Origin of the sequence: Deinococcus roseus (assembly GCF_014646895.1) — a bacterium.
GTDB lineage: Bacteria > Deinococcota > Deinococci > Deinococcales > Deinococcaceae > Deinococcus_C > Deinococcus_C roseus.
In genome coordinates this window covers 173,015-229,659 of record NZ_BMOD01000003.1, presented here as the reverse complement: position 1 = coordinate 229,659, position 56,645 = coordinate 173,015, and the positions used below count along the sequence as shown (strand labels likewise).

The following is a 56,645-nucleotide window of genomic DNA, read 5'->3' as shown; positions in this document are numbered from 1 at the left end:
GCATCAATCCCGGCATTTCTGAGCCACCACAGCATGGCAACCGACCGCAGCACACACATGCCACTTTTCCCTCTGGGAAGCCAGGACAGCACACGGGAAGCCCCCAGCACCCCAATGCGGGCCTTGTGAATTTCCTGCAGGTTTGCAGGCTGGCTGCGCAACGGAATGCGTTCGCACAGGGCCTGCAGGCTTTGCTGATGCTGCAACACCTGGGCTGCTTGCGAAACCCATCCCATGCCTGTCAGCACGTCCCGCGCCATGCCCGGAGCCATGGAGAACAGTTTTTGCTTGCGTGCTTGCTCGGCTTGCTGGGCTGTAAAACCCCGTTCCTCTGAAACCTGCGCCTCCCAGGCTTTCAGGGCCTCAGGGGTCAGGACTTTCAGGGAAAGCACCTGCTGGTAAGGATCACAGCGCTGCAAAAACAGTTCTGCAGTTTTGCGGCAGCCCAATGCTTCGGCACGTTCCAGCAGGTGTTCGCGGGTCAGGCCTGCCTGCTTCAGGCGGTAGAGGTCCAGGTAATCATAACGCTTGAGGTTCCAGCGGTCCCGGTACCAGGCCCGGTGCAGGATCAGGGACACCAGTGCCATGTCTGCCAGACCCAGCAGCCTGACCTGCACCCCTTCCCAGTCAAAGGTTTCCATTTCGGGTTCAAGTTGCTGCTGCAGCTGTTCAGCCCGTTTTGCAAAACGGGCAGGGTGCTTCAGCAAAGCGTGGTGCACATCCAGTTTGATGTTCTTGCCCGGAGACATCAGGCCCAGCGCTTCATGGTTGCTGAACCCCTGGTCCCGTTCTGCATCAAACAAAACCACCCAGCCCAGAGAAGCGGCAAGTTCCCTGGCCTGAGCAATCTGTCCGGGGTCCACCACCAGGTCGATGTCTCCAAAGTAGCGCTCGCAGGGTTCTGTGTAATGCCTGAGGGCCAGGGCTGCCCCTTTGATCAGGAGGGGCACAATGCCCACTGCATTCCAGGCCTGCAACAGGGGCTTCAATTCGGTGGCCTGGGCTTTCCAGCGGTAGAGGGCCTGGGCATAGTGGGGGAGCAACCCTTTGCGGTACTGGTTTGAGGTGTGCTTGAACACGTAAGGCGCAAGGTTGCTGTTCTGCCAGGCGGTCACCGGCAGGGATTCAAAGTCATGGCAGGTCAGGGCACGGGTCAGGTCGTCCAAAGTACACCCATCATAACGCGGGGGGTCTGGCCGCAAATGTCAGCCAGTTCCTCTGCTTCAGGTTTTCACACCTGCTGCAGGTCCATCCCGCTGAAAACCACCTCAAAACCCTGTCCAGTGGGACTGGAGCACATGGGGCCAATTTGCACGGCTGGGACTTCCGGGAAGTACAGCATGCGCATCAGCTGCAAAGGCCCTCCATTGACCCCCCCTTCAATGGTGATGGCCTCTTTGCGTCTGGAAAGTTTTAAAGTGGTGCTCTGCAGGGCTTCTGGCACCGGGGACACCGACCAGTCTGAAAAATCACGGGTGACCACCACACTGAGCTGGTGCACCCCTTCCAGATATTCAATGCCTGCTTTGAGCCACAGGTTTTCATTGACCCGCAGCATCAGGCCTGCCTGATCGTAGAGGTCACGGTACTGTCCGGTGAAGGTGAGGGTGTAATCAAAGTCTCCCTGCACGGTCTGCAAATAAGCGTGCCCGGAATCGCGCTGGAAACCATAATGGGTGACCTGCCAGAAATCGGTGTCTGGCAGGGTCTGGATGGTCAGGGTGTCTGAAGTTTCTTGCCAGTGCAGTGGTGCATTCAACCAGGTGGGCATGTCCACAATTTAAAGCATTTGACAGAAGCAGCAGGGTTGCTCAAGGGGTCACATCCACCATGACCTTCATGGACTGCTGTTTGAATTCATCAGCAAAGGTCAGGGCTTCCTGCACCTGTGGCAAAGCAAAACGGTGGGTGACCAGACGGTCCAGGTTGATGCGGCCCTGCTCCAGCAAGGCCAGGGCCACCGGGTAGCAGTTGGCATACCTGAAAAGGCCCCGGATGTCCACTTCGCGGGCTGCAGCGGCCACCAGATCCAGGGTCACCATGGGATCCGGGGGCAATCCCACCAGCACCACCACCCCTCCAGGCCGGGCCAAAAGCATGCTCTGCTGGCAGGTGCGCAGGGTGCCTGCCGTTTCAAACACCACATCTGCCCCACTGTGGGATGTGGGCAAACCTCTGGAGGTGAGGTCCTGAATCACCTGCTGGGCATTCTGGTGTCTGGCGTTGATGGTGTGGGTGGCCCCCAGTTCCCGGGCCAGATCCAGCCGGAAATCTTCCAGGTCAATGGCAATGAGGGTGGTGGCTCCAGCAGCTTTTGCGGCTTGCAGGGTGGTGCATCCGATGGGTCCTGCACCCACCACCACCACGGTGTCTCCGCTTTTCACCTGTCCTCTGCGGGCCGCCCAGATGCCCACTGCCAGCGGTTCGATCAGGGCTGCAGCGTCGTCGCTGATGCTGTCAGGAACTTTAAAAGCAAAATCTGCGGGCCATTCCAGGTATTCCGTGAAGGCCCCATTGACAGGCGGGGTGGCCATGAAAGTCATTTCGGGACAGAGGTTGTAGCGCCCGGATTTGCAGTATTCGCAGGTGCGGCAGGGTGACCCTGGCTCCAGGGTCACCCGGTCTCCGGCAGCAAAGCCTTTCACGCCCTCCCCCACTGCTTCAATGACACCCATGGATTCATGGCCCAGCACCAGCGGGGCTTCCACCACAAAGGGGCCAATCCGTCCGTGGGTGAAGTAGTGTACGTCTGAAGCGCACACCCCCACCTTCTGGATGCGCACCAGCACATGGCCTGCCTGGGGCTGGGGAATGTCTCTCTCTTCGATCCTTACGTCACGGATGCTGTGCAGAACGGCTGTTTTCATCTTCATGGGTGTGCCTCGGGAAGGGTGGAAAAGTTGATGGACTCGAGTCCATTGTAGCACCAGGTTTCTGAGAAGCAGGGCAGCAGAAAACAGAGGACAGAGAAAGCAAGGCTTGCCTCATGATGCCAGATCCCGGTATGCTGTAAAGCACAACTGTGCCCGAATGGGCAGAAAACCACCTTCATGCGTGGACCTGGCGGAGACTGATCAAAAGGTCTTCGCTTTTTTTGCATCCCGGTTTTCAAGGAGTCAAGATGACCAGATCCAAAATGTTTCCCATCCAACTGCTGTTTTGCGTGCTGCTCGGTGGCACAGCCCAGGCAGCAGGAACCTCTGAAGTTTCAGATGTGCTGATTCAACTGTTCTTTCTGGTGCTGGCCGCCAGTGTGGGCAGCTGGCTGTTTTCCAGGCTGGGGTTGCCCAGTGTGGTGGGTCAGGTGGCTGCAGGGGTGCTCATCGGTCCCAGTGTGCTGAATGCCGTGCAGGACAGCCTGACCCTGGAAGCCCTCGCAGAAATTGGAGCAATTTTTCTGATGTTCATGGTGGGCCTGGAAACCCGTTTCAAAGACCTGCTGAATGTGGGCAAAGAAGCTTTGCTGGTGGCCGTGCTGGGGATTTTCTTTCCGATGGTGGGAGGGTACTTTTTCGGGCTGATGCAGGGACACAGCAACATCGAAAGCCTCTTTCTGGCCACCACACTGGTGGCCACCAGTGTGGGCATCACCGCCAAAGTGCTCCAGGAAATAGGTGTGCTGGACCGCAAATTCGCCCAGATCATCCTGGGGGCAGCCGTGATCGATGACATCCTGGGCCTCACCATCCTGGCCGTGGTCAGCGGTCTGGGCAAAGGCGGAGACATCTCGTTGCTGGGCGTGCTGACCACCCTGGGCCTGAGTGTGGGATTCGTGGTTGCGGTGCTGGCCCTGGGCATTCCCCTGCTGCGGCGTTTTCAGAAGCAGTTGAGAAATGTGCCCCTGGCAAGCAGTTTCAGTCTTGCTGTGGTGGTTGGGCTGGGTCTGGCTGCACTCTCTGGTCTGGCGGGTCTTGCCCCCATCATCGGGGCCTTTCTGGCGGGCATGGTGCTGTCCGAAGTCAAAGACGAATATGAATTTGAAAGCAAAGTGCACGCCCTGGAAGACTTTCTGGCCCCGGTTTTCTTTGCCATGGTGGGCGTGAAGCTGGAACTGGGTTTGCTGGGAAGTCCAGTGGTGCTGATGGCGGGCGGGGTCCTGTCTGTTCTGGCCGTCCTCAGCAAATGGGTGGGCGGATTCCTGGGAGCCCTTTCTCAGGGACGCAAAGATGCCATGCTGGTAGGGGTGGGCATGGTGCCCAGAGGGGAAGTGGGCCTGATTGTGGCGGGCATTGGACTGTCTTACGGCATCATCCAGAAGGAGGTTTTTGCACAGGTTCTTTTGATGGTGATGGTCACCACCTTGCTGGCCCCCATCGTGCTGAAAGTGCTGGTGCGTCCGGAGGCCAGAAGCTGATCAGAAAGTTTTTTCAGATTTCAGAATCTATATTCTGTTCTGAGCGAAACCAGCGCATTCAAGCTTCTGTAGAATTTCCTGCTATGTATTATGTAAAAAACAGAATACAATGAGGCATGTACACCGTGACCGTGAAACGCAAACGCAGAACCATGCTGGGCAGCTACACCAGCTTTACAGAAGCTGCCAAGGCCGCCATCGCATGGTGGAGCAAAGAAACCGCCCAGCATCCCCACCCGGAAGACATCAAAGGCACCTGGCTGGAAAGCTACGACCACCAGAAAGACACCCGCATGTGGTTCTTCATCCCCGAAGTGAGCGCCTTAGAAGCCCTGGGCTGGAACATGCCCGGCTGTGAAATCCGCAGTGCTTCCTGAGTTTTTCTTTTTCTGAATCCACCTGTTCAGCGGGTGGATTTTTTGTGGATGCCCTTCCTGAAGTGGCCATCAAAAACAGAAATGAAATGTATACTGGGCAGGAAAGCAGCCTGACCCCGACCATGAACAACCCTGACCGCAACCTGTTCAAAAAACCCACCAGTGCAGATGTGGCAAGGCATCTGGGGATTTCGCAATCTACAGTGTCTCTGGTGCTGAATGGCAAGGCAGAAGGCCGGGTGTCTCAGGAGTTGCAGCAGGCCATCTGGGAAGCCGCCCGCATGCTCAATTACAAACCCAACCGGGCAGCCAAAGCCCTGCGGGAAGGGCGGGCCAGAACCCTGGCCCTGGTGGTTCCACAACTCAGCAACCCCTTCTTTGCCCCGGTGTACCAGGGGGCAGACCAGGAGGCGCGCAAACTGGGCTATGACACCATCCTGGTGAATTACGACCACAGCATGAGCACCCAGGAGGCCCTGATCGAGCACCTGTTCAGCCACGATGTGGATGGATACGTGCTGTGGGACATCTCTGCACGGTCCAGCAACCTGCTGGATCAGGGCAATGTGGTGCTGGTGGAAGGCCGGGTGGACGGCTTTCATTCCATCATGGTGGACATCCCCCACGGCATCCAGATGGCCCTGCAACACCTGCTGGCCCTGGGACACAGCCGAATTGCACACCTTGCTGCAACCGTGGAAACCGAGACGTTCCAGGCCAGAACCCGCGCTTACCAGCAGTTTTTTGCAGAACAGGGCTGGACTTTGAAGCCTGAATGGCAGGTCAAGGCCCCTTTCTCGCTGGAAGGGGGAAAAGAAGGCGCGCTGCAACTGCTCAGCCTGCCCGAAGAGCGGCCCACGGCCATCCTGTGCGATGGGGATTTTCTGGCGGTGGGCGTGTACAAGGCCGCCAAACAGCTGGGACTGCGCATCCCAGAGGACCTCTCGGTGATCGGGGTGGACAACCTTGAACTGTCCCAGTACATCGAACCTGAACTCACCACCCTGCACATTCCGGCCTATCAGATGGGGCAGGCAGCCGCCCAGCAACTGATTCAACTGCTGGAAGGGCAACCCAGAGCCGAAAAAGTGGTGTGGTTCCAGACTGAACTGATCAAACGCGGCTCTGCTGCAGCACCTGGACAGTGAATGGCAGCAAAATGGCACTGAACCAGGGATACGCCTACACCGAACAGCTTGTGAAAAAAGCCGCAGGTCTGACCCTGCTGGATTACCTGAGCAGGTTTTACACCCATTCTTCTGTTCAGGAATGGCAGGAACGCCTGCAGCAACAGGAAGTCCATCTGGACGGTCAGGTCGCAACTGGGCAGGAAACCCTGAAACCCGGACAGACCCTGATCTGGCACCGTCCCCCCTGGGAGGAACCCGAAGTCCCTCTGCATTTTGAGGTGCTGCAAGAAGATGAGCACCTGCTCGCGGTGAACAAACCCAGTGGCCTTCCCACCATGCCCGGAGGGGGATTTCTGGAGCACACCCTGCTGACCCTGGTTCGAAAAACCCATCCACAGGCCAGCCCCCTGCACCGATTGGGACGCTACACGTCCGGTGTGGTGCTGTTTGCCACCTCTTCTGAAGCCGCAAGCCTGATGGCAAGAGCCTGGAGGGACCATGCAGTACAAAAACAGTACCTGGCCCTGGCTTCTGGTGTGGCAGAAAAGGATGTTTACCCCATCCATACCCCCATTGGGCCGGTTCTCCATCCCAGATTGGGAACAGTGTTTGCAGCACACCCAGAAGGGAAACCCTCTTCCAGTCTGGCAAAAGTGCTGGAAAGAAGGGAGACCTCCACCCTTTTTGAAGTGGACATCCAGACCGGACGGCCTCACCAGATCCGCATTCATCTGGCCTCCATCGGACATCCGCTGGCGGGAGATCCACTGTACGGGCCTGATGGTTTGCCTTTGCAGCAGGACCCGGGTTTGCCAGGGGATGGTGGATATCTGCTGCATGCAGCAAGGCTGGTTTTTGAGCATCCCATCAAGCAGCAAACCACAAAAATTCTGGCCCCTGTTCCCTCTCCTCTGCAGCTTCAAAAGTGAATCCTCCGCCTTGCAGCAGGGGATTTTCAGCACAGCCCGATCAGGCAGAAGGATTCAGGGAAAAAGGAGGGGCGTCTTGCAGATCATCAAAATTCAATTGGGGTGTTTTCAAAGAACGGTCCATCAGGAGGACAACAATCAGGAAAGAACTGCCAATGATCAGACCAGCGATGAGTGAGAGGATGAATAACATCTGCTCCCTCCTTTCTGACTTAAGGGTATACCTCCGTACTGAAAAGTCCCTGAGGGACGCTGAATTTTTTCTGAGGGGTTCTGAGTGGGGGCTGAATGGGAACATCAACAGGAGATGAAGGCAAAAACTGCCTTGCATGGGGTTGCCCTCACATCCTCAGGCACAAATGCAGTACACTCTGCTGAACACAAATCCAGCGAAGGAGACTGCAACGTGATGATCAAAGAAATCACCATTCAGGAAGTGCTTTCCTACACCTGGCTTGACCAGTCGGTGCAGGTGGTGGCCAAAACCAGTCTCAGTGCTGAGGAGCATGAAGCGATTTTTCGGGGACAGTTGCAAATGAAGTTTCTGGGGGTGGACCTCAAACTGACCGCTGTGCAGGTGCAGGAGGGGGCGGCGCTCTTAAATTTCATGGTGTCCACGCACCTGCTGCAGGATTGAAGTTTAGAACCCATGGACGCTTTGTTGCCATTGCTGGGCAAATTGTTGCTGGCTGGTTTTCTGATTTACCTGCTTTTTGGGGTGGTCGGGTATGGAATGTTGTGGTGGCACACCCGCAAAAAGGCAGCCCTGACCCCAGATCCTGAGCCTTATCAGGGACCTTTTTTTGATGGGGAGATCCAGGACCTCCTGAAACCGGAACGGCAAGCCGAAAAAGATCCTGTGCGCTGAATCCCTTGCAGTTCAGTCATACGTATGACTATAATTGCGTCATACGTATGACAAGCCTTGACCTCTGCACCCGAAATGCTGGTGGAGGCGTGTCCCCGTGCTTGCAAACCGCTGGCTGACCCTTTTCCGGGAAGGCATCGGGCAGGTCAGGAAGTCAGCCTGCTGCAGATCTGTCATGACTTCGGACCCCACCATGACCGAACCTTATGCAATTGAACCCCCTGCCATTGAACTCAGGGGCATCACCAAGCGCTTCCCTCTGGTGCTGGCCAACGACAACATCAACCTGAAGGTGAACTGGGGCAGCATTCATGCGCTGGTGGGAGAGAACGGCGCAGGGAAAAGCACCCTCATGAAAATCCTTTATGGCATGCAGCCCCCCACCAGTGGTGAAATCCGGGTGAATGGAAAGCCTGCACCCATGCTCGACCCCAGAGACGCCATCCAGAACGGCATTGGAATGGTGCACCAGCACTTCATGCTGGTCGGACCTCTGACCGTAACCGAGAACGTGATTCTGGGGATGGAACCGACCAGTGGCACCAGCATCAATTACGCTGCTGCACGCAAACGGGTCAAAGAACTGATCGAGCAATTCAAGTTTGGCCTGAACCCGGACGCAAAAATTGAAGACCTTCCTGTGGGCCTGCAGCAAAAAGTGGAGATCCTGAAAACCCTGTACCGGGGGGCCAGAATCCTGATTCTGGATGAACCCACCGCAGTTCTGACCCCTGCAGAAACCGAGGACCTGTTCCGTTTTTTGCGCGAACAGTTTGCCCAGCAGGGGAACAGCGTGATTTTCATTTCCCACAAGCTGCACGAGGTTTTAGAGCTCTGTGATGAGATCTCGGTGATCCGGGACGGCAAGATGATCGGCAGCATTCCCAGGGAGGGGGCCACCACCGAGACCATCGCCCGCATGATGGTGGGCCGCGAGGTGACCCTGAAGGTCCAGAAAAAAGAAGCCCAGCCAAAAGAGAAGGTGCTGGAAGTCCTGAATGCCAGCATTGCCAGCAGCCACAAGAAACCTGTGCTGGATCAGGTGTCTTTTCATGTGGCAAGGGGTGAAGTGGTGGGCATTGCCGGGATTGACGGCAACGGTCAGAGCGAACTGGTGGAGGCCATCACCGGACTGCGCCCGCTTTCCAGAGGCGAAATCCGCTACTCGGGCGAGACCCTGAAAAAAGCCGATGCCAGACGGGTGGCCGAAGCAGGCCTGAGCCACATCCCCGAAGACCGCAATGAACGCGGATTGGTGCTGGAAATGAGCACCGCTGAAAACATGATCCTGGGACAGCACCGAAATCCCTTCTTCAGCGGGAAATTCGGACTTTTGAACCTGATGCGCATTCGCAAGCACACCGAAACCCAGATTGACCTGTACGATGTGCGACCCAGATCAGCGGATCTGCCTGCCGGACGCTACTCGGGTGGGAATGCCCAGAAGGTCATCGTGGCAAGAGAGATGTTCAGGAACCCGAAAATCCTTGTCGCCAGTCAGCCGACCCGTGGGGTGGACATCGGGGCCATTGAATTCATTCACCGTCAGATCATCCGGGCCAGAGACCAGGGGCTGGGGGTGCTGCTGGTCAGCGCAGACCTCACCGAAGTCATGAACCTCTCAGACCGCATCCTGGTGATGTTCGAGGGGCAGGTCATGGGGGAAATGAAAGCCAGCGAAGCCACCGAGGAAAAACTGGGCCTGCTGATGGCTGGCGTGAACTCTAAAGCAGCACAAGAAGAAAAACAACCCGCTCTGGCCTGAGGGCAGAGCCACACCTGGAGACCACAGATGAGCCAGAGTTACACCACCACCAGAAGCGCAAGCCTGATTGCGCTGTACACCAGTCTGCTTGCTGGACTGGGCCTGCTTTTGCTTCCCTTTCTGACCTACACCCGCAATTTCAGCGGTGCAGGGACCCTGCAACTGCTGACCGGGAAAGTCATGGATTATTCCGGGTTTCCTCCCGAGCATCTGCCTGCCATGGGCACAGCGCTGGGTCTGGGCTGGGCGCTTTTTGCCTGTCTGCTGATCTCTGCTTTTGCAGCCCTGAGAAAGGCTTCCTGGCTGTGGATGGCTGGACTGGCAGGCCTGCTGATTGCTGTGCTGGCAACGGTCAGCGTGCAGGTTTCGCTGGGACAGGCCACCCAGAATTTGCTGGGCCAGAACATCCCCCTCAGACGCATTCCTTTTGTTTCTGGAGGGGTCAATCTGGGTCTGGTGCTGGGACTGCTGGCTTCGCTGGTGACCCTGTTCACCGGATTGAGCGGCTTCAGGGTCTGGCGGGAGCGCATGGAGAAACTGCGCTGGGCCCTGGTTCCCTCTGTGTCCTTCCTGATTGCCATTGTGGGCGGTGCCCTGATCATCGTGGCGATTCAGGAGGTCCCCAGTGGCCTCTCCTCTCCCCTGACCATGCCTGAAATGCTGGTCGGAAAATTTGACCTGATCTGGTTCGTGTACTCCACCCTCTTTGCCCCCCTGACCAACCTCCCGGATTTCCTGCAGAGCCTGGTGCTGGCCACCCCCCTGATCCTGACCGGCCTCAGTGTGGCCTTTGCTTTCCGGGCGGGCCTGTTCAACATTGGTGCCCCTGGACAGATGACCATTGGGGCCATCTTTGCCATGCTGGTGGGGGTTTATGTGCATCTGCCTGCAGTTTTTCTGCTGCCCCTGACCGTGCTGGCGGGTGCTCTGGGAGGAGCGCTGTGGGGCGGTCTGGTCGGCTGGCTGAAAGCCCGTTTCGGGTCCAGCGAGGTGATCAACACCATCATGCTGAATTACGTGGCTGCAGGGATTTTCGTGTTCATGATCGGTTCCAGCGAGGTGAAATTCTTCGGACACACCTTCCAGATGCCTTTCAAAGCAGAGGGGTTTGAGGCCAAAAGTGCAGAGTTGCAGGCGGGAGCGCAACTGCCCGGTTTGCTGCAGCTGTTCGGGCTGCACAAAGACGGGGACCACATCAGCCTGAGCTGGATGGCAGGTCTGCTGGTGCTGGGTTTGCTCTTTGCTGTGCTGAAAAACAGAAACCGCCTGTGGATTGCTCTGGCTGCTGGGGTGGCCGTGACTGCAGCCCTGTGGGTGCCCATGACCGTGCAGGCCACGGGTGCCCTGATTTCCAGCCGCCTGAATGTGGCTTTCCTGCTGGCCCTGCTTGCTTCCATGTTCTTCGGGGTTTTCCTGTGGAGGACTGCCCGTGGCTACGAGATCCGTGCTGTGGGCCTGTCTCCAAAAGCCGCCGAATACGGGGGCATCAACGTTGCAAAGAACACCATCCTGGCCATGGTGGTTGCAGGTGCATTTGCAGGTCTGACCGCTTCCCACTATGTGATGGGGGGAGCGCTGGACGAGTACCGCCTGAAACAGAGCCTGCCCGTCAGTGTGGGTTTTGATGGGATCACCATTGCCCTGCTGGGCCAGAGCACCCCGGTGGGTGTGGTGGCTTCCAGTGTGCTGTTCGGGGTGCTGGACACGGGCGGTCTGTATGTGGACCAGAAGCTGGATGCCCTCAACCGTGACATCGTGACCGTGCTGAAGGCCATCATCGTGCTGATCATTGCGGCGCAGGGTTTCCTGAGCAAGAAGATCATCAGCCCGCCTCCTGCTCCACCTGAAGCCAACCCCACCCCTAAAGAAGAACGCAAGGAAGTGACCGCATGAGTTTTCTGGATCTGTTCACGCTGACTTTTCTGGCGACCCTGATCCGCTCGACCACGCCGCTTTTGCTGGCAGCGCTTGGGGGCCTGTTCAGCGAGCGTTCCGGGATTGTCAACATTGCGTTAGAAGGAATCATCATTTTTGGTGCCCTGGCCGGGGCTGTGACCACACAATTGCTGGATGCATCTTTAGGCAACGCTGCCCCCTGGGTCGGCTGGATTGCTGGTGCACTGGTGGGTGGTCTGGTGGCCTGGATTCACGCCGTGATCTCCATCAAATACAGGGCCGATCAGGTCATCTCTGGCACCGCCATCAATTTGCTGGCCATCGGGGTGCCCGGGGTGATCCTGAGCTTCCTGTATGGCTCCTCCACAGAAAGCAAAACCATTGAACATGCGCTGCCCCAGTGGGGTTTCGGGGATTTCCGTTTCAGCCCGCCTGTTTACTTTGCTTTCCTGATGGTGCTGATTGGGTGGTACGTGCTCTACAAAACCCCTTATGGCCTGCGAATCCGGGCCACCGGGGAACACCCCAAGGCAGCAGCCAGCATGGGTGTGAATGTGTACCAGATCCGCTACACCGCAGTGGTCATCTCGGGTATGCTGGCAGGTACCGCAGGTGTGTTTCTCTCGATGGGTTTCCTGAACAGCTTCACCCGAAACCTCTCGGCAGGACAGGGGTTCATTGCCCTGGCCGCTCTGATTTTCGGAAAATGGACCCCGCTGGGCACCCTGGGAGCCACCCTGCTGTTCGGATTTTTCAGTGCTCTGGCCATCACCCTGGGTGGAGCAGACCTTTTTCCCAGCAGCATCGTGCAGGTCATGCCCTTTCTGTTCACCATCATTGCCCTGGCGCTCACCGGCAAAGGGACTGCGCCGAAAGCCGTAGGTAAAGCATATGAATGACCCCTTAAACCTTGCAGATTACATTGACCACACCCTCCTGAAAGCTGCAGCCACCCCGTCAGACATTCGCAAACTCTGCGAGGAGGCCGCAGAGCACGGGTTCAAAGCCGTGTGCATCAATCCCGGTTACATCCAGCTTGCCCTGGAATGCCTCTCGGAAAGCGAAGTCAAAGTCGCCACCGTTGCAGGTTTTCCCCTCGGAGCCCTGACCCCTGAGCAGAAAGCCAGAGAAGCTGCCCTCAGCGTGGAAATGGGTGCAGATGAGGTGGACATGGTGATCAACATCGGGGCCGCCAAAGCAGGCGACTGGGATCTGGTCCTCAGGGACATCCAGGCCGTGCGGGAAGCCACCGAAGACGTGATCCTCAAGGTCATCATCGAAACCTGTTACCTGACCGAAGCAGAAAAAATCCGCGCCACCGAACTGGTGCTGGAAGCCGGAGCAGACTTCGTGAAAACCAGCACCGGATTTGGCAGCGGAGGCGCAACCCTGGAAGACATCCAGCTGATGGCCAAAATCACCCAGGGCAAAATTGGCATCAAAGCAGCCGGAGGCGTCAAGACCCCCCAGGATGCCCAGAGGTTCATTGAAGCTGGAGCCACCCGACTGGGCACCTCCAGCGGCGTTGCCCTGGTGCAGGGAGAAAAGGCAGGCGAAGGCTACTGACATGCGGATTCCTGACCTGATCCAGAAAAAACGGGACGGAGGCCAGCACACCGAGGCCGAGATCCGCTTCCTGATCGAGGGCTACGTGAACGGACAGGTGCCCGACTACCAGGTCGCAGCCTGGCTGATGGCGGTGTTCTTTCAGGGCATGACCCCCGAAGAAACCACGTACCTGACCCTCGCCATGGCTGAAAGTGGTGACCTGCTGGACCTTTCCAGCCTTTCGCACACCGTGGACAAACACTCCACTGGAGGGGTGGGAGACAAAACCAGTCTGGTGCTCACCCCCATGCTGGCCGCACTGGGTCTGACCGTGGCCAAGATGAGCGGACGGGGCCTCGCGCACACCGGAGGCACCATCGACAAACTGGAAAGCATTCCGGGCTGGAGCCCCGTGCTGGAAGACGAGGCTTTCCTGAAACAGGCCCGTGAGATTGGTCTCGCGCTGGTGGGCCAGAGCAAAAACCTTGCCCCTGCCGACGGCCTGCTTTACGCCCTCAGAGACGTGACCGGAACGGTGGAATGCGTGCCATTGATCGCCAGTTCCATCATGAGCAAGAAACTGGCCGCTGGCGCAAAAACCATCGTGCTGGATGTCAAAGTGGGCAGTGGAGCGTTCATGAAGACCCTGCAGGACGGGCAAATTCTGGCAGAGGCCATGGTGAACATCGGGAAACTCAGCGGGCGCAATGTGCGGGCCGTGCTGACCGACATGGAAACCCCTCTGGGACGCATGACGGGCAACACTTTAGAGGTGCTGGAGGCCATCCAGACCCTCAGGGGAGAAGGCCCCGAAGACCTGCGGGAACTGTGCCTCTCGCTGGCAAAAGAAACCCTGCTGGCCGAGGGCTTCAGCGAAGAAGAAGCCGACCGCAGACCCCGAGAAGTCCTGCAGGACGGCTCTGCACTGGCCAAACTGCGGGCTTTCGTGGCCTCCCAGGGCGGAGATCCCAGCTACATCGACGACCCCTCCCTGTTCTTTGTGGCCCCGGAAACCGTGGAGGTGCAGGCCCACGCTTCAGGCTTTGTCTCCCACATTGAAGCCCTGAAGATCGGACAGGCCTTGCTGGTGCTGGGCGGAGGCCGTGAAACCAAAGGGGAAGCCATCGACCACTCGGTGGGCATCGAACTCCTGAAAAAACTGGGGGAAAAGGTGCAGGCCGGAGAACCCATCGCCCGCATCTACCACCAGAACAAAGGCAAAGACGCAGCTTTAAAACTGGTCGAGGAGGCCCTGAAGATTGAGGGCAAACAGCCAGCAGAAGCAGAGTTGATTCTGGGGCACATTGCCTGAATGCGCTTCGCGCAGCAGAAGGCAGAAGGCTGAAGGCAAAAACGCCGAGGGCCGAGGGCCGAGAGCTGAGGGCAAGAATTTGAAATGGGCACCTGTAGGGGCGCAGCGTGCTGCGCCCCACCGGAAGAAATATCAGATGCATTGTGTAGGGGCGAGGCGTGCCTCGCCCAACCGTAAGAAACCTCAAACCCTCCCCTCACCCTCCTCCCAGCCTCAGAAACACCAGAAAATCCCGCTGTGAACTGTTGACTGTAAACTGTCCACTTCTCCGAACAAACCTCCCCATCCGACCTCTCTCCCACCCCCACAAAGGAAAAACATGAGCGTACACCTGAATGCACAACCCGGCCAGATTGCAGAAACCGTCCTCCTTCCCGGCGATCCCCTGAGGGCCAAGCACATTGCAGAGAACTTCCTGGAAAATGCCGAGCAGCACAACAATGTGCGTGGGATGCTCGGGTACACCGGGACCTACAAGGGGCACAGGATCAGCGTACAGGGCAGTGGGATGGGGATTCCCAGCATCTCCATCTACGTGAACGAACTGATCCGGGATTATGGCTGCAAGAAGCTGATCCGGGTGGGCACCTGCGGGGCCTACCATGAAGATGTGAAGGTGCGCGATGTGATTCTGGCCCAGGCCGCCTGCACCGACAGCCAGATCAACAACATCCGCTTCAATGGCAGAAACTACGCGCCCATTGCTGATTTTGAACTGCTGCATCAGGCCTACATGGCTGCTCAGCGGGCTGGGAAACCTGTGCGTGTGGGGAACATCTTCTCCAGTGACACCTTCTACAACGACCACCCCGACCACTACAAGATCTGGGCAGAGTTTGGTGTGCTGGGCGTGGAAATGGAAGCCGCAGGTCTGTACACCATTGCTGCCAAATACGGGGTGCAGGCCCTGACCATCCTGACCGTCAGTGACCACCTGGTGACGGGCGAGGCCACCAGTGCCATGGAGCGCCAGACCAGCTTCAACGACATGATGCTGATTGCCCTGGAAGCCGCCATCGCCGACAAGGAGTAAACCCATGAAAGTCACAGTGATCGTGCTGGATTCGGTGGGCATGGGCGAGTTGCCCGATGCGGAAAAGTTCGGGGATGTGGGTTCCCACACCATCAACCACACGCTGGAAAAATCCGGGGTGGTGCTTCCCCATCTGGCAAAAATGGGTCTGGGACACATCTCTACGGTCAAGCATGACCGTCCAGAGCAGGTGCATGGCAGTTATGGCCGCCTGCAGGAAGTCAGCGCCGGGAAAGACACCTCTACCGGGCACTGGGAGTTCATGGGGGTGCAACTTGAGCACCCTTTCAGGACCTTCAGTGACGGGTTTCCCAAAGAAGTGATGGACCGTTTTGAGGCTGCAATTGGAACCGGGTGGCTGTGCAACCTGCCTTACAGCGGAACCGAGGTCATCAAGGACTACGGCGAGGAGCACATCAAAACCGGGTTCCCCATCGTGTACACCAGTGCCGACAGTGTGTTTCAGATTGCCACCCATCTGGACGTGACCCCCATCGAAACCCTGTACGATTACTGCCAGAAAGCCCGTGACATCCTGCAGGGAGAGTACGCTGTGGCCCGTGTGATCGCCCGTCCGTTCAGGGGGGAATTCCCTTTCGAGCGGGCCGGGGAACTGCGCAGGGATTTCTCTTTGACCCCTCCTCGCACGGTGCTGAATGCGCTGCATGAAGCCGGGAAAGATGTGGTGGGCATCGGGAAAATTCCCGACATCTACGACCACCAGGGCTTCACCGAGGAGATCCACACCGACAACAACCTGGACGGCATCCAGAAAACCCTGAAACGCATGCAGCAGAATTTTGATGGTCTGGTGTTCACCAATCTGGTGGATTTTGATGCCAAATTCGGACACAGGCGCGATCCCATCGGGTATGGCAACGCCCTGAAAGAATTTGATGACCACCTGCCAGAAATCCTGGCAAGCGTTCCAGACGACGGGATGCTGGTTCTGATCAGCGACCACGGCAACGACCCCACCGTTCCCGGCACCGACCACACCCGTGAATACGGGATGCTGCTCACTTACCGACCTGGAAAAGGAGCCGTGAATCTGGGAGAACGGGCCACCTTTGCAGACGTGGGGGCCACTGTTGCTGAGGCACTCGGGGTGAAGTGGGAAGGACCTGGAACAAGTTTCTGGAGTGAATTGAAGTAAAGATCACTGGTGCTGGGAGGAGCCTGACTTCGGGCTCCTCTTTTAATTATGCTGAAACCATGGTTTCATGCAAAATTGTGATTCCCACTGAGCTACTGATGTCGTTCAGGCCAACACATCAACACGAGGGCCTGTTTTTCTGGTGGGAGTTTGATGGCGTACCTTACCCTTTTGAAGACCATGCAGATGCTCCAGGAGTGGTCTTTGGCTGGTGGACCTCACAGCTGATGCAACTGTCTTACGGCGCAAGAGCCACACCACTGGTCTTTTTTGAAGGTGCCCCTGCCCTGGTCCTGACCCAGGAAGACAACCGCATTTTTGCGTCTGGGGAGGGCTTTGGTCCTGTTGAAGTGGAGTGGGAATCTCTGGCCAGTGCTTTGCAGCAGGCCATTATTACAGTGGCTCCAGCTTTCGAGCAAATGGACAGAGCATGGGCCAAAAGGTTCAGGGAAGATGCAGACCGACTGGACGAGATCAAGGGCTACCGCAAAAACACCCGGAAAAAACAAAACCCGATCTGAGAAACCGGGGTCAGGGAAAACTGTTTTTCAATCTGCAGAAACAGCTTCCTGCTTTGCCTGAATCTGGGGCACGGCATGCCAGCTGTACACCATCCAGCACACCAGCAAAATCAGTGCAGACCCAAAAAACGCAATGCCAGGAAGGTAGGGGTGGGCCGAGGGGGTCGCAAAGTGGGCAAAGAGGTTGGTGGCGGCCAGAGGACCGAGCACCCCGGTCAGGCTGTTCAGGCTGGCCATGTTGCCCTGCACCATCCCCTGCACCTGTGGAGGAACACGGGAAGCCACCTGGGATTGCAAAGCGGGGCCTCCCAATCCCATCAGGGCTGGAACAGGCATGGCGAGGTAGAACATCCAGACTTCGCTGGAAAGTCCATACAGGATGTATCCGAGGGCACCAAAGAGCAAAGCCATCTGAACCGTTCGAACACCTCCAAAACGTTTCATGGCCATGCCCACCAAAAGCATTTGCACCGGAAGTCCCATCAGGGCAGAAACGGTGAGGGCCAGCCCACTTTCTCCGGTGCCCCAGTGGTAGCGGGTGGTGCCGTGCAAAACCCAGGTGCTGGCCACAAACTGGAAACCCAGGCTGGACAGCACCGTGACCCAGGCCAGCGCAGGCAATCCAGGGTATTGCTTCAGTACCCCAAGGGAACGCAACGGAATGAGGTTCTTGAGGGCCAGCTTTGCCTGGGGGTTGGGCTGGTGGGATTCTGGCAGCACGAACAGACCATAAAGGAAGTTCAAGAGGGCAAACCCCGCTGCGAACATGAAAGGCAAACGCACCCCAAATTGCCCCAGCAAGCCTCCAATGGCAGGCCCCACAATGAAACCCAGGGTGAAAGCTGCCCCAACCATGCCGTAATTGCGGGCACGGGTTTCTGGGGTGCTGACATCTGCAATGTAGGCGTTGGCAACACCCATGCTGGCCCCGGCCATCCCGGAAAGCATGCGGCCCAAAATCAGCCATGCCAGGGTGGGACTGAAAATCAGCAGGGTGTAAGCGCAAACCGCCAGAAAAGTGGTGCCCAGCAAAATGGGTCTGCGACCATAACGGTCACTGAGCACGCCCAGAAGCGGAGCCACCAGCAACTGCGAGAGGGCATAAATCCCGATCAAAACCCCGTACACCTGACTGGTCCGGGCAGCATCACCGGAGAGCGAACCCACCAGCTGGGGCATCACGGGCAAAACCAGCCCCAATCCCAGCAAATCAATCAAAAGGGTGATGAAAATGAACATGACGGCGGGTTGTCGTTTGACAGTCATAAAAACCTCGGTGCAAGAGAGGAGGTCACCGCCAGATGCACGCTCGCGGGACATGTTGGACCGGACCTCTGGTTCAGAAGTCAGGTTTGAGGTGGGTTGTGGACAGGAACGCCGAGGGCCGAGGACCAAAAAAGGAGGTCGGAATCTGGAGTGAGGACTGTAGGGGGCGCAGCGTGCCAGCAAAACATGGTTGGTGTTTTGCGCCTTCAGCACAAGACGCGTGCTGCGCCCTGTTGCCAGGAATCCAGCATGGGGCTGTATGGGTGAGGCATGCCTCGTCCTCTTCCCAGAAACCCTGACCAGTCTCAGGCCAGATACTGCTGAAACTTTCAGCCCAGGTCTTGTTGAAAAGCCCTTTCTTTAGCTCTCGGCCCTCGGCTCTCGGCCATCGGCACTTTCAAAAACAGGCCCCGCCAGTCGCTCAGCATGCCCCCTGATGTCTTCGGGCCAGGGCTGGATTTCCTGCTGGAAACGCTCAAAATCTCTGGCATAGAGCGCACGGGAGGCCTCCTGGTATCCGGGCAGATCTCCGGCGATCACGGACATGAAACGGTCTGCAGCAGTCTGGGCCTGACGGATTTTTGTCAGGTCGGGTTGCTGTTTGCGGGCTTCTTCAATCAGGCGGCGCAGGGCTGCAGAGGCCCCTCCGGGTTGCTGTTCCAGCCACTCCCAGTGCCTGGGGAACAGGGTCACTTCCCGGGCCACCACCCCGAGTCTGGGTCGTCCACGGCCTGCACGGGCAGGTTCTGCATCGCTGCTGGGAAGGTGACGGACCAGCACTTCTTCGAGGGTGCCCCTGAGGTCAAAATCCACCGTTCTTCCGGTCTGGTCTTCAAAAACCAGCACCTGGGCATGGGGGTTCTGGGGCTGGTTTTTCAGGTGGGTGAGCACTTCAGGCAACCCTGCTGTGAGCAGGTGCTTCTGGTCAACGAAGAGGGTGTAGGTGGGGTTGAGGTCGTCCATGGGTCAATATTACCCGGATGAAATTCAAAGGTCAATATCATCCGGGTAAAATAAGCCATTGGGCAGAGGAGGTAAGCATCCTGTTTGCCCTACACTTGCAACAACCCGGGGGAGGAAAAGACATGCCATGGAATTACCGGGTGATCCACGATGAAAAACGCAAAGCATATGCCATTCACTCTGTCTATTACGATGAAGATTTACGAATCATGGGCACATCCCTTGAGCCTGAAGCACCCGAAGGCGAATCTCTGGAAGATCTGCGCCTCACCCTGGAATTGATGCTGGAAGCTCTGGGTGAACCTGTGCTGCCAGCTTCTAAAGTCTTTGACGAAGAAAAACCTGATTCCTGATCTCAGGCAACCAGATGCAAACAAAAGGAGGGCAAGAATAAACATCCTTGCCCCTTGAAGCTCTTTCTCTTACCTGAATACCTTCAACACCGGAAGAACCTTCCCATCAAAATCAAACAGGGCCTGGTTCTCCCAGCTGGAACCCGAGGTGTCCTCTTTGCCTGTGGAAATCCACTCCCCTCCCCAGTAAAAAACTCCGGTGCGGTGCTTGCCCTGCACGGATTTCAGGGCTGCAATCAGGTCGGAGAGCATTCTGGCCTGATCTTCCGGGGTGGCTTTGTAGGCAGCTGGAAGCTGCTCTGGCAGGCCAATCACGTTGTTGGTCCAGTCGTTCCAGCCCAGCGTGAAAGGATAAGCGGTTTCCGCCAGGATCACGTCCTTGCTGTAACGCTCCATGAGGTCTGCAACATTGGCCTTGAGTTTGTCCAATGGGCCATGCCAGTACGGGTAGTAGGACAGTGCGATGGTGTCGAATTCCACTCCACGGGCCACAATTCTGTCATAGAAGTTGCGGGCCTCTGCATTGCTGCCCCCCTTGTCAATGTGAATCACAATGTTGGCTTGTGATCCCGTGTCCTTCACACCTGCGATGCCTGCTTTCAAAAGTTCGGAAAGCTGGTTCCACTGCTGGTCGGTGTTGAAGTCTGCATCTGGACCCCACACGCGACCTTCATCCCACAGCATCCCTGCAGAAATCTCATTGCCAATTTGCACCAGGTCTGGAGCGGTGCCCTGGTCCAGCATGCTCTGCACCACCGAACGGGTGTATTGCCTGACCGCGGTTTTCAAATCAAAGTAACTCAGGTTCTTCCATTCATTGGGTTTGGTCTGGTGACCGGGATCCGCCCAGCTGTCCGAGTAATGCAAATCCAGCAAGATGCCCAGACCTGCAACATGCGCCCGTTTCGCCAGTTTCAGCATGTCCCACTGGGAACCGTAACTGTCTGTCGGATGGTTCCAGACCCGCAGGCGAACCTGATTCACACCACTGGCTTTCAAAGTCTGGAAGAAATCCACGGTCTTTCCATCTGCATCTTTGTAAAGCCCGCCTCTGTCCTCCACCCTGGACACATAAGAGGCGTCTACACCTCCCAGAAACGGGGGCAGGGGGTTGGGGGTCTGGGCACTGCTGCAACCCACGGAAAGGGAGAGCAAAACCATCAGGGAAACTGTTTTTTTCATTGGGACTCCTCAAGAAAGGGGGTGATGTTTGTAGGGGATGTAGGGGCGTAGCGTGCTACGCCCTCTGTTGCTCAAGCAAAAGCTTTGTTGGCCTTCTGCTTGCAGCCTTCTGCCAACTTCAGCCATTCAAAACCGCTTCCAGCACAGGCTGCACACCCACCTCCAGCGTCTTCACCTGCACGGTTTGCACAGGCAGGCCCTGCACACGGGCGGTCACCGTCACGGTGCCAGAAATCAGGGTGCTTCTGAGGTACACTGCGGCCTGACCTCCGGGCAAAACCAGCGGGTTTTCTCCGACCAGCACGCCTGGACCTTCGCAGTCCAGCAGCACGGGACCCCAGGCGAAGGGGAGTGCATTGCCGTATTCATCGGTGATTTTCAGGGACAGTCGGGTGAGGTCTGCGCCGTCTGCATGGATTTCTGCGTCATCGGCCTGCAGGACCAGTTTTCTGGGGATGCCATCTGCAGCAAGGCGGTGGGTTTTCACCTGTTCACCCTTCAGGTAACCTCGCAATTCCAGATCCCCGAAGTTTTCCCCCCAGCCGCCAGAGATGTTGGAGATCCTGAAAGGAGGGTAAGGCAGATGGGGATAAAGGCAGGTGGCCCTTTGTGCCTCGCCCTCAAATTTGCCAGATACGTACACCTCCACCCGGTCCAGGTTGGAGAAAATCCACACCGGGTTGATCAGGCCCTCATCCACATCTCCCCTGGTCCAGTAGGTCGCTGCAAAGAGCACTTTTTTCTGCTCTGGGCGCTGCTGGCTGGCGTACAGGTGGGCTGCAAATTTGGGTTGCCGGAAGATGTCCATCACCCCGTGGTAGCAGATGCGGTCTCCGCTGCCAAAAGTGGCGTGGGTGTTGTAATCGAAGGCGCACCAGGCGATGCCCCCACTGATCCCCAGCACCCCAATCTGGTTCAGGACATCTGCATGTTTTAAGGCATGGCCCACCACGCGGGGTTCCTGATCGAAACTCTTGGTCGGGAACATGTGTCCGGCGTACTCGGTGACCAGATAGCGCTCTGCAGGGTATTTGGTGAGCTTCGCTGCGAAGTCGTTCATGGTGTACACGTCTTCAAGCTGCTCACTTCCAAAGAAACAGCGCACCCCTCCAGTTTGCCGGGTGGGATCGAGCCTGTTCACCAGCCTGTTGGTGCGGGTGTAAAACAGCGTGTGGTCGGGGGATTCGTTGACGCGTGCCCCCCAAAGCACAATGGAGGGATGGTTTCTGTCTCTGACCACCAGATCTTCCAGCAGCTTTAAAGACAGATCCTGCCAGCCCTGGTCCCCGATGTGCTGCCAGCCCTGCATCTCTGTAAAAACCAGCAGCCCGATTTCATCGCAACGGTTCAGGAAATGGGGGCTCTGGGGGTAGTGGCTGGTTCTCACCATGTTGCACCCCAGATCGAATTTGACCAAATCGGCATCTTTTTCCTGCAGGCGTTTTGGCGCAGCGGCACCGATGTAAGGGTAGGTCTGATGGCGGTTCATGCCCCGCAGAATCACTTTTCTGCCGTTCAGGTAAAAGAAGCCATCTGCCCGGAATTCGCTTTCCCGGAAGCCCACACGGGTGTCCAGGGTGTCGCCCCCCCGAATGCTGACCCTCAGGGTGTACAGGTAAGGGTTTTCGATGTCCCAGAGCTGCAAGTCTGCCAGGTTTTCCAGCTTCAGGGTGTGGGTGTGCAGGCTGTGGACCTCAACGGAAACGGTGGCAGTGGTTGCAGCCACCTGCTGGTTTGCAGCATCCAGCAACTGGATTTCCAGCTCTGCCTGTTTACTTGAGGTGCTGGTGTTGTTCAGGGTCACATCCACTTCAGCAAAAGGACGGGAGGTCAGAACATCCACCCCTCTGAAAAAGACATTCTCGATGTGCAGGGGGTCCAGCACCCGCACATACACGTCCCGGTAAATCCCTCCGAAGGTCATGTAATCCACCAGATTCCCATAAGGGGGAATGTCAGTGCGTTCTCTGGAATCCACCTTTACTGCCACCAGGTGTTCTCTGCCCGGCACAATGTGATCGGTCAGGTCCACCTGGAAGGGGGTGAATCCGCCCTGGTGCTCGAACAGTTTCTGTCCGTCCAGAAAGACTTCTGCGGCCAGCATCACCCCTTCAAAGTGCAGCAGGGTGCGTTTGCCTTTGTGGGCCTCAGAAAAAGAGAGGGACTTGCGGTACCAGCTGATGAAACTGTAGTCCGATTCGGAGAAATTGTGGTGGGGCACTTCACGAACGGTGTGGGGAACGCTGACCTGGGTACGAGGTCCAGCGTAAGAAGGCAGGGCAAATTCGGGGTGGTCTTCGGAAATGAAGTCCCAGTGGGTGTTGATGGGGTGTTCAAGACGGGTCATGGACGCTCCTTACTCTTTCACTGCGCCACTGGTGGCACCGGAGACGAAAATTTTCTGGAAGGTGAAGAACAGGATCACAATGGGCAGGGCTCCCAGCACGGAAGCTGCAGTGAACGGGCCGTACTGCACGGTGAACTGGTTGCTGGCAAAAGAGCGCAGTCCCACCCCGATGTTCCAGTTCTCGGCTCCGGTCAAAAGCACATTGGCCAGGAAATATTCGGCGTAAGAACCAATGAACTGCAGCAGGAAGATGAACACCAGCATCGGACCAGACAGCGGCAGAATGATGCGGGTGAACGCCTGCCAGGGGCTGCATCCATCCACCAGGGCGGCCTCGTTGAGGTTGTGGGGCAGGGACTCCACATAACCCTTGTAAATCCAGGTGGCGAAAGCAATGATGCCCCCGGTGTAGGCCAGAATCAGGCCCGTGAAGGTGTTGACCAGTCCCAGCGTGTTCATCAGGGAATAAATGGCGATCAGGCTGAGCAGGCTGGGGAACATCTGCAGGAAGATCACCACCATCAGGTACTGCATGCGCCCTTTGAATTGCATGCGGGCCAGGGCGTAACCAGCCGTGGTGGTCAGGATCAGGGTGATGATGCCCGTGAATCCAGAGATCAAGAGGGTGTTTCTGACCCACAGCAGGAATTTGGAAGCAGGATTGTCTGTGGTGAACTGCGAAGGCATCAGGGTGATCAGGAACAGGCTGACCAGCGCAACCGTTGCCATTCCAGCCCAGGAAGCCCGTTTTTCGGCGGTTCTGGCGCTTTCGGTGAGGCCACGGGTGAAGTTCAGCACCTGCATGACCAGAAAGGACAGCGCAGACAGAACCAGAACAACCCATTGCCAGCCTTGCACCTGCACCCCACTGAACAGGGTTCTGTAGTTGCTGAAATCCAGTCCGGTCAGGGCAGGCAGCACCCGTGCCCGGATCAAGAGGGGTTCTTCTGGCGCACCCAGAGAAGCCTGACTGAGGCGGTTGAGGGGGTCAAAGGACGCGGCCAGCACGTAAACCACGGGATACAGCACCGCCAGCACCGTGGAAATCAGCACAGCATGGGTGAGGGTGCTGAAGAACACGCTCTGGAAGCTGCGTTTCTGTCTGCGGCCCACCAGAAACATCAGTCCTGATGCCAGCAAAACCACCCCCACGAAACCCAGCAGCAGGTACAGCCAGCCTCCGGTCTGGAAGTAAATGGCGAAAGAGGGCGCACCCAGGGTGTTTGCCAGTCCCAGCAAAGTGCGAAGGGCGAAGAACACCAGCACAGCCACTGCGCCCCATCCCAGAATGGGTTTTAAAGGAGCAGGAAGGGACCAGCCTTTTTTCTGGGATTCGGTGTTTCTGGCCTCACTGAACACGCCAGAGACACTGAAATTCACCACAGAGATCAGCACGGTGATCACGCCAATCACCACCGCAATGGCACTCGCCAGTCCGAACTGCTCTCCCCCACCGTACACAAAGGCGGTCTTGTAAGCCCAGGACAGCAAAATGTCGGTGCTCTGGGCAGTGGAATCGTCCACGCTCAGGGCAGGTCCGCCCCCGGTCAGCAGGAAAATCAGGGTGATGTTGTTGAAACCCGCAGCAAAGGCAGACAGCGCAATCGGCACAAAAGAACTGGACAGCATGGGCAGCGTGATGAAACGCAACTTGTGCCAGGGGGTTGCACCATCCACCTCTGCAGCCTCGTAGAGTTCTTCCGGGATGGTGGACAGGCTGCTCAAAGTGGCGGTCATGAAGTAGGGGAAACTCATCCACAAACTGACCATGATGATGGCGGTTCTGGCCCACAGCGGATCTTCCAGCCAGGGTGCAGGTGCCACGCCCAGCATGCCCAGCAGCCTGTTGATGGCCCCAAAGTTGGTGTTCAGCAGGGTCTGCCACACCTGAATGGAGATGATGCCTGGAATGGCCCAGGGCAGAATCAAAATGGAGCGGTAGAAATTGCGGCCTCTCAGTTTTTTGTTGTGCAGCAAAATTCCCAGCACGGCACCCAATCCCAGGTTGAACAGGGTGGTGAGCAGGGCATAAAGGATGTTCCAGCCCAGCAGGGGCAGCATCTGGGTGCGGGCCTTGCCCAGCACATTCTGGTAGTTCTGCGCACCCACCCAGCTGATTTTGTTGATGCGGCGCAGCACCTGGGCCTGAAACCCCTCAGGCAGGGCTTTGTTCAGGGTGACAATCTGACCAGACACAGCCACAATGTCGGCTTGCAAGGTCAGGGCTTTTCCTGCCTGCTGGCCCTGAATTTCCAGCTTTTCACCCACACACTGGTCTGCAGGGCAACGCAACTGCTGGACAGGCTCAGACAGCTTCAGAACAGTGCTTCCAGACAGGCTTGCCCCCATCTGGGTGGAACTGTCCGGCCTTCCAGAGTGGGCGGCAGAGTAATTGGTGAAGCTGTAATACACGGTCATGGCCAGCGGATAACCTGTGAAAGCCAGCAAAAACAAGGTGGCAGGCAACAGGTACATCCAGGGACGGATTGCAGGCAGGCGTTTGTTGATGAAAAACGCCACCGGAACCATCAAAACCCCGGATGCCAGCAGGGAAATCCAGGTGGGAAGCTGCTGCCCAGACAGCACATTGATGCCACCCACCACCAGAAAGGACAGCAGGGCACACAGGGCCAGCAGCAGAACCAGGGCCAGCACCATCAGTGCAGGATGATCCAGACGGGGTTTGGGTTGGAGGGTGCGTTTCATATGGGGTTCCTCTCAGGGGGTAAGGGGGCTGGGCATTTCTGGGGGAAAGTCTAGAGCCGAGGGCCAAGGGCCGAGAGCCGAGGGCAAACTCAAAGCTTAGGCCAAAGCTCACAGGTTTTCCGCACTGCCTTTGCGAAAGCTTTCTGAATGAAGCCCTCGGCCCTCGGCTCTCGGCAATCATTACTTCGCGGCCATCTGCCCCACAGCTTTCCCCAGTAACCCCGAAATGTCCGCGTTGGCGGTTTTCACGCTCAGGGTGATGGCGTTGCCCCAGGGGCTCCACACTGCGCCCATTTCGGGGATGTTGGGCATGGGGGTGCCTGCGGCAATGGCAGCACCGAAACCAGCCACCACAGGGTCATTTTTCAGCTTGCGCACGGCAGATTTGGAGACAGGAATGCGGCCCCCGATGGTGTTCATGTCAGACTGGTTCTGGGCGTTGGTCAGGTAGAGGGCCAGTTGTGCAGCTCTGGCTTTGTTCTTGCCGTAGGCGTTCATCAGGACGCCCTGGATGCCCACGAAGGGAGAGAATTTGCCTTTGGCTCCGGTGGGTTTGGGGGGCACACCCACGCCGTAATCGATCCCGGCTTTTTTCACATCACCGATGTCCCAGGGGCCAGTCAGCCACATGGCCAGTTTGCCTTTGGTGAACAGGTCTTTTTGCACATCGCTGGCCTCTGCACCTGCAGGAATCAGGTTCTGTTTGAAACGCATGTCTGCCAGCAGTTGTGCCCCTTTTACAGCTCCAGCATTGCCCAGTCCGATGTCTGAAGGGTTCAGGCTGCCATCGGCTTTCTTGCCAAACACGTAAGCCCCCATGGAGGAGTAAAAACCGTAAACGGTGTAGGGCAAAGAAATGTTGGTCAAAAAACCAAATTGCTGGGCCTGGGGATTGGTGAGTTTCTGGGCTGTGGAAATGAAGCTGCTCCAGGTTTTGGGAATGCCTCCGGGAAGCAGTTTCTTGTTGTACACGATGGCCACAGCTTCACCAAAGGCAGGGAACCCGAAGAGTTTGCCGTTGTAACTCATGGCATCCATGGCACTGGGGGGAAGGTCGCTTCTGGTTTTGGCATCCAGGTACTGGGAAACGGGTTCCAGCACACCCGCAGTCGCAAGTGCTCCCACACGGTCATGGGGCAGCAGCCCGAGGAGGTCCGGTCCGGTGCCTGTGGGAGCGCTCTGCTTGAGTTTGTTATCGATCTCATTGTAAGGAACGACAACCACATCCACGGTCACTCCAGCTCCCTCTCTGGTCTTGCTGAAGTCTTTTGCAGTCTGGGTGAGCCATTCCAGTTCTTTTCCATCCAGTCCGGTCCAGAGGGTGAGTTTCTCGGCCTGGGCGGCAGAAAGGCAAAGCAGGGCGGTGATGCTGAAGACGGTTCTCTTCATGGTGTACTCCTCTTTCGGTTTGGGAAAACGATTTCGCTTTTCTTTATGCGCTTTTCTGGGCAGGTTTGTCAAGAGGGGTGGAACCAGAGCCTGAGCAACATTTTCAAGTTGTACAATTAAATAACGTTCTAGACATAGATTTACCTAAATTGCTGCTCTTAATCCAGTGAGTATCTTGACCTCGAATCGGGAAATCGAGTACAGTTTAGGAAATCGGTTTCTCAAAATCCCACAAAGGGGTTTTTCCAGAGAAACTCAACAGGACCACAGAAAGGCTTGTCCGTGACATTTCTCTGCAATGTTCTGTTTCAGATTCCTGCCAACAGGCATGGGGAAAATCACGTTCAAGATTCCTACTGCTGGGCGAGGCACGCCTCGCCCCTACAGTCCCCATCCCAACGTCTGATCCTGTGTTTTCGCCCTCGGCTCTCGGCCCTCGGCATCCAGATGTCCCCTCTGGGCCTGCTGCCCCATACCCCCGTGGTACAGTAAACCTTGCTCCCCTGGCCTCAAAAACCAGTCTCAATTGTTCAGGTGACCATGACCATCGTAACCATCAAAGACGTTGCCAAAGCCGCCGGAGTCAGCCAGGCCACCGTGTCCAAGGTGCTGACCGGAAACAGCCCCGAATACCGGGTGTCCAGAGACACCGTGGAACGGGTCCGCAAAGCTGCCGACGAACTGGGCTATGTGCCCAACGTCAGCGCCCAGAACCTGCGCAGCAAACGCAGCGGTCTGATCGGGGTGGTCCTCAACGAATTTGATTCCTCGGGCCGTTCCATGCACCTGAAGCTGAATTCCCAGCTGGACAGCATCCAGACCATTCACCTGACTTTTGACGGGTCGCTGCTCTCGGGCCTCACCGAGGCAGCCCGGATCCACAACACCGCATTTGTGGTCTATCCAGAAAGCACCCATCCCTCTGAGGACATTGGAAGCCGCTTTCTGGATGGACGGGTGGAAGGTCTGATTTTGCGCACCAACCCCACCACCCAGCATCCCCTGCTCACCCGTCTGGACCCCCGTCGCATCAAGATGATGGCTTTGTGGACCCAGGATGTTCCTCCGGGCGTGGGTTACGCAGACATCGACCACAAAAGCGGAGCAGCCCAGGCCACCGAGCACCTGCTTTCTCTGGGACACCAGAAAATTGCCTTTTTTGGACCAGGGGAACACAGCGGGAACGCCCACTTCAGCCTCAGGCACCAGGGGTACAGGGCTGCACTGCAAAAAGCGGGCCTCACCCCGGACCCAGAACTGCACACCGAAGATCCCCAGAAAGTCATTGGCCTTTTCAGGGCAGGCAAACTGACGGCTGTGGTGGGGGCCACCGACCTGCAGACCATCATGCTGCACGGAGATCTGGTGCAGGCTGGCATCCGGGTTCCAGAGGACCTCTCGCTGGTGGGCTTTGACAACATTCTGGGGGCAGAGTTCATTGCTGGTGGGCTCACCACCGTGCATCACCCCACCCAGGAGATGGCCGCAGCCGCCATGAATGGCCTGATGGCATTGATCCGGGGGGAAACCGTCAGCAAATGCAGGACCATTGTGCCGACCCACATGGTGATCCGCAACACGACACGGAAACTGGGGTAGATCCTGCTCTGTTATCCTGAAAAAGAATTTCTGCATGATCGGAGCGGACACATGCACACTTATTTGCTCCTGGCGGGCCTCCTGCTGACCCTGATTGGAATTGTTCATTCTGTGCTGGGCGAGGTTTTGATCTTCAAGCGCCTGAGAAAAGGCACCCGGATTCCCACCTGGGGTGCACTGCTGCTGAAAGAAAGCCATGTGCGCATCCTGTGGGCCACCTGGCATCTGGCTTCGGTGCTGGGGTGGGGGCTTGCTGCCCTGCTCTTTCGTCTGGCCTTTTCTGCCGACCCTGCAAATCTGGATTTCTTCAAAACCACCCTTGCCCTTTCCACCTTTGCAGGAGGCTTTTTGGTTCTGATCGGCACCAACGGGAAGCATCCAGGCTGGGTTGGGCTGTGGTTGGTGGCCTTGCTCATCTGGCTGGATTGACTGGCTGCACCTCCTCCTTTAGAAGGAGCTTTTCCTCCCCCATTGGACGGAAGCGCCTGCTGACCCAAATCCCTATTCTGGGGTCCAGAGGTAAAACACATGAAAAAAATCCTTTTGCTGGTCCTGCCCCTTGCTGTGGGTTCTGCTCTCGCTGCTCCTGATTATGCTGCTGTTCTGGATGCCCACCACAATGCCCGTTTTTTCATGGGGAATGTGGTCATCCTGAAAGACGGCCAGCCCCTTTTCGAGAAGGCTGTTGGGCAGGCCAGTGTGGAATTTGGCATCCCGGCCAACAGCCAGACCGTTTACGAGATCGGGTCCATCACCAAGAGCTTCACAGCTGTGGCGATCTTGAAGCTGCAGGAACAGGGCAAATTGAAAGTCACAGATGCTCTGAGCAAATACCTCCCAGATTTTCCCAATGGGGACAGAATCACCCTGCATCACCTGCTGACCCACACCTCCGGGGTGACCAATTTCACGGCTTTCCCAGGGTTTCTTGAGGTGCAGAAGCAGAACTTCAGCCAGAGCCAGATTGTAGACCTGTTCAAAGACAAACCTCTGGATTTTGAACCCGGAGACCATTTTTCTTACAGCAACTCGGGATTCACTTTGCTGGGTCAGGTGATCGAAAAAGCTTCTGGGATGCCCTATCAGGAATACATCCGCCAGAACGTTTTGCAGCCTCTGAAGTTCAAAGATCTGGATTTCCATTCCCGACTGGATCTGGTGCCCAACCGGGCCAGTGGTTACGTGCTGAATGGGGCCAGTTACCAGGTGCCAGAGCTGCACAATGTGGAAATTGCCGGTCCTGCTGGTGGGCTTTACGCCACGGCCTCTGAACTGGCCCGCTGGCTTCCAGACCTCTTTGCAGGCAAGATCCTGAATGCTGAAAGCATCAAGGCGTTCTCCTCTCCCCAGGTGAACACGGGTGCTCCCCTGCCCGGCTTTGAAGCTTACGGCTATGGCGTGGGGATGGGAAAACTGTTCGGGCATCCGGTGGTGTCCCACGGCGGGAACATCAACGGTTTCAATGCCATGATGGCCTACTTTCCAGAGGAGAAACTCAGCATTGCTGTGCTGTCAAATCTGGATGGGATTTCCAGCCAGGATGTGATGGTGGATCTGGCCAGAGCCTATTTCGAGGTGCCTTACACCCTTCCCCAGAACAGAACCTTCATCTCTGTCCCAGAAAATGTGCTGAGCACCTACACCGGCACTTACCGGACAGATCTGCCTGCCCTGCAGCTGAAATTCAGAGTGGTGAAAGGCCAGTTGCAGCTTGAAATTCCAGAACAGGGCATTTTCACCCTGTTGCCTGAAACCGAAAACAGGTTTTACCTGAGCGCCCTGGATGTCACCCTGACGTTCCAGAAAAACGGGGATGCACTGGACGTTCAAATTCAGACCGGGGGGCAAACCCTCACTGGAAAACGCCAGTCTCCCTGAGAAATGATGTTCTGTGACCCTCAGCCCCTCTATTCATTAAGGGGCTTTCTGGGTTTGCAGCCTGGAATGACAAAGTTTTGTAAGAATGCGCTGGATAAAATGGGGCCAAACCACCGAAAACGCTTCATGAGGTGTCCCCGTGACTGCCCATCCAGAACCAAGAAACATCGCCATTTTGATTGACCACCTGCATCCCTATCAGGCTGCTGTGATCTCAGGCATTAGGGATGTCCTGGACCGTCACGGCTTCAGCAGCACCGTATACATCGGGCGGGATTTGCTGGCCCCAGATGCTGCGCGCACAGCCAACTGCATTTTTTCAATGGTGGATGCCCGCAAGCATGCTGGACTGATTGCCCTCTCGGTCAGCCTGGGCATCTTCTGCACCGAGGACGAGTTGCTGGCTTTCCTGCAAGGTTTTGGAGACATCCCCAGGGTCAGTCTGGGCAGGAAACTCCCAGGCATGGTCAGTGTGGTGGTGAACAACCAGGCAGGCATGCAGGACCTGATGGCGCACCTGATCAGGATGCAGGGCCACCAGAGGTTCGCTTTCATCCGGGGACTGGCTGGAAACCTGGATTCCATGGAGCGGGAACAGATTTTCCGTGAAGCTTTGCAGGATGCGCATCTGGAGGTGCGGGAGGATTTCTTCCTGAACGGAGAGTACTCCTCGCAGGAATCCCGTGAACAGGTGACCAGGTTGCTGCAACGCACCCATGATCTGGATGTGGTGGTGTGCGCCAATGACGAGATGGCCGAGGGCGCAATCCAGGCCATCAACCAGCAGGGCCTCAGGGTCCCGGAAGACATTGCCGTGGTGGGCTTCGATGACAGCGACCACTTCCGGCATGTCACCCCTGCCCTCACCACCGTGAAGCAACCCATGAAAGAACAGGGCCAGCTGGCTGCACAGACCCTGCTGGACATGCTGGCAATCCATCCTGTGCCTGCAGTGCTGGAGGTGCCCACAGCCCTGGTGGTGCGGGAATCCTGTGGTGGGCATGGAGGACAGCAGCGCAAGAAAGCAGACCTGCAATTGACAGGCAAATGGCAGGACCACCTTCAGCAGGTGCTGACCCTTTTGCGAGAAGCAGCAAAAACACGAGAAATCCGGCCTTTTCTGGCGTTCTGGAAGGAGACCCTGTTCACCCAGCATTATCAGGCCCATGATTTCACCTTCTGGGAGGAAATCCTCTTTCAGTGCCTGCAACAGGTGGAAGAAGGCCTTTCGGATGACCAGTTGCGCTTTTTCAACCATTTAAAGACGCTGGCCCACGGCACCCTCTTCAGTGCCATGCAGATGGAGTACTCCGAGAAGCGCATTCTGGACCTCTCCAACTCGATGTGGAACCCCCGGCTGTTCTCCTCTGAAACCAATGAACAGTTGCTGCAGGAAATCCAGCATTACCTGCAACGCTCACAGATCCACCGCTACCTGCTGGTTTTCTCGGATGGGATGGGTTTGCAGGGCACATCCCGGGTGGTGCTGCATCGAGAATTGGTGTCCGAGGTGGAAGAAAGCACATTCGCCACCCGGGACCTCATTCCAGCCAGCCTGCTGCCTGAACTCCATGCCGGGCACCACCTGATCACCCCCCTTTTTGTGGGTGAAGATTATTTTGGCCTCCTGCTGTATGTCCCGACCAGCACCACTTACTTTGATGAGGAGGGGCTGTGTTCTGCCCTCAGCCGGGCCATCCAGCAATTGCGGCAGCATCTGGCTTTGAAAGCCCATGCTGAAACCCTGGAGCGCGAGGTGCAGGCCCGCACCATGCGCCTGAAAGCCGAGATCGCCGAGCGCACCCGTGCCGAAAAAGCCTTGCAGGCCGCCAACCTGGAATTGCAACGTTCGGCTTTTCTGGACGGCCTGACCCGCATTTACAACCGTGCGGCTTTCAACGACCACCTGGACCGGGAGTGGGCAGACCACCTGCGTTCAGGCAAACCCCTGTCGCTGATTCTGTGCGATGTGGATTTTTTCAAGAAATACAACGACCATTATGGCCACCTGCAGGGCGACGAGTGCCTGCGGGAAGTGGCCCGTGCCCTCAGCCAGTCGGTGCGCCGGGGGGACACAGTGGCCCGTTATGGGGGTGAGGAGTTTGCTGTGATCCTTCCTGACACCGATGAGGCATGCGCCCTGCTGGTGGCCCAGCGCATGCAGCTGGAGTTGCTGGGCTTGCAGATTCCCCATGACCATTCAGAAGTCAGTCCGGTGGTGACCATGAGCATGGGGGTGTCCACCCTCACCCCCAGCGATTGTGTGCCCCAGGACACCCTGATTGCCCGGGCAGACCAGAACCTGTACCGGGCCAAACACCAGGGGCGCAATCGGGTGGTGTGTCAGGGTCCAGTCTGATCCTGCTCAGGGCTTGACTGTCAACACCGTGGATTTTCCGCTGGCTTTCAGGCCAGAATCCAGGTCCAGCAGGCTGGGGGCCGGGCTGGTGTAGGTTCCGGGGGCCAGGGAGCGCAACTTGTAGCTGATCACGTATTCTCCTGCTTTCAGGTTTTCCAGATAGATGGCTGTTGCGCCTTCCAGGTGCTCTTTGCTGGCCCACAGCGTGGAGGTGCCTGAGGGCTGCACATCCTGGTAAGCGGTCAGGTCCAGGGTTTCAAATCCAGCCGGAATGGGATCCAGCAATTTCAGGTGTTTGACGGCTTTCTGCAGCGTCAGCTTCAGGCGCACCTCGGTGGTGGCATTGCCTTTTAAAGAGGTGGTGCTGTAGCTGCGTTCCAGACTGAACAGGCTGGTTTCGCTGGTGGGTGTGCTGGTGCGGTAAGCGGTGGTGATGGTGTAGAAGTAGAGCTGTTCGCTGCTGATCTGCACGGTGTTCTGGCCGGGTTTGCCTTCAAAGTACAGGCTGCTGCCCAGCACAGGAAGGCGGACCAGCGACTGGGTGCGTCCGTTCACACTCACGGTGATGGATCCAGAAGGCTGGCCCACCCCCACATCCCTGAGGTGCAGCCCGATGGCGTAAGAGGCCAGTGCGCTCTGGGACTGCGTTCTGGGGGTGCTGCTCTGCAACTTGAAGGAAAGCCAGCGGGCCAGCTCACGGGCTTCTTCCCGGTGCAGTTTCACAGCGGCCAGCAGGGCGTGGCTGGTGGCCTCCAGGTCCGAGGCAATGCTGAGGCCCTGGCTGTCCTTGACCTGGTCTTTCAGGGCCTGGTTCAGCAGCGCAGCATCCTGAAAGACATCTGCCATTTCTGCAGCCTGCTGCGGTGTTCTGGGAATCTGGGTTTTGAAATTGTTGGGTTGCTGCAGGAAAAACAGCATCTTCTGGTGTTCATAACTGCCCGAATCGGTTTTGGTGCTTTGCAGGTAATTGAGCGCATACCTGAAGTTTTCGGGTGCAAATTCCAGTCCCTCAGGAAGGGTCTGACCCAGAGCGGTCAGCGCCTGCAGGGTGTAAGCAGGGCTGGCCTTGCCCCCTGCCCAGGCGAACCCTCCCGAATCCAGTTTCTGCTGGGCCATCAGGTGCTGCACATTCACCCGCAGCAGGGCTGCAGACCGCATGGTGTCCAGCCCCAGGGCTTCTTTGGCCAGCGAGGTGTAATGGGCAGCCAGGGCAGCTTCCAGTGGATTCTTTTCATCTTCCTGCACCAGCACATCCAGGTTGCGCAGGGCACCCAGCAGGGGACTTGCAGACACAAAAACCCCGATCTGGGCATTTTCGGCACTGGGGGGCACATTCACTTTTTCCAGGGCATTGCCGTTGGCTTCACCGGTGCGCAGCAATTCAAACTCTGTGCCTGCCTCCCGGATCGGAACCATCAGGGAAACCCCATCGGAGAGGGTGCCACTGCTGGCGGTGGTTTCCAGTTGCAGGGTGGCGGTGTCTGGGGCTTTGACAATCCAGGGAACAGCCGTCATGGAATGGGCGGCCACACTGACCGTCTTCTTGAGGGTTCCAGACGGCAACTTGAAGCTGACCGCCACCTGCAGGTTTTCTTTGCTCTGGTTGTGCACGGTGGTGTAAATGGTGGTTTCATCTCCGTGCGTGAGGTACGTGGGGGCCGAAAGCCGCACATAAAAGCCCAGACTGGTTTGCAGGAAGCCTTTCCCCTCGCCAGCAGAGGTGTCGGGGGCGATGCCACGGGCCAGAATGCGGTACTGGGTCAGCTCGTCTGGCACAGTAAAATTCACCAGGGCCACCCCCTTCTTGTCGGTGGTGACCGCCTGAAAGAAAGCCGTGTCCCGGAAGTGGGAGCGCCAGAAGAAACCGGGCACATCTCCTCCACCATCTCCGCTGTCTGCAGAAAATCCAGAAGGCAGTGCGGAGGTGGTCAGCACATCTGTGCCATAAGGGATGCCCCAGAAGTAGCGCCAGGGGTCAGGAGTGGCGTCTTCCACCAGGGCGTAGAGGGCTTCATTGACGGCACCCACCGTGACCCAGGCAGACACGGGTTTGCCGTTCTGGGTGGTTTCAATGCGCAACCGTGAAGCTTCTCCGGGTTTGAGGGTGGCTTTTTCGGGGGTGACTTTGACCTGCAAATCCCGGTTTTGCACCGGAACATGCACAAAAGCCCCATAGGGCTGAATCACGGGTTTGGTGGCCGTGTGGTACACCGCGTTGACCCAGAACCCGGGCTGCATTTCTGGGGTGATTTTGATGCTGGCTTTGGTGGCCGGACCATTGATTTTCACAAATTGCTGCTGGTGCACTGCCGTTCCCTCTGCAGTCAGCCACACCAGGGTGCCTGCTGGCAGGGAATTGCTGAGCACCACGGGCACCGTTTCTCCCACCTTGAAGCGGGTTTCAGGAACCATGAGCTGCAGGGCATCCTGACCATTGGACACGGTGTTTTCTTCGGGAATCCAGCCCACAAACTGGGTGAGGGTGGCGGTTTTGCCTTTCTCATCATGGGCCGTCACCTCCATTTTGATGCTGCCGCTGCCAGATGGGGTGTAAGGCACGGTGGCCTTGCCGCTGGCATCGGTGCGGGTCTGTGCACCGTAACTTTGCAGGATGACTTCCTTCCAGTCCTTTTTGACATCGTCCCATTCCCAGGTGCTGCGAACCACCTTGACCTCCAGGGCCTGCCCGGTGATGGCCTGACTGCTGCCCACCTTGCGTGCCGAGAGGGTCAGGTTGGTGGCGGTTCTGGCCTTCAGGTTTTCCGGGGTGTCTGCACTGAGCACCAGGTTGCTGGGGTACACCATGATGTTTTTCTGGGCCACCACTTTGCGGCCAAATTCATCCAGGGCACGCACCGTCAGGATGTACGGTGTGGGCTTGTCGTCCCTGGGGTTCAATTGCAACTTGATGGACCCCTCACCGTTTTGCAGACTGGTCTGGGCCACACGGGATTCGGTGTCGGTGGGATCGTAAACCCCCCCATAAAGCTCGTATTCGGGCAGATCCTGGTAATCCTCGGTGGTGGGACCTCCATGGCCACTGCCGTAACCCCAGTACAGATCGCTGGGATAGCCCTGCACGGCAAAAACGTCCACTCTGGCATTGGTTTTTCCGCCAGAGTACAGGGCGCTCTGCATTTTCAGGGTGCTTTCTCCGGCCAGCACCTCTTCCGGAAGGGTCAGGGCGAGGTCAAAACTGGGCCGCACATAAGGCTGCACCAGGAAAGGCACAAAGCTGACCTCCTCGATGGGTTTTTCCCGGTAAGGGGTGCTGGAGCTGATCGCCACCTCTGCATGGTAGGTGCCTGTGCTGGAGAAGTTCATGGGAAGGTCTTCCCGGAAAGTTCCTGCTGCGTCCAGCCTGAGGGCCTTGCTGAAGATGGTGTTGCCCTGCGGATCCACCAGCCGGAATTGCGCTGCCCCGCTGTAAGGTTTGTACCCCACACTTTGACGCTGCCGGACCACCCCGGTCACCTGCACGGTGTCCGACTGCTGGTACAGGGGGCGGTCTGTCATCACCAGGGTGCGGTAAGCCTCGCCTGCAGGGGTCTGGTTGGCAGGTGGGGTGAAGGCCTGGGAGGTGCCGTCCGTCACCAGGTAATTGATTTTCTGGTCTCTGGGGGCAGGCAAACTGAGGGTGCCCTGCGCAGAGGTCTCGCCTTCCCCCAGGGGCACCACCTGGCCTGCTTTGAGGGTGTACATCTGCACTTTTGCATGGTCCGCCGGACGCCCGGTTTTGATGTCCAGCGCCCAGAAATGCACTTTTTCGGGGGTGTTCTTGGTGACCACCGAGAGGTTGGAGACCATCAGGGGAATGGCCGCCACGATGGCATTGGGGGCCGCCGCACGTGCCAGGGACACCACGTACCCTCCCGCATTCAGGGCCGGGAAGGAAAACACCAGGGCGTTCTCGTTCTGGCTGGTTTCCAGCAGGGGTTTTTGCCGGAAAGACAGGGGATCGGACTGAAAGGGCAACACGTCCGAATCCTGGCGGCGAATGAAATACTCGTCCTGCACTTTCTGGATCCGCACCAGCCATTCGGTGTCCAGGGCCACCTCGGGATCGGGGAAGAATTTCAGTTTGAAAGCCTCTTTGACCCGTGTGGCCTGACCAAAATAGGCGTCTTCAAAACTGCCTGCCCGCACGGCTTTTTCATAGCTCAGGTACTCGCTTTTCACCCAGCCCACCTGGTTGCCCACCAGCACCTGGGACCAGTCGGGATCGTAATTGGGGTTGAACAGTTCATTCCAGATGTAGACGGTGCGACCCGCTTCCAGCACCTGCCGGATGGGCGCACCTGCCGAGGGAGATTCTCGCAAATTCAAACTGGTCTTGGTGATGGCTGTCTGCGCTGCTGCAACAGAAAAACCCATCCACAAACCAAGGAAAATCCAGGGGGAAACAACGCGCATGTTCCTATTGTAAAGATTCTGTGCCCCCCTTCTTGCCTTGGTGGTCACTTCAGGGAGATCAGGTGAAGGGTTCTGCTCTGCTGACCCGTCCATTTTGCGGGGTGTTTCCGGGCCGCGCTCGGAGTAAAGTGGGAGCCATGGATGTGCAGATTTTTGTTTTGGCCCATTATTCCAGCAGTGCCGTCAACACCGGAACCGGAGAAGTGAGGCGGGTCTTCCTGACCCTGGCCCGCACCTACGACGATGCCAAAATCTTGGCGGAACGGGATGCTGGACGGGAACTGGAATTCAAAACGGTGGTGAAAGACCACTGGGAGGCTGCTGGCCCCAAGAAGCGTTTTTATGTGATCCTGCGCCAGAAAATGCACGATCCCCTGCCTTTTCTGGAAGAGGAGTGATTGCAGGGAGCAGAAACCAGGCTTTTTCTGAACGTTCATGTTTTTTATGGCCTGTTCGCAGACCTCCAGTTTTGCCCAGCACAGCCTGGCTTTCGCTGGAAATACCTTTGTTGAGCACTTTGAGCACAGATTTTTGATCCTGCCTGAAGGCCAGCCAACCCAGCCACAAGCAAATTGATCTCAGAGAAGCCTCCAGGAGGCCAGAGGAACATCTCCAGAAAACTTGATGGCTTGACAGGCATTCCTGCATCCGATATTCTGAACGTTAAGAATCTGAACGTTCATGATCCCCATAGCAACCGCCCTCGGATCTTTCAGGGCGATACTTTTCTTGCTTTGCCGTTTCCTGAAGGTTCAGAGTGATGTTGGCCACTCCCTGAAAACCCCTGGTTCCTGTGCTGCGGAGACACCATGCTGAAAACATTCCACCAGTCCAACCTGAGCCTGCTGAAGGAAGAAAGCGAAATCCTCTCCCCCCTGCTGTGGCATGGTGCCCTCACCCGCCAGCAATTGGCTTTTGTCACACAGCAGTCCCGCACCAAGGTGGGACAGTTGCTGGATGGCCTGCTGGTTTCGGGATGGGTGGAGGAGGTCGGACAGCGGGATTCGGTGGGGGGCCGCAAAGCCTCCCTGTATGGCCTGAATCCCCACCTCGGGTATTATCTGGGCGTTGACATTTCCGGGCGTGAAGTGAGCGTGGTGCTCTCAGATGCCGCCCTGAATGTGCTGCAGGTGCACCGTGAAAGCATGGATTTGCGGGCCGGTGCTGGACAGGTGATGGCCCGCATCAAAGCCCTGATCTGCCAGATGCTCTCCCAGCAGCACATTTCAGCTGAACAGCTGCTCAGCATGGCCATCGGGGTGCCCAGTCCCATCGAAAAGAACACCGGCCTGATGGTCAGTTCCCTAATCATGCCGCAGTGGGACGGGTTTTCCATTCAGGATTACTGCTCAAGGCACTTCAGGGTTCCGGTTTTTGTGGACAACGACACCAACCTGATGGCCCTGGGCGAACTCTGGAACGCCCGCAGGCACGGGGAAGGCTCACAATTTGAATCGTTCATGGTGCTGAAACTCTCCTCCAGCATCGGAGCGGGCATGGTGATCAACGGTCAGATTTACCGGGGGGCTTTTGGTGGAGCGGGAGAAATCGCCCACATGCCCCTTGATCCTGAAGGACCGCTGTGCAATTGCGGTCAGCGGGGCTGTCTGGAACGCATGGCAGGCGAACAGGCCATCTTGCGTCAGGCCACTGAAGCAGGGCTTGCTGGACGCAGCAGCCATTTTCAGGCCCCCTTGCAACAAGGACAGGCCCTGACCCTGGCAGATGTCGCCCGTGCTGCTGGAGAAGGCGATGCAGAGGCCAACGCGATCATCCAGGCGGCAGGACTGAAAATCGGGCAGGTGCTGGCCGGACTGACCAACGTGCTGTGCCCCTCACACATCCTGATTGGCGGAGAACTGGCCCACATTGGCCCCCTGATGCTGGCCGGAATCCGCCAGAGTGTGTACGGACGCGCCATGCCCCTGGCTGCCCGCAAGCTCACCGTGGATTTCACCCGTCTGGGCAACACTTCTGGCCTGATGGGCAGCCTTGCACACGCCATGCTGTGCTGTTTCGATCTGGAGGCTGCCAGAAGCTGAAGCCCCTGAAAAGCCCTGTCCTGCATGGTAAGATCAGCAAATGCTCAGAACCTCCCGATTTTTTCTGACCCTCTGCTTTTTGCTGCCGGGCACAACGGCACTGGCCCAGGAAGCTGCAGACAAGGCCGCCCACAAATGCATCACCAGTCTGGCAGTGCAGCAGGAAATCTACGCCATGTCCAACAAGATGAAGTACCTGATGTCTGCCAAGGGGGTGGGCAGCAAAACCGACTCCCCCCTCAAAGGCAAATTCTCGGCCAAATGTGATGCCAATGTGGTCTGGGAAATCAAAAAAGACAAAAATGGCAAATTCCAGATCATTGCCTACCACAACAAGGGGAAGCTGCTGTACACCTACTTTCAGGCCACGGCAAAAGTCAGTTCTGCAAAGTGGAAATGAATTTTTGAAATCTGTTTGAGACCTGTTCACAAAAGCCGCCTGCAACCTTGTGGGTGGTTTTTCATTTTCTTTCATCATATGATGGCTGTCATATACGGGCCGTCATGCAAGTGACGGTACAAGCACAAGGACAAGCACAAGGACAAGGAGAAGTCATGCAACACCAGAAAACCCGCGTGGTGGTTACGGGCATGGGCACCATCAGCCCGATTGGCAACTCAGCACAGGAATTTCATGAAGCCCAGTTGCGGGGCCAGTCCGGCGTGCGCAAAATTCAGCGTTTTGATCCCGACGGCCTGCCCGTGCAAATCGCCGGAGAGGTGGACCTCGATCCCCAGCAGTACATGGACCTGCGCGACATCAAACGCACCGACCGTTTTGTGCATCTGGGCGTGGCTGCTGCCGAACTGGCTTTGCAGGACGCCAGTCTGGATCCTGCCACCACAGACCGCACCCGTTTTGGCTCCCTGATCGGATCGGCCATCGGGGGCATGGACACCTGGGAGGCCCAGTCCAGAAATGCTTTCGAGAAAGGGTACAGCCGGGTCAGTCCTTTCTTCATTCCCATGCTGATGGCCAACGCAGCTTCCTCCCATGTGGCCATCCGTTACGGTCTGCAAGGGGTGGCGTCCAGCGTGTCCACGGCCTGCACCACCGGAGCAGACGCTCTGGGCAGCGCTTACCGGGCGATCGGATTCGGTGAAGCAGATGTGATGCTTGCTGGAGGCACCGAGGCCATCATCACCCCACTGGTGATCAGCGGTTTTGCCAACATGAAAGCCCTGAGCCGCCGCAACGACGACCCCGAAAAAGCCAGCCGTCCTTTCTCTGCCCAGCGGGATGGTTTTGTGCTGGGAGAAGGGGCCGGGGTGCTGGTGCTGGAATCGCTGGAACATGCCAAAGCCAGAGGGGCCAGAATTTACGCTGAAATCGTGGGTTTTGGTCGCAGCGCAGATGCCCACCACATCACCGAACCCCACCCGGAAGGCGCAGGCGCACTGCTGGCCGTGAAAGCCGCCCTGAAAGAATCTGGCCTGCAACCTGAAGACATCCAGTACATCAACGCCCACGCCACCAGCACCCCGGTGGGAGACCGTGCAGAGGCCGCTGCCCTGCGGGCCGCTCTGGGAGAGGCCATCGAGAACATCTGGGTCTCCAGCACCAAGAGCATGACCGGACACCTGCTGGGCGCAGCCGGGGCCATTGAAGCCATTGCCAGCATTCAGGCAATCTTTTCGGGCATTGTGCCTCCCAGCATCAACGCTGAAGATGCCGACATCCCCCTCAGAATTGCCCGCGAACCCGTGCACACCTCCGTCAAAGCCGCCCTCAGCAACTCCTTTGCGTTCGGTGGATTGAACGCCTCCCTGATTTTTCAGAAATTCGAGGAATGACCATGCGAGAACGCACTTTCAACTGGCAGGATCCTGCTGCACTGGCACAATCTGTGCAGCAGGTCAGCGGTCTGGAATTCTTGCGGGGCATCAGTGAAGGCAGATTTGCCGCCCCTCCGGTGATGCAGATGCTGGGTGCAGACCGCCCCAGCGTCGAGGACATCCAGGAAGGTCAGGTGACTTTCCCTTTCAGGCCCCAGGAGTTTCACTTCAACCCCATCGGCTCGGTGCATGGCGGGGTGTACGCCACCATGCTGGACACCGTGATGGCCTGCGCCGTGCACACCCTGCTGCCTGCAGGCACCGGGTACACCACCCTGGACATCAACATCAAATACCTCAGGCCGCTCAGCCTGGGCGGAGAGGGCATCAGGGCGGTGGGCAAGGTCATCTCGATCAGCAAAAGCACAGCCCTGGCAGAAGGGCAGATCGTGGATGCAGACGGTCAGATTTATGCCCATGGAACCAGCACCTGCATGATTTTCAGACCCAGGGGTTGACATGCGTTACCATGCAGGGCACAGCGAAGCCACCCGGAAACGTCTGGTGCAACATGCTGCCAGACGCTTCCGGGCTGCAGGTCTGAACACCGGAATTGGCCGCCTGATGCAGGAACTCGGCCTCACCCATGGGGGGTTCTATGCCCATTTTCCGGGCAAGAACAGCCTGATTCAGGCGGCCTTGCAGCAGGCCGCAGAAGAGATAATGGAGCGGCTTTTTCATGCAGCCACCACAGACCCCACAGGTGCATTCGAAAAGATGGTGCTGGCCTACCTGGATGAGAAACACTGCCAGAACCCTGAAACCGGATGTTTGCTTCCCGCCCTCGCCACTGAAATTGCCAGACAGGACCCGGAGGTGCAGGAGCACTTCACTGTGCTCCTGCAGCAGATGCTGGGCCTTCTGCAAGGGGTATTGCACCACCTTCCAGCAGAACAGCGTGGACAGCACGCACTGGTGGTGCTGTCCACGCTGGCAGGCAGTGTGATGCTGGCCCGTGCCGTCAGCGATCCGCAGCTCAAAACGGCGTTTCTGGACGCAGCCCGGTCTTCTTTGCTCAGGCCCTTCCGTACACCGGAATGAGCGCCCCATGCACAGCCCTGGCAGCATCAGAAGCCAGGAAAACCATCACGCTTGCCAGGTCTTCTGGAGACACCCATTTGCTGTGGTCTGCATCTGGCATGGCTTCCCGGTTGGCCGGGGTGTCGATGGTGCTGGGGATCACGGCATTCACATTGATGTTGTGGTCCCGCAGTTCCAGAGACAGGGATTCGGTCAGCCTGAGCACTGCTGCCTTGGAAGCTGCGTAGGCAGAGGCCCCTTTGCCTGCAGCAAAACCCGCTTTTGCCCCCACCGTGATGATCTTGCCTCCGCCTGCCTCCAGCAAATGGGGCACCACGGCCCGTGCAGCCAGAAACACCGTGCGGGCATTGAGGTTCAGCATCTGGTCCCAGTCCTGGTCTGTCATCTGGTGGACCGGGGTTCCTGCTTTGAAGCCACCCACCAGGGTGATCAGCACATCCAGCCTGCCCCAGTGGGCTTTGACGGCTTCCACCCAGGTGGCAATGGATTCAGGCTGGGTGACATCCACGGCAAAGGGAAACACCTGTTCTGCAGAATGACCTTCCTGCGCCATAAACTGCTGGGCTTTTTCCAGGCTGCGGTCTGTGAAGGCCACCCGGTCCCCCTGGTTCACAAAAGCCCTCACCACACTGGGTCCCAGGCCTCCGGTGGCTCCAGTGATCAGCACCACCCGGCTCATGCCGTCACCTTGACGGCAGCGGTTTCTTTGCGGATGTCTTCCTGCAGGGTTTTCAGCTCTACATGGGCTTTTTCCAGAATGGGCCTGCCGTGGCCCACAATCAGTTTTTCCACATCCAGGTCCAGCACCCGCTGCGCAGACAGGGCGGCCTGCCGCATGTCCACGGTGAGGGCACGCAGGGGCAGTTTGCTGCGCCCGGAGCCCCGCATCAGCACATCCCCACCAATCAAAGTGCGCGAGGAGGGCACCCAGAAGCCCACCTGTCCCGGAGCATGTCCGGGCAGATCAATGACGGTCAGGCCCGGCAGGATGTCCTGCAGCACATCCCCTTCTTTGATGGGCAACACCTCCTGAACGGTGGGCGGCAGTTTCATGCTGGTGAGGGCCAGCTGCAAAAGCTGCTGCGGCAGAGGAAGGCTGGCCCGTGGAGGCAATTCTGGACGCTGCTGTCCAGTCAGCACCGGAATTTCCAGTGAATGGGCATACACCGGAACAGGCTTTTTGTTCACCAGTTCAGCCAGTGCGCCGTAATGGTCCGGGTGGGCATGGGTGATCAGCACACTGTGCAGGCCATCCAGAGAGAACCCGGCCCGCTGCAGGGCCTTCTCGATGTTCTTCAGGCTTCCAAAGGTGGCCAGGTCCACCAGGGTGAATTTTTCCCGTTCTCCCAGCACCGTCACATTCACATAGCCCAGTGAAATCACAAAAACACGTTCAGCCACTTTTTGCATGCTTCACCTCTTGCTTTTATTGAGCAGGACTGGCAAAGACCTCAATGCAGTCTGGATCACAAAGCTGGGCTGCAAACCCCGGCAACCTGCCAGCAACCTGATGCTGGATAGCCTGAAGCCATGAATGTTCTGGACCTTCTTTTCATCCTGATGGTTTTTGGGGGCTGTACAGTGCTGGCCTTGCCCCTTCCTGCAGAACGTGCCCTTCAACAAAAAGCTGCTGCAATGGATCAGCTGTCGTCCTGATCTTCAGACAGATCGTCCTGTGAAATGTTCTGGGCTGCAGCCAGTTTGTAAGCGCAGGCCAGGGCCTCGGTTTGCTGGGGGAAAGCGTCAATCAGCACTTTTTCTCCAGTGTGGGTGATGCCATAAACGCACCACTCTGCGTCTTCATAGACCACCTGCACATCCCGGTACCCCGTTCTGGGCACCCGGAAACGCCAGATGATTCCTGCCAGCAGAATCACACCAACAAAATAAAGCAGGGCTGTCAACTCGGGGGCCATCAGGGTTCCTCGGGATTCATGAAGGGCTGTGCTGGGTTCAGGAGCATGCAATCGATTCGCTTGAAGGCCAGCAAAGCAGGCAAAAAGATCTGGCGCAACCCGGATCTGCACAGAAGTGGATTCCAGCGGATACAGCCTGAGGCAGAGCATCCTGGCCTGACTGTTGCTCCCATCCTACCTTTTTCCAGCTCCTGGTTGGATGTGTAGAACACAACTTCAGGAAGCTTCCTGATCAAAAGTTTGCAACTTCCCCCATCGAAGCCGTGGGGTTTTCCCATCAAGACCATGGGGGTTTGTTTCAAAACATGAATTTCTTTTCTTTTGCATGGGATTTTCAACATTTCTGTCATTTCTGCTTTTGCCCGGATTGCCTCTTGTTTTCTTCATCAGATCTTCAGTTTGAAAAAGCCGAATCACCAGAAAAGCTGTTTTTCTCGCACTGAACAGGGTTCATTTTGTCTTTATGAAATTCACCCTTCACTTACCTGAAGCTGTGCTGAAGAAATTATACTGGATAAAACATGAAAAGCGCTCCTCTTTCCAGCCCTTTCCACAACGACCCCGAATACCCGCTTTACCTGTACGGTTCTGCCCTGGTGCACAGTGCCCGCATTCCTGCCCTTCTGCTGTGGCTGGGACTCAATGCTGTGGTGCTGGTGCGCAACTTCGGAGAACCCGCTTTGCTTGCTGGGTTGCCCATTCTGAAAGGGCTGTGTGTGCTTCTGCTCGTGCTGTCTGCCCTGATGGTCGCCTCGGGGGTGCGCAGACCCATCCTGCACAGGCGCATCGACCAGCAGATGAAAGAGGACATGCTCTACACCAAAAAGAACCTCACCTTAAAAGAGTTTGGCCGCAGCCACCTCTCCCAGTTGCTGGGCAAGGTGGGCACCTTCACTGCCCTGCACCTGCTCATCATCCAGCTTTGCCACGGATACCAGAAGTTTCTGGGTTGAATTGCAACTTTTGAGAAGGACGGAACCTGTGACGGTTCCGTCCTTTTGACATCTCATGGCCCCTGCCATTGACCCTTGACACCCACCGCGTTTCAAGGTCAAATGAAGCATAGAAGAAACAGCACCAGAAGCGAGGTTGAATTTGGTTCGCATTCCGATGAAGGTCCGGTTGCAGTCATCGCCTTCTCCTGTCCATCCCCAGATGCGACACTTCATCCCAGAAGACACCAGGGCCCTGGCTGACCTGATGTTTGCCGCTTACCAGGGCACCACCGATTTTCAACCTGGAAGCACCCTCCGGGACGCCCTGGAACAAATTGAAAAAACCATTGCAGGTGAATACGGGGAATTTTTGCCCCAGGCTTCTTACGTGCTGACCGAGGAAGATGTGCCCATCAGTGCCACCCTGGTCACCTTCTGGAAACCCTTTCGCTCTCCCCTGCTGGCTTTCAGCATGACCCACCCGGAGCACAAAGGCCAGGGGCTGGCGGCCATGCTGCTGAAAGCCTCCATGCACGACCTGTACCACGATGGGTACAACCAGCTCAGCTTGCTGGTCACGGACGGCAACACACCTGCCCAGCGCCTGTACCAGAGGCTGGGCTTCAAGGTTTTTGAACCCGCAGACATCAAATGAGCACCTCAACCTGGTGAACCCCTACGGACGTGTGGGGTTCACCAGATGTTTGCAGTTCAGGAGCCCACTTGCTCTGCTGCAGCCCGACCTGCCACCCTTCCAGAGAAAATGCAACCTCCCAGAAAAGTGCCTTCCAGTGCACGGTAACCATGCATGCCTCCCCCACCGAAGCCTGCCACCTCTCCTGCAGCATACAGGCCAGGGAAAGGCTGGCCGTTCTGCTGTATCACCTGACCCTGCAAATTGGTTTCCAGCCCTCCCAGCGTTTTGCGGGTCAAGATGTTCATGCGCACCGCAATCAGGGGGCCAGCTTTCGGGTCGAGGAGGGCGTGGGGTCTGGCCACCCTGGACAGCCGATCTCCCAGGTAAGCCCGGGTTTGCCGGATGTAGGTGATCTGGGCGTCCTTGCCAAAAGGATTTTGCAATTGCCGGTCCCGGTCCTCGATCACCTGCTGCAGGTGTTGCAGATCCAGCCAGTCGTTGCCCACCAGCTGGTTCATGCCTGCCACAAGTTCAGGCAGGGAGTTGCGCACCACAAAATCAGCTCCCTGCTCCATGAAACGCCGCACCGGTGCAATCACACCAGGAAGGATGCGCCCCAGCGTCTGCTGGATGCTTTTGCTGGTCAAATCCGGGTTCTGCTCAGAACCTGAAAGGGCAAACTCTCTGGCGATGATCTTCTCGGTGAGCACAAACCAGGTGTAGGGAAAGCGGTTGCGGGTGATGTGCTCCAGGGTCCCCAGCGTGTCAAAGCCCGGAAAGAGGGGAACAGGCAGGCGGTTCCCGTGAGGGTCCAGCCACAGGGAAGAAGGTCCAGGCAGCACCCGGATGCCATGCCCCGGCCAGATGGGGCTGTGGTTGCGCAACCCCTCAGTGTAATGCCACATGCGATCCGGGTGAATCAGGCGACCTCCGCTGCTGGCCACCACCTGCTGCATGAGGCCATCCACATGCTGTGGCACCCCTGAAACCATGAAATCGGGTGCAGGCCCCAGGCGTTCAGTGGGCCAGTTGCGGCGCACCAGGTCCTGGTTGCCTCCCAGACCTCCGCTGGTGACGATTACAGCCCCTGCACGGGCCGAGAAGCCTCCTGTGGACACCCGAGAGCTGCTTTCACCACGCTGAACGTTGCTCTCTTCCAGAATTTCCCCTGTTGCTCCCACCACCTGCCCTGCCTGGATGTCCAGATCTGTCACACGGTGTCTGAATTTCAGGACAATGCGGCCCTGTCTGGCGAATTCCTGCACCTGCCTGGCAAAAACCTCCACCACGGCAGGCCCAGTGCCCCAGGTCACATGAAAGCGGGGCACACTGTTGCCCGGTCCACCCGAGAGGGCTCCTCCCCGCTCTGCCCAGCCCACAATGGGGAAAATGCGCAGCCCTTGCTTTTTCAGCCAGCCATGTTTTTCTGTGGCAGCAAATTGCACATAAGCTTGTGCCCAGCGTCTGGGCCAGTGGTCTTCTTCGCGGTCAAAACCTGCAGTGGTCATCCAGTCCCGCAGGGCCAGTTCATGGGAGTCCCGAATGCCCATCCTGCGCTGCTCAGGAGAATTCACAAAGAACAGCCCACCAAAAGACCAGAACGCCTGACCTCCCAGACTGTTCTCCGGTTCCTGATCCAGCACCAGCACTTTTTTGCCCAGTCTGGCCGCTTCTACAGCGGCCACCAGTCCGGCCAGACCTGCGCCCACCACGATGATGTCGGTTTCGAGTGCCGTCATGCTGCTCCTTCGCTGAACGTTCACCTCATCAGCCCTTGCTTCAAATGTCTGTTTTCTGATTCTAGAGCATTTGACAGAAGAACAGAAGGTCGTTTCCTGCTTTCATCTCTGGTTGCGCTTCATCAGGGGTTGCCAGGAAATCCTTGCATTGTGCCTCCTGTTTTCAAGGTTGAATTTCATCAAAACGCCTCTGGAATTCTGGTTTGAAATCAGATTCCAAAAGTCAGCGAGACCATGAAAACAAGCCCAGATCACTTCATGCCGGCTTCTCACATCAACATGATCTCGCCCTGTTTTTATCCATTCCCCGAAAACGATCAGGATGCCGCAATGATTCAGATTCTTTTCAGTGTCCTTTTTCACCGACCATCAGAAACCCCTCGAAACCTTCAGGGCTTTTTCAGGTTGAAGGGGTAACATGCCCTCACCAGCGTGGAGACAAGGAGGTTTTATGTTGTTTGCTTTAGCTCTTGCGATTGGTTTGTTCATTGGATCGGCATTTCTGGGCATCCTGCTGCTGATCGATCATCTTTCCAGAAGAGCAGTTGTTTCATCTGCACCGGCTTCATCTTCAGAAACATCACCCAAAAAATGGGTTCTGGAATAAGCTGGCAAGAAGATGCTGGCAAGCAGTTGATCAGATCACAGAAAGGTGAATTCTGGTTTTTGAATCCATGGAATTTTCAGGATTTTTGAAGGTTTTTGATGGGTTTTGACCAACAGATGCAACCATGGATTTTGGAGCAGAAACCCGAAATGCGCCCTTTCAGAGCGTATTTTTTGCTGTTGCAGTATGTTCCATTGTTTTGCAGTGTTTTGCAGGGACGATCAGATCCCCAGTTGTTCAAGTTGTTTGCGTGGCAAATCCAGGGTGGTTTTTCCCTGCAAGTACAGGGGGAAAGTGGCCTGTCTTCCACAAACATCTTCAAATTTTTGCAAAGGCACTTCTTTTTCAGATTCCTGATGGGTGACAATCAGTCGGTTGGATGTACCGGGGACCCAGCGAACGTTCAAGGGCTGATGCTGTTTCATGTTGACCTCCTGTGGGATTTGGACTGTGAAAGCTTGGGCTGTAAAAGTTTGGATTGTGGAAGTTTGGGTTTCGCATCATCAAGAACTCTGCAGCACAAGACAGGAAGACACAAGACACCCGAGAAGTGTATTCAATCAAGACAGAGATTTCACTCAAGGAAACCCCTGACCCCTGGTAGGTATTTTCCCACAGCAAGCCGGGGACAAATTGCCTCCGGGTCTCCTGCAAAACCCCAGCTTTCATTTCAGCTGGGGTTCAGAGGGATTTAAAACGGCCATCATCTTCAGGCCTGAATAAAGCACTGCCTGTCAAACAGTGCTTTATTCAGGCCTGGTTTTCAGAAAACATTGCCATGCCCTGGTAGGCATCGTAATCGCGCTGGATGTCCAGCAACAGCGTCATGGAAATGCCCCAGCATTGCTGAAGACGGTAAGCGATGGCCGGCGTGATGGGCTGCTCTCCGGCCAGAATTTGCTGCACCAGCTCTTCAGAGCAATCCAGTTGTGCTGCCAGATCCTGATGGTTTCCCTGGCGGCTTTCCACTTCCATCGCAAGGTATTTTCCCGGATGCGGGGGGATTCCGTCTGTGGGATGATGGTTCTCGTTCATGTTCCACCTTCTGACTTTCCAGTACAAAGGGCGATGTGCAAACCCAGAGGCCCAGATGGCACTCCAGGGAAAAAGCATGCCTTAAATCAGAGATGGAGCAAGCACAGTTGAGACGACGACCATGGCACTTTGGAATCAGCAAACCAATGGTTCAAAGCGTGCAGTAAGGTAAGACACCTTCCTGTATTCTACTCCCTGTTCATACAAATTTGATGGATTTTTCACCATTTGATCTCATCAAAGGCTTCCATGAAGAACCTTAATTTGGGTTTTGCAGCTGGAAAGAACACCGCTGGGGCTCAAGAATCCCCTCATAGGCACCCGCTTAAACATCGCCCTGTCCGACAGTCAGCGACTTCCTGGCCACCCCATCGAGAAAAGTGAGAAGGGCCTGAACCCGCCACTCATGCAGCGCCATCACTTGCTGGCTGCGAGAGGGTCCCTTTGCTGGTCGACCATGCAATTCCTCCACCAGTTCCCAGAACCGCAAAGCACGCGCGTCAGTGTGGCGCTCAATTTGCTGGAGTTGACCCTGGGCCAGTTGTTGCAAAACCTCAGGGGCCTCTGTGCCCGCCTGCAACACCAGCACCTGCTGGATCACCTGCTGTCCTGCTGCAGAATCCGGTACAACGCCTTGCTGCAAAGTCTCCCGAATCAGTCCATCTGCTTGCTGGCTGACCTGCATGTAGCGCTCACGGCTGGCCGCATTGGTGAAGCTTCCCCAGAATTCCTGGCCCACCTTCTGAAATCTGGCAATGAAATTCTCATCCAGCATGAGTTCTGCCAGTTCCAGCCAGCTTTCGAATTGCTGGTCCGAAAAGTGTTCAGGAAGCTGCAAAAGTGGGCCTTTCCAGACGTTCTGAATCCAGGCTGGATCGGCAGGAACCCCCTGCAGCATCTGCTCGAGTTGCTGGTTCAGAAAATCCTGCCGTTCACGGGCATTGAGGGCCGCCAGGGTGCGGGCGCCCCGCAGGTAACCCAGGTGATCGTTGCGCTTCAGGGCACCCTGCAAAATGACTTTCCTGCGTTGAAGCTGGTTCATTTCCAGTTCCAGGGTGCGCAATTGCAGGCGCAGGGCCTCTGCAATGGAATCCTCATGTTGCATCACCTGCGCAATGGTCTCCAGACCCACGCCCACCTCCCGAAGGCTGCGGATCGCTTCCAGTCGCGCATGGTCCAGATCGGTGTACCAGCGGTGTCCGGTTTCAGAAACTTCACTGGGAGGCAGCACCCCCAGATCGGAGTAGTAGCGCACGGTTTTGACAGGCACCCCGCTGAGCTGCGCCAGTTCGCCAATTTTGTATTTCTTGCTGCGGGCCATGGGCTGATTTTACCGTGCTTCTGTGCGGTACCCTGTTCTGAAGCACCCTCAGACAAATGGCTTAAGCATCTTGAATCTCCCGTTGCAGGAGGTTCTAGGGTAAGAACAGAAAGGAGTCACCATGACCACCCCCACCCTCAACCTTCACGTTGCACCCTCATTGTCCGGCCTGAAAAAAGCCCTGCAAGCCCCTGAGCCACAGCAAATGCCTGTTTTTCTGCAGGAGGTGATGGAACCCATCCGGCCCTGCTGGGAAACCCCCATGCTGCGGATGGGCATGGCAGACCCCAGTCAGGATCTGGCCCGGATTGCAGCCCAGCGTTTTCTGTTCTACACCCCAGAGCAAGGCATTGAACGCGGTTTGCAAGCCCTGGAACAACTTCAGCAGTTTCAGGCCACAGAGAAAAGCCTGGAACGCCTGGAGAAGGCCATAGACCTGCTGGAACCTGCAAAGCACGGCATCCAGTTGCAAGACCTGCATTTTGTGTTTGTGCTGGGAGATCCAGAACGCATGACCCCACCCCTCTACACCGGCGTGGGCAACGTTCCTGGCTGGATTTTGCTGATGGCCTACCCCACCGAGCACAACTTGCCCAGACTCTCTGCCATCACGGTGCATGAATTTCACCACCAGGTGCGCTTTCAGCACGAACCCCTCTTCCCACAGATGACCCTGGGCAAATACATCGTGGCAGAAGGTCTGGCAGAAGCTTTTGCAGCCCAGTTGTGCGGCGAGGAAAACCTGGGCCCCTGGGCCACCACCCTGCAACCCGCAGAACTGGAAGCCGTCAAACCCCGCTTTGCTGCCGCCCTCAACCTGTCCGATTTCACCGAGGTGAGGGGTTACATCTTTGGAGACTGGGCTTCAGAAAGCTGGGGCACCCCCAGACTGGGCATCCCTGACTTCGCAGGGTACGCGGTGGGCTACCGGATGGTGCAGACTTACCTGAGCAAAACCGGCAAAACCATCACGGAAGCCACCTACACCCCCTGGCAGGAAATCATTCAAGACAGCGGGTGGTTTGGGTTGTAAACCCTCCTGTTCCAGAACCCAAAACACACAGGACAACCCCTGCTGTTTCGGACAAATGCTCAGGGGGTCGCCTCGTCAAAAAGGGCATATCCGGTTTTTCTGAGGGCACGGATGTGCAAATGGCTCTCAATCTGCTTGAGTTTTTTCCTGAGCAGGGAAACCCGCACCTCAAAGCTGTTGGAAGCAGGAGAGTAAAAACCATACACATGCTGTTCCAGCACCTCTCTGCTGACCACCCGGGAGGCGTTTTGCATCAGGTATTCCATGATGCGCACCTCATGGTCGGTCAGCAGCACACTTTTGGCCGCTGTGCTCAGGGTGCATTTGCTGGTGTCCAGGGTGGTGCCCGCCAGATAAAGGGTCTGCTCCTGAGGATGCACCCTCCTGAGCAGGGCTTTGATGCGGGCATCAAACTCATCCAGAGCAAAGGGCTTGACCAGATAGTCGTCTGCGCCGGAATTGAGGCCCTGCACCCGATCGGGAACAGAACCCCTGGCGGTCATGACCAGCACCGGCAGGTTGCCCAGCGCCTGAATGGAGGGAATCAGGTCCAGACCATCACCATCGGGCAGATTCAGGTCCAGCAACACCAGATCAGGAACCCAGTCTGCCAGTTGCTGGTAGGTCTCTTGCAATGTGCGGCACACTTGCACATGGTATCCCCAGTTTTGCAAGTGGTTGCCCAGCAAAGCCTGCAAATCTGCATCGTCTTCTATGAGGAGGATTTGCCATTTTCGCATGGTTTATTTGTTTTTGCCTTTGCCATTTCCGGAGTTCCCGGAGTTCCCGTTTCCAGAATTGTTGCCGCTTCCAGAATTGCTTGATCCAGAATTGTTTGATCCAGAGTTGTTGCCGCTTCCAGAATTGCTTGATCCAGAATTGTTGCCACTTCCAGCATTGCTTGATCCAGAATTGTTTGATCCAGAATTGTTTGACTTGTTGTTCTGGGGATCTGCAGCAGGATTTTTGACGTTGGCACTGAGCTTGGGGGTACTGAGAACCGTCAATTTCAGGTCAGAATCCAGGGTGTTGAAATACTGGTTCAGGGTGAAAAGACCATTGGGGGTGCTCAGGGTGAGCTGCCCGGCATTCAAAACGCCCTGGACACTGGTGACTTTTTCCTGCAGAAACATGGTCACCACCGGACCATTGAAGCCTTCCAGAAGTTCCAGGGTCAATTGTGCTCCCTGCTGCTTGCCATAACCCACCACCCGTTGCAGACTGCTGTCAAACACAATCACTTCAAGCGGTGCAGTCATCATCAGGGAGGTCACAAGCCAGGAGAAAATCAACATGTTCTCTTTCATTTTAAGAACCAGGCTGACTTGATTCTGACTTTCCAGGCAACCCACATGCAAACCACAATCCCAGGCATCTGAATGGCCTGGGATTGTGGTTTGTGATTTAGAGGGTTGGTTTTGCCGGATTCAGCAGCCTGTGGTTGCGTCGCAATTGCGGGCCAGCACTTTGGTCTGGTAGGTGTTGGTGCTGATGGTCTTGGAGCCCACTTTCTGGTAGCCCTTGAGGATCAGGGTCATGCCGCGTTTCATGCCAGCAATGCTGTAAACAGAGGCACTGAATCCATTGCTGTTGGCCAGCGAAGGGTGCAGCACACTCAGGGAAGTGATGTTGGGATAACTGCCACTGCTGCAGGTGTAGGAGGTGGCTGCCTTGCCCTGGATCAGGGCATACGCTCCACTGCTGGCCACATTCAATCTTCTCTGCAGGGGCAGGGTGGTGGCCATCAGGTTGGAGGCTGGAACAATGTAATAGGCGTACAGGTCACACAAAGCTGAAGTGGCCTTGCTGGGCACCCGCACAATCACAATCTGGCTGGCGGTCAGGGTGCTGGCAGGCAAATAGGCTGTAGAGGAAGGGGCCTGGCTGTCCGAAAAGGTCACACTGCTTGCACTGACAAACTTGTCTGCTTCTTTCAGGCGGCTGAGCACCAGTTGCTGCACTTTCTGGGTCTGCGCATCCAGGTCTGCCCGAGTGGAAGATTCCATGGAGTTCTTGAGGCCAGAACTGAACAGGTTGTAAATGGCCACAAACAGCACCGAGAGCACCGCCATGGCAACCATCAATTCCATCAGGGTCAGGCCTGCCTGTTGTCTGTTTTTTCTCACTGTGCACCACCTTTCAGGGAGATTTCAGGGCAGAGCATCATGGGATGGCGATGTCCAGGTAGAGGTTCTGGGTCTTGCCACCGTAGGTGGTGGTCAGTCTGACGCGTTTCAGGGTGCTGGTTGCTGTGGAAGAAGTGGCGCAGGAACTGCCGAAAGTGGTGGGGGGCGTGGTCAGGCTGGTCCAGGTGGCACAGCTGAAGGTCACACTGGTGGAGGTGGGGGTGTAGCTTCCGTTCTGCCAGTTGGTGGTTGCAGTTGTGGCATTGGTCCAGGATTCTTTGAGGCTCTCAATCTCATTGGCAGCCAGGGTGTTGACCGAAAGCACACTGGTGTTCTTTTTGTTGGAGGTGTAAAGCTTTGACATCTGCACCACAATGGTGCCCAGCACCAGACTGACAATCAGAATGGCGAACATGATTTCGATCAGGGTGACACCTGCCTGCTGGTTTTGATGCTGGTGTTTATTGGATTTCACGGATCGAGGCATAGCCAAACACTCCTTGCAAAATCAATTTGGCAGACCAGGTCTGACGGGTGAATTTGAACAGCACGTCTTTGGTGGTGCAGGCACTGCTCCAGCACATTTCTCCATAAGGTGACTTGAAGGTGACCTGTCCGGTGGTGGTACATGTGCCACCGGTGCTGTCACAGAGGGCCATGTTCTGGTAGGTGATGGTGCGGGTGCCGTAAGTCAGCACCACATTGCTGCCGCTGTTGGCCAGGCTGAGGGTCTGGTCCACCGAGGTTTTGACACTGGTGGATCGGGCCAGGTCAAAGTAATAGGTCATGGACGAGACATCATCCTGCAAAGAGCGTTTCTTGTTTTCCCTCACCAGGTTCATCACGCCCACACCCACCAGGATGCCGATCAGGACCATCACCAGCAGGATCTCCAGCAAGGAGATCCCCTGGATTTTCTGCGCATTCCGCATGTCAAAGGTCTCCGTTGTTGAGCTGGATCCAGCGGCCGGTGTACAGCACATTGATGTTGTTGGTGAGCGGATCGAAGTAGTAGGTGTAGGTGGTGGGTCCGGTGGTGACAATGGGAGGAACCACAATGTTGACGGTGGTATCAATTGCAGCGGTGGCGCTGGAATTGAGGGCCGTTTCTGTGCAGAAGGAGCTGGGGATGTTCAGACCGGTGGTGATACCGGAAGATTGTGCTGCAAACATGCTGATGCCCTGGGGAACGCCAGCAAGACCCACGCCTTTGCAATCTCCACCAAAGACCAGGCCTGCATAGTTGCTGGTGAGGGCCATGGTGTTGGGAGAGGTCAGCCAGCCTGCCAGGGTGTTGTTCCCTGAGTTTTTGGGGCCCAGAATCAGGATGATTTTGCCGCTGGAATTGCGCAGGAAGTACACGTAATCTGTCTGGTTTCCCTGAGATTTGACTGCGCACCTCTGAACAAGGTTGGGGGAAGTCAGGGTGACATAAGTTGTGGTCACATCGTTTTGAGAACAGGTGACCTGGTACTGGTTGGCTCCGGCGTAATCATACCGGATGGTGTAGTTCCGGTCATTTCCGCAGGCCCCTGAGTTGCCGTTGCTGGTCTGGCCGCACACTTCGTAGGAAACGTAGGTTCCGTTGTCCACTTTCTTCTCAATGCCCACTGCTCCAGCCAGAGGATAACTGCTGGTGATGTTGGTGGTGATGGCAGGGGTGGTGGTACTGGGGGTGTAAGTGGTGTTGGTGACGGCCACGTCCAGGGAGTTTCTGCTGGGATCACCAGAGCTTCCGGCAGAAGAACCAGCAGAGGTGGCTGTGGGGCATGTGGGGGAGGTGCTGGTGGTGGTCTGTCTGGGGTACTGGCCCACCACACGGGAGCCTTTGGTGGTGGTGGTGCCTTTGGAGACGTAATACCCCACGTCATAGCAGAAACGGAAGGTGTTCATGGTGGAGATGGTGGAAGGTGTTGCAGGGGTGTAGTCCCATTCCAGGCGGGTGATGGAAAACAGAGGGCTCTTGGTGAGGACCCCGCCCACTTTGTAGGTGTTGTAAACGCTGTAGGTCTGTCCATTGCCCAGAGACAGGGTGTGGTCCAGGTCTTTGAAGACCGTGGCCCAGTAGGTGTCTGTGGTGGGTGCCCCTTCCCAGGTGCGGAAGAAGTCTGCAATGGCGGTTTTGGCTGCACTGGCGGCAGGTTCCGTGGTGGGAACGGTGCAACCGCTGGTCACAGTGGTGTTCTGACCCACCCCGCAGACACTGGCCACCAGGGTGGTGAAGTCTGTCAGGGTCTTGTTGGTGGTGCCCAGACCGTCCAGGCGGTTGCCCAGTTGCTTGACGTAGGCTTTTGCCCAGGCCAGACCGGATTCGCTGACGTACTGGGCTTCCAGGGTGGCAGACTGGTCGGTGACCGTTTTGGAGGTCTTCAGGGTGTACTGGGCAGAAATGAGCAGCACAATGGCCATGATGAACATGACTCCAAGAGTCATCACCAGTGCCGCACCTGCCTGATGTGTTTGGGGAGATTTAGGAGTGTTCATGCTAACACAAATTATACATCTGCTTTTGTCACAAAGACCTTCCAGCACAGTCAATTTAATGTTACATTTGGGTTACACTTATGACTGTTCATCAGAATGGTGAACGGTTTTGCCTTCAAAGGCCGCTCTGCTCTCCTTGAATTTGCTCGATGGTTTTCCCATTTTTGCTTGCAGCAAGCTGTTTTGTGGTCTCTTCTGAAAGCGCTTCAGAGACCTCTGGAAATCCAGTTGTTAAGAGAAAGGCATCTTTTTGCACCCGGTTCATCTGTAAAAAACCCGGGCGACATTGATTGAAATTCTGGTTTTGATTCACTGAAAGAGCTTTTTCAGGGCTGAGAACAAAGTCTTTCAGGACCACAGACCCGGAGCAGATCCTCTGCCAACCCCATCAGCTGTCATCCACAGGCAGGTAGGTCCGGTAAACCGGAGCCCACTCAGGCTCCTGCAAGGCAGCTTCCATCTCTGCAACAGGACGGCTGGAAAGCCCCAGTGCCACCGCTGTTGCTGCCACCTTGCGGGCCACATGCTGATTGGCCCTGAACAGATCAG

General features: G+C 56.7%; 55 protein-coding genes (2 of these 55 running past the window's edge). 29 read left to right on the top strand and 26 right to left on the bottom strand.

What is annotated here, in order from left to right; genetic code table 11:
* From IEY52_RS06510 to IEY52_RS06500, 3 genes are all read right to left on the bottom strand, one after another.
* Positions 1-1,166 carry the 5' portion of a lasso peptide biosynthesis B2 protein gene (locus IEY52_RS06510; protein ID WP_189001572.1) on the bottom strand. It extends 205 nt beyond the left edge of the window, so 1,166 of the gene's 1,371 nt are visible here — the first part of the coding sequence; the start codon lies at positions 1,164-1,166; the stop codon falls past the left edge of the window.
* A gap of 65 nt (positions 1,167-1,231) precedes the next feature.
* On the bottom strand, positions 1,232-1,771 hold the full coding sequence (locus tag IEY52_RS06505) for a DUF1349 domain-containing protein (RefSeq protein WP_189001570.1): 540 nt from the start codon (positions 1,769-1,771) through the stop codon (positions 1,232-1,234).
* Positions 1,772-1,811: 40 nt separating this feature from the next.
* On the bottom strand, positions 1,812-2,867 hold the full coding sequence (locus tag IEY52_RS06500; protein ID WP_189001568.1) for an NAD(P)-dependent alcohol dehydrogenase: 1,056 nt from the start codon (positions 2,865-2,867) through the stop codon (positions 1,812-1,814).
* A 254-nt stretch (positions 2,868-3,121) separates the two neighbouring features.
* Between IEY52_RS06500 and IEY52_RS06495 the strand changes: the two genes are divergently transcribed.
* From IEY52_RS06495 to IEY52_RS06480, 4 genes are all read left to right on the top strand, one after another.
* Positions 3,122-4,354, top strand: a complete 1,233-nt coding sequence (locus IEY52_RS06495; protein ID WP_229684658.1) for a cation:proton antiporter — start codon at positions 3,122-3,124, stop codon at positions 4,352-4,354.
* Positions 4,355-4,470: 116 nt separating this feature from the next.
* Positions 4,471-4,731 carry a hypothetical protein gene (locus IEY52_RS06490; protein WP_189001565.1) on the top strand — a complete coding sequence of 87 codons (261 nt, stop codon included), beginning with the start codon at positions 4,471-4,473 and terminating at the stop codon, positions 4,729-4,731.
* Between the two features lie 44 nt (positions 4,732-4,775).
* Positions 4,776-5,879, top strand: a complete 1,104-nt coding sequence (locus IEY52_RS06485) for a LacI family DNA-binding transcriptional regulator (RefSeq protein ID WP_189001563.1) — start codon at positions 4,776-4,778, stop codon at positions 5,877-5,879.
* A gap of 11 nt (positions 5,880-5,890) precedes the next feature.
* Positions 5,891-6,790 (top strand): RluA family pseudouridine synthase, encoded by a 900-nt coding sequence (locus IEY52_RS06480; protein WP_189001561.1) that lies wholly within the window; start codon positions 5,891-5,893, stop codon positions 6,788-6,790.
* 40 nt (positions 6,791-6,830) lie between these two features.
* On the opposite strand, the gene IEY52_RS06475 is transcribed toward IEY52_RS06480, so the two are convergent.
* A complete protein-coding gene (locus tag IEY52_RS06475) occupies positions 6,831-6,983 on the bottom strand; it encodes a hypothetical protein (protein ID WP_189001559.1) in 153 nt (50 codons plus the stop codon).
* Between the two features lie 213 nt (positions 6,984-7,196).
* On the opposite strand from IEY52_RS06475, the gene IEY52_RS06470 reads away from it, so the two are divergent.
* The 10 genes from IEY52_RS06470 (at position 7,197) to IEY52_RS06425 (ending at position 16,889) form a co-directional block, all read left to right on the top strand.
* Complete coding sequence (locus tag IEY52_RS06470) at positions 7,197-7,427, top strand: hypothetical protein (RefSeq protein ID WP_189001557.1); 231 nt, start codon at positions 7,197-7,199, stop codon at positions 7,425-7,427.
* 12 nt (positions 7,428-7,439) lie between these two features.
* Positions 7,440-7,658 (top strand): hypothetical protein, encoded by a 219-nt coding sequence (locus IEY52_RS06465; RefSeq protein WP_189001555.1) that lies wholly within the window; start codon positions 7,440-7,442, stop codon positions 7,656-7,658.
* Positions 7,659-7,833: 175 nt separating this feature from the next.
* The gene (locus tag IEY52_RS06460) at positions 7,834-9,423 is read left to right on the top strand and encodes an ABC transporter ATP-binding protein (protein ID WP_189001553.1); all 1,590 of its coding nucleotides are present in this window, start codon (positions 7,834-7,836) and stop codon (positions 9,421-9,423) included.
* Between the two features lie 27 nt (positions 9,424-9,450).
* Positions 9,451-11,316, top strand: a complete 1,866-nt coding sequence (locus tag IEY52_RS06455) for an ABC transporter permease (RefSeq protein ID WP_189001551.1) — start codon at positions 9,451-9,453, stop codon at positions 11,314-11,316.
* On the top strand, positions 11,313-12,218 hold the full coding sequence (locus IEY52_RS06450) for an ABC transporter permease (RefSeq protein WP_189001549.1): 906 nt from the start codon (positions 11,313-11,315) through the stop codon (positions 12,216-12,218). The genes IEY52_RS06455 and IEY52_RS06450 overlap by 4 nt, the downstream gene beginning before the upstream one ends.
* Positions 12,211-12,885, top strand: a complete 675-nt coding sequence (gene deoC / locus IEY52_RS06445; RefSeq protein WP_189001547.1) for a deoxyribose-phosphate aldolase — start codon at positions 12,211-12,213, stop codon at positions 12,883-12,885. The genes IEY52_RS06450 and deoC overlap by 8 nt, the downstream gene beginning before the upstream one ends.
* 1 nt (position 12,886) lies before the next feature.
* Positions 12,887-14,179, top strand: coding sequence for a thymidine phosphorylase (locus tag IEY52_RS06440; RefSeq protein ID WP_189001545.1), 1,293 nt, complete (start codon positions 12,887-12,889; stop codon positions 14,177-14,179).
* Between the two features lie 319 nt (positions 14,180-14,498).
* The gene (gene deoD / locus IEY52_RS06435; protein WP_189001543.1) at positions 14,499-15,212 is read left to right on the top strand and encodes a purine-nucleoside phosphorylase; all 714 of its coding nucleotides are present in this window, start codon (positions 14,499-14,501) and stop codon (positions 15,210-15,212) included.
* 4 nt (positions 15,213-15,216) lie between these two features.
* The gene (locus IEY52_RS06430) at positions 15,217-16,368 is read left to right on the top strand and encodes a phosphopentomutase (protein WP_189001540.1); all 1,152 of its coding nucleotides are present in this window, start codon (positions 15,217-15,219) and stop codon (positions 16,366-16,368) included.
* 59 nt (positions 16,369-16,427) lie between these two features.
* Positions 16,428-16,889, top strand: coding sequence for a hypothetical protein (locus tag IEY52_RS06425; RefSeq protein ID WP_189001538.1), 462 nt, complete (start codon positions 16,428-16,430; stop codon positions 16,887-16,889).
* Between the two features lie 27 nt (positions 16,890-16,916).
* Here the strand turns inward: IEY52_RS06425 and IEY52_RS06420 are convergent, their stop codons facing one another.
* Together IEY52_RS06420 and IEY52_RS06415 are read right to left on the bottom strand one after the other, a co-directional pair.
* Positions 16,917-18,155 (bottom strand): TCR/Tet family MFS transporter, encoded by a 1,239-nt coding sequence (locus IEY52_RS06420; RefSeq protein ID WP_189001536.1) that lies wholly within the window; start codon positions 18,153-18,155, stop codon positions 16,917-16,919.
* Between the two features lie 360 nt (positions 18,156-18,515).
* Complete coding sequence (locus tag IEY52_RS06415) at positions 18,516-19,118, bottom strand: DUF2239 family protein (protein WP_189001534.1); 603 nt, start codon at positions 19,116-19,118, stop codon at positions 18,516-18,518.
* A 17-nt stretch (positions 19,119-19,135) separates the two neighbouring features.
* On the opposite strand from IEY52_RS06415, the gene IEY52_RS06410 reads away from it, so the two are divergent.
* On the top strand, positions 19,136-19,471 hold the full coding sequence (locus IEY52_RS06410) for a hypothetical protein (protein WP_229684657.1): 336 nt from the start codon (positions 19,136-19,138) through the stop codon (positions 19,469-19,471).
* A 69-nt stretch (positions 19,472-19,540) separates the two neighbouring features.
* On the opposite strand, the gene IEY52_RS06405 is transcribed toward IEY52_RS06410, so the two are convergent.
* The 4 genes from IEY52_RS06405 to IEY52_RS06390 form a co-directional block, all read right to left on the bottom strand.
* Positions 19,541-20,653: a glycoside hydrolase family 53 protein gene (locus IEY52_RS06405; RefSeq protein ID WP_189001532.1), complete on the bottom strand. Its 1,113-nt coding sequence runs from the start codon at positions 20,651-20,653 to the stop codon at positions 19,541-19,543.
* A gap of 118 nt (positions 20,654-20,771) precedes the next feature.
* Complete coding sequence (locus IEY52_RS06400) at positions 20,772-23,000, bottom strand: glycoside hydrolase family 2 protein (protein WP_189001529.1); 2,229 nt, start codon at positions 22,998-23,000, stop codon at positions 20,772-20,774.
* A gap of 9 nt (positions 23,001-23,009) precedes the next feature.
* The gene (locus IEY52_RS06395; RefSeq protein WP_189001526.1) at positions 23,010-25,706 is read right to left on the bottom strand and encodes an ABC transporter permease subunit; all 2,697 of its coding nucleotides are present in this window, start codon (positions 25,704-25,706) and stop codon (positions 23,010-23,012) included.
* Positions 25,707-25,886: 180 nt separating this feature from the next.
* Complete coding sequence (locus IEY52_RS06390; protein WP_189001524.1) at positions 25,887-27,095, bottom strand: sugar ABC transporter substrate-binding protein; 1,209 nt, start codon at positions 27,093-27,095, stop codon at positions 25,887-25,889.
* Positions 27,096-27,635: 540 nt separating this feature from the next.
* Here IEY52_RS06390 and IEY52_RS06385 point away from each other — a divergent pair.
* The 4 genes from IEY52_RS06385 to IEY52_RS06370 all read left to right on the top strand — a co-directional run bounded on the left by IEY52_RS06385 (position 27,636) and on the right by IEY52_RS06370 (position 32,931).
* Positions 27,636-28,694, top strand: a complete 1,059-nt coding sequence (locus tag IEY52_RS06385; protein ID WP_189001522.1) for a LacI family DNA-binding transcriptional regulator — start codon at positions 27,636-27,638, stop codon at positions 28,692-28,694.
* Positions 28,695-28,745: 51 nt separating this feature from the next.
* Positions 28,746-29,123: a hypothetical protein gene (locus IEY52_RS06380; protein ID WP_189001520.1), complete on the top strand. Its 378-nt coding sequence runs from the start codon at positions 28,746-28,748 to the stop codon at positions 29,121-29,123.
* A gap of 99 nt (positions 29,124-29,222) precedes the next feature.
* Entirely contained in the window at positions 29,223-30,572 is a 1,350-nt protein-coding gene (locus IEY52_RS06375; RefSeq protein ID WP_189001519.1) for a serine hydrolase domain-containing protein, read from the top strand.
* 139 nt (positions 30,573-30,711) lie between these two features.
* Positions 30,712-32,931 (top strand): diguanylate cyclase domain-containing protein, encoded by a 2,220-nt coding sequence (locus tag IEY52_RS06370; RefSeq protein ID WP_189001516.1) that lies wholly within the window; start codon positions 30,712-30,714, stop codon positions 32,929-32,931.
* 6 nt (positions 32,932-32,937) lie between these two features.
* Here IEY52_RS06370 and IEY52_RS06365 read toward each other — a convergent pair whose 3' ends face one another.
* Complete coding sequence (locus IEY52_RS06365) at positions 32,938-37,344, bottom strand: alpha-2-macroglobulin family protein (RefSeq protein ID WP_189001506.1); 4,407 nt, start codon at positions 37,342-37,344, stop codon at positions 32,938-32,940.
* Positions 37,345-37,481: 137 nt separating this feature from the next.
* On the opposite strand from IEY52_RS06365, the gene IEY52_RS06360 reads away from it, so the two are divergent.
* The 6 genes from IEY52_RS06360 (at position 37,482) to IEY52_RS06335 (ending at position 42,263) form a co-directional block, all read left to right on the top strand.
* On the top strand, positions 37,482-37,742 hold the full coding sequence (locus IEY52_RS06360) for a hypothetical protein (RefSeq protein WP_189001504.1): 261 nt from the start codon (positions 37,482-37,484) through the stop codon (positions 37,740-37,742).
* A 411-nt stretch (positions 37,743-38,153) separates the two neighbouring features.
* The gene (locus tag IEY52_RS06355) at positions 38,154-39,386 is read left to right on the top strand and encodes an ROK family protein (RefSeq protein WP_189001502.1); all 1,233 of its coding nucleotides are present in this window, start codon (positions 38,154-38,156) and stop codon (positions 39,384-39,386) included.
* 40 nt (positions 39,387-39,426) lie between these two features.
* A complete protein-coding gene (locus IEY52_RS06350) occupies positions 39,427-39,786 on the top strand; it encodes a hypothetical protein (RefSeq protein ID WP_189001500.1) in 360 nt (119 codons plus the stop codon).
* 155 nt (positions 39,787-39,941) lie between these two features.
* Positions 39,942-41,180 carry a beta-ketoacyl-ACP synthase II gene (gene fabF, locus IEY52_RS06345; protein ID WP_189001498.1) on the top strand — a complete coding sequence of 413 codons (1,239 nt, stop codon included), beginning with the start codon at positions 39,942-39,944 and terminating at the stop codon, positions 41,178-41,180.
* Between the two features lie 2 nt (positions 41,181-41,182).
* Positions 41,183-41,680, top strand: coding sequence for a PaaI family thioesterase (locus IEY52_RS06340; protein ID WP_229684656.1), 498 nt, complete (start codon positions 41,183-41,185; stop codon positions 41,678-41,680).
* A gap of 1 nt (position 41,681) precedes the next feature.
* Positions 41,682-42,263, top strand: coding sequence for a TetR/AcrR family transcriptional regulator (locus tag IEY52_RS06335; protein WP_189001494.1), 582 nt, complete (start codon positions 41,682-41,684; stop codon positions 42,261-42,263).
* Here IEY52_RS06335 and IEY52_RS06330 read toward each other — a convergent pair.
* From IEY52_RS06330 to IEY52_RS06320, 3 genes are all read right to left on the bottom strand, one after another.
* Entirely contained in the window at positions 42,238-42,942 is a 705-nt protein-coding gene (locus IEY52_RS06330) for an SDR family NAD(P)-dependent oxidoreductase (RefSeq protein WP_189001492.1), read from the bottom strand. The two genes, IEY52_RS06335 and IEY52_RS06330, sit on opposite strands and share 26 nt — an antisense overlap.
* The gene (locus IEY52_RS06325) at positions 42,939-43,673 is read right to left on the bottom strand and encodes an MBL fold metallo-hydrolase (RefSeq protein WP_189001489.1); all 735 of its coding nucleotides are present in this window, start codon (positions 43,671-43,673) and stop codon (positions 42,939-42,941) included. The genes IEY52_RS06330 and IEY52_RS06325 overlap by 4 nt, the downstream gene beginning before the upstream one ends.
* 230 nt (positions 43,674-43,903) lie before the next feature.
* Entirely contained in the window at positions 43,904-44,179 is a 276-nt protein-coding gene (locus tag IEY52_RS06320) for a hypothetical protein (RefSeq protein ID WP_189001487.1), read from the bottom strand.
* 521 nt (positions 44,180-44,700) lie between these two features.
* Here IEY52_RS06320 and IEY52_RS06315 point away from each other — a divergent pair.
* Both IEY52_RS06315 and IEY52_RS06310 read left to right on the top strand, forming a co-directional pair.
* Positions 44,701-45,132: a hypothetical protein gene (locus IEY52_RS06315; RefSeq protein ID WP_189001485.1), complete on the top strand. Its 432-nt coding sequence runs from the start codon at positions 44,701-44,703 to the stop codon at positions 45,130-45,132.
* A 202-nt stretch (positions 45,133-45,334) separates the two neighbouring features.
* Positions 45,335-45,769, top strand: coding sequence for a GNAT family N-acetyltransferase (locus IEY52_RS06310; RefSeq protein ID WP_189001483.1), 435 nt, complete (start codon positions 45,335-45,337; stop codon positions 45,767-45,769).
* 56 nt (positions 45,770-45,825) lie between these two features.
* Here IEY52_RS06310 and IEY52_RS06305 read toward each other — a convergent pair whose 3' ends face one another.
* A complete protein-coding gene (locus IEY52_RS06305; protein ID WP_189001480.1) occupies positions 45,826-47,490 on the bottom strand; it encodes an FAD-binding dehydrogenase in 1,665 nt (554 codons plus the stop codon).
* Between the two features lie 451 nt (positions 47,491-47,941).
* On the opposite strand from IEY52_RS06305, the gene IEY52_RS06300 reads away from it, so the two are divergent.
* Complete coding sequence (locus IEY52_RS06300; protein WP_189001478.1) at positions 47,942-48,097, top strand: hypothetical protein; 156 nt, start codon at positions 47,942-47,944, stop codon at positions 48,095-48,097.
* Positions 48,098-48,318: 221 nt separating this feature from the next.
* On the opposite strand, the gene IEY52_RS06295 is transcribed toward IEY52_RS06300, so the two are convergent.
* The 3 genes from IEY52_RS06295 to IEY52_RS06285 form a co-directional block, all read right to left on the bottom strand.
* Positions 48,319-48,522, bottom strand: a complete 204-nt coding sequence (locus IEY52_RS06295) for a hypothetical protein (protein ID WP_189001476.1) — start codon at positions 48,520-48,522, stop codon at positions 48,319-48,321.
* Between the two features lie 325 nt (positions 48,523-48,847).
* Positions 48,848-49,132 carry a helix-turn-helix transcriptional regulator gene (locus tag IEY52_RS06290; RefSeq protein ID WP_189001474.1) on the bottom strand — a complete coding sequence of 95 codons (285 nt, stop codon included), beginning with the start codon at positions 49,130-49,132 and terminating at the stop codon, positions 48,848-48,850.
* A gap of 325 nt (positions 49,133-49,457) precedes the next feature.
* A complete protein-coding gene (locus tag IEY52_RS06285; RefSeq protein WP_189001471.1) occupies positions 49,458-50,453 on the bottom strand; it encodes a MerR family transcriptional regulator in 996 nt (331 codons plus the stop codon).
* A gap of 121 nt (positions 50,454-50,574) precedes the next feature.
* Here IEY52_RS06285 and IEY52_RS06280 point away from each other — a divergent pair, with 121 nt between their 5' ends.
* Positions 50,575-51,486, top strand: a complete 912-nt coding sequence (locus tag IEY52_RS06280; protein WP_189001469.1) for a DUF2268 domain-containing putative Zn-dependent protease — start codon at positions 50,575-50,577, stop codon at positions 51,484-51,486.
* A 59-nt stretch (positions 51,487-51,545) separates the two neighbouring features.
* Here the strand turns inward: IEY52_RS06280 and IEY52_RS06275 are convergent, their stop codons facing one another.
* The 8 genes from IEY52_RS06275 to IEY52_RS06240 form a co-directional block, all read right to left on the bottom strand.
* Positions 51,546-52,226, bottom strand: a complete 681-nt coding sequence (locus tag IEY52_RS06275) for a response regulator transcription factor (protein ID WP_189001467.1) — start codon at positions 52,224-52,226, stop codon at positions 51,546-51,548.
* Positions 52,227-52,229: 3 nt separating this feature from the next.
* Positions 52,230-52,781 (bottom strand): hypothetical protein, encoded by a 552-nt coding sequence (locus tag IEY52_RS06270; protein ID WP_189001465.1) that lies wholly within the window; start codon positions 52,779-52,781, stop codon positions 52,230-52,232.
* Between the two features lie 132 nt (positions 52,782-52,913).
* Complete coding sequence (locus IEY52_RS06265; RefSeq protein WP_189001463.1) at positions 52,914-53,612, bottom strand: PulJ/GspJ family protein; 699 nt, start codon at positions 53,610-53,612, stop codon at positions 52,914-52,916.
* A gap of 37 nt (positions 53,613-53,649) precedes the next feature.
* Positions 53,650-54,087, bottom strand: a complete 438-nt coding sequence (locus IEY52_RS06260; RefSeq protein WP_189001461.1) for a type II secretion system protein — start codon at positions 54,085-54,087, stop codon at positions 53,650-53,652.
* Entirely contained in the window at positions 54,074-54,544 is a 471-nt protein-coding gene (locus tag IEY52_RS06255) for a hypothetical protein (protein ID WP_189001458.1), read from the bottom strand. Before IEY52_RS06255 ends, IEY52_RS06260 begins: the two co-directional genes overlap by 14 nt.
* 1 nt (position 54,545) lies before the next feature.
* Positions 54,546-56,030 carry a hypothetical protein gene (locus IEY52_RS06250; protein WP_189001455.1) on the bottom strand — a complete coding sequence of 495 codons (1,485 nt, stop codon included), beginning with the start codon at positions 56,028-56,030 and terminating at the stop codon, positions 54,546-54,548.
* Positions 56,031-56,211: 181 nt separating this feature from the next.
* Complete coding sequence (locus IEY52_RS06245) at positions 56,212-56,454, bottom strand: hypothetical protein (protein WP_189001453.1); 243 nt, start codon at positions 56,452-56,454, stop codon at positions 56,212-56,214.
* Between the two features lie 30 nt (positions 56,455-56,484).
* A protein-coding gene (locus IEY52_RS06240) for an NAD-dependent malic enzyme (protein ID WP_189001451.1) crosses the window boundary here: on the bottom strand, positions 56,485-56,645 show its 3' end. It continues 1,510 nt past the right edge of the window; only the last 161 of its 1,671 coding nucleotides appear in the window; its start codon lies off the right edge, out of view; it ends in the stop codon at positions 56,485-56,487.

Bases quoted from the DNA above. Each gene is read 5' to 3' on its own strand.
- IEY52_RS06270 (WP_189001465.1), bottom strand. From the start codon at position 52,781: ATGTTGATTTTCTCCTGGCTTGTGACCTCCCTGATGATGACTGCACCG.
- IEY52_RS06340 (WP_229684656.1), top strand. From the start codon at position 41,183: ATGCGAGAACGCACTTTCAACTGGCAGGATCCTGCTGCACTGGCACAA.
- IEY52_RS06450 (WP_189001549.1), top strand. From the start codon at position 11,313: ATGAGTTTTCTGGATCTGTTCACGCTGACTTTTCTGGCGACCCTGATC.
- IEY52_RS06390 (WP_189001524.1), bottom strand. From the start codon at position 27,095: ATGAAGAGAACCGTCTTCAGCATCACCGCCCTGCTTTGCCTTTCTGCC.
- IEY52_RS06500 (WP_189001568.1), bottom strand. From the start codon at position 2,867: ATGAAAACAGCCGTTCTGCACAGCATCCGTGACGTAAGGATCGAAGAG.
- IEY52_RS06280 (WP_189001469.1), top strand. From the start codon at position 50,575: ATGACCACCCCCACCCTCAACCTTCACGTTGCACCCTCATTGTCCGGC.
- IEY52_RS06300 (WP_189001478.1), top strand. From the start codon at position 47,942: ATGTTGTTTGCTTTAGCTCTTGCGATTGGTTTGTTCATTGGATCGGCA.
- IEY52_RS06465 (WP_189001555.1), top strand. From the start codon at position 7,440: ATGGACGCTTTGTTGCCATTGCTGGGCAAATTGTTGCTGGCTGGTTTT.
- IEY52_RS06295 (WP_189001476.1), bottom strand. From the start codon at position 48,522: ATGAAACAGCATCAGCCCTTGAACGTTCGCTGGGTCCCCGGTACATCC.
- IEY52_RS06365 (WP_189001506.1), bottom strand. From the start codon at position 37,344: ATGCGCGTTGTTTCCCCCTGGATTTTCCTTGGTTTGTGGATGGGTTTT.
- IEY52_RS06355 (WP_189001502.1), top strand. From the start codon at position 38,154: ATGCTGAAAACATTCCACCAGTCCAACCTGAGCCTGCTGAAGGAAGAA.
- IEY52_RS06480 (WP_189001561.1), top strand. From the start codon at position 5,891: ATGGCACTGAACCAGGGATACGCCTACACCGAACAGCTTGTGAAAAAA.
- IEY52_RS06255 (WP_189001458.1), bottom strand. From the start codon at position 54,544: ATGCGGAATGCGCAGAAAATCCAGGGGATCTCCTTGCTGGAGATCCTG.
- IEY52_RS06310 (WP_189001483.1), top strand. From the start codon at position 45,335: ATGCGACACTTCATCCCAGAAGACACCAGGGCCCTGGCTGACCTGATG.
- IEY52_RS06375 (WP_189001519.1), top strand. From the start codon at position 29,223: ATGAAAAAAATCCTTTTGCTGGTCCTGCCCCTTGCTGTGGGTTCTGCT.
- IEY52_RS06360 (WP_189001504.1), top strand. From the start codon at position 37,482: ATGGATGTGCAGATTTTTGTTTTGGCCCATTATTCCAGCAGTGCCGTC.
- IEY52_RS06385 (WP_189001522.1), top strand. From the start codon at position 27,636: ATGACCATCGTAACCATCAAAGACGTTGCCAAAGCCGCCGGAGTCAGC.
- IEY52_RS06315 (WP_189001485.1), top strand. From the start codon at position 44,701: ATGAAAAGCGCTCCTCTTTCCAGCCCTTTCCACAACGACCCCGAATAC.
- IEY52_RS06275 (WP_189001467.1), bottom strand. From the start codon at position 52,226: ATGCGAAAATGGCAAATCCTCCTCATAGAAGACGATGCAGATTTGCAG.
- IEY52_RS06490 (WP_189001565.1), top strand. From the start codon at position 4,471: ATGTACACCGTGACCGTGAAACGCAAACGCAGAACCATGCTGGGCAGC.
- IEY52_RS06395 (WP_189001526.1), bottom strand. From the start codon at position 25,706: ATGAAACGCACCCTCCAACCCAAACCCCGTCTGGATCATCCTGCACTG.
- IEY52_RS06290 (WP_189001474.1), bottom strand. From the start codon at position 49,132: ATGAACGAGAACCATCATCCCACAGACGGAATCCCCCCGCATCCGGGA.
- IEY52_RS06410 (WP_229684657.1), top strand. From the start codon at position 19,136: ATGAAATTCAAAGGTCAATATCATCCGGGTAAAATAAGCCATTGGGCA.
- IEY52_RS06400 (WP_189001529.1), bottom strand. From the start codon at position 23,000: ATGACCCGTCTTGAACACCCCATCAACACCCACTGGGACTTCATTTCC.
- IEY52_RS06495 (WP_229684658.1), top strand. From the start codon at position 3,122: ATGACCAGATCCAAAATGTTTCCCATCCAACTGCTGTTTTGCGTGCTG.
- IEY52_RS06330 (WP_189001492.1), bottom strand. From the start codon at position 42,942: ATGAGCCGGGTGGTGCTGATCACTGGAGCCACCGGAGGCCTGGGACCC.
- fabF (WP_189001498.1), top strand. From the start codon at position 39,942: ATGCAACACCAGAAAACCCGCGTGGTGGTTACGGGCATGGGCACCATC.
- IEY52_RS06285 (WP_189001471.1), bottom strand. From the start codon at position 50,453: ATGGCCCGCAGCAAGAAATACAAAATTGGCGAACTGGCGCAGCTCAGC.
- IEY52_RS06505 (WP_189001570.1), bottom strand. From the start codon at position 1,771: ATGCCCACCTGGTTGAATGCACCACTGCACTGGCAAGAAACTTCAGAC.
- IEY52_RS06475 (WP_189001559.1), bottom strand. From the start codon at position 6,983: ATGTTATTCATCCTCTCACTCATCGCTGGTCTGATCATTGGCAGTTCT.
- deoD (WP_189001543.1), top strand. From the start codon at position 14,499: ATGAGCGTACACCTGAATGCACAACCCGGCCAGATTGCAGAAACCGTC.
- deoC (WP_189001547.1), top strand. From the start codon at position 12,211: ATGAATGACCCCTTAAACCTTGCAGATTACATTGACCACACCCTCCTG.
- IEY52_RS06415 (WP_189001534.1), bottom strand. From the start codon at position 19,118: ATGGACGACCTCAACCCCACCTACACCCTCTTCGTTGACCAGAAGCAC.
- IEY52_RS06430 (WP_189001540.1), top strand. From the start codon at position 15,217: ATGAAAGTCACAGTGATCGTGCTGGATTCGGTGGGCATGGGCGAGTTG.
- IEY52_RS06440 (WP_189001545.1), top strand. From the start codon at position 12,887: ATGCGGATTCCTGACCTGATCCAGAAAAAACGGGACGGAGGCCAGCAC.
- IEY52_RS06420 (WP_189001536.1), bottom strand. From the start codon at position 18,155: ATGACTGTCAAACGACAACCCGCCGTCATGTTCATTTTCATCACCCTT.
- IEY52_RS06460 (WP_189001553.1), top strand. From the start codon at position 7,834: ATGACTTCGGACCCCACCATGACCGAACCTTATGCAATTGAACCCCCT.
- IEY52_RS06335 (WP_189001494.1), top strand. From the start codon at position 41,682: ATGCGTTACCATGCAGGGCACAGCGAAGCCACCCGGAAACGTCTGGTG.
- IEY52_RS06405 (WP_189001532.1), bottom strand. From the start codon at position 20,653: ATGAAAAAAACAGTTTCCCTGATGGTTTTGCTCTCCCTTTCCGTGGGT.
- IEY52_RS06325 (WP_189001489.1), bottom strand. From the start codon at position 43,673: ATGCAAAAAGTGGCTGAACGTGTTTTTGTGATTTCACTGGGCTATGTG.
- IEY52_RS06350 (WP_189001500.1), top strand. From the start codon at position 39,427: ATGCTCAGAACCTCCCGATTTTTTCTGACCCTCTGCTTTTTGCTGCCG.
- IEY52_RS06380 (WP_189001520.1), top strand. From the start codon at position 28,746: ATGCACACTTATTTGCTCCTGGCGGGCCTCCTGCTGACCCTGATTGGA.
- IEY52_RS06425 (WP_189001538.1), top strand. From the start codon at position 16,428: ATGGTTTCATGCAAAATTGTGATTCCCACTGAGCTACTGATGTCGTTC.
- IEY52_RS06320 (WP_189001487.1), bottom strand. From the start codon at position 44,179: ATGGCCCCCGAGTTGACAGCCCTGCTTTATTTTGTTGGTGTGATTCTG.
- IEY52_RS06455 (WP_189001551.1), top strand. From the start codon at position 9,451: ATGAGCCAGAGTTACACCACCACCAGAAGCGCAAGCCTGATTGCGCTG.
- IEY52_RS06305 (WP_189001480.1), bottom strand. From the start codon at position 47,490: ATGACGGCACTCGAAACCGACATCATCGTGGTGGGCGCAGGTCTGGCC.
- IEY52_RS06250 (WP_189001455.1), bottom strand. From the start codon at position 56,030: ATGTTCATCATGGCCATTGTGCTGCTCATTTCTGCCCAGTACACCCTG.